At 71.2% G+C, this 57,671-nt stretch carries 49 protein-coding genes and 1 tRNA gene (2 of these 50 only partly in view); 38 read left to right on the top strand and 12 right to left on the bottom strand.

What is annotated here, in order from left to right:
* From hisG to pyk, 13 genes are all read left to right on the top strand, one after another.
* Positions 1-649 carry the 3' portion of an ATP phosphoribosyltransferase gene (hisG, locus tag ACMT9T_RS01090; protein WP_414743859.1) on the top strand. The gene continues 191 nt to the left of window position 1, outside the view, so only the last 649 of its 840 coding nucleotides appear in the window; the start codon falls outside the window, past its left edge; it ends in the stop codon at positions 647-649.
* A 2-nt stretch (positions 650-651) separates the two neighbouring features.
* Positions 652-1,443: an imidazole glycerol phosphate synthase subunit HisF gene (gene hisF / locus ACMT9T_RS01095; RefSeq protein WP_414743860.1), complete on the top strand. Its 792-nt coding sequence runs from the start codon at positions 652-654 to the stop codon at positions 1,441-1,443.
* Entirely contained in the window at positions 1,440-1,865 is a 426-nt protein-coding gene (gene hisI, locus ACMT9T_RS01100) for a phosphoribosyl-AMP cyclohydrolase (protein ID WP_414743861.1), read from the top strand. The genes hisF and hisI overlap by 4 nt, the downstream gene beginning before the upstream one ends.
* Positions 1,862-3,412, top strand: a complete 1,551-nt coding sequence (locus tag ACMT9T_RS01105) for an anthranilate synthase component I (protein WP_414743862.1) — start codon at positions 1,862-1,864, stop codon at positions 3,410-3,412. Before hisI ends, ACMT9T_RS01105 begins: the two co-directional genes overlap by 4 nt.
* Positions 3,412-4,125, top strand: coding sequence for a Trp biosynthesis-associated membrane protein (locus ACMT9T_RS01110; protein WP_414743863.1), 714 nt, complete (start codon positions 3,412-3,414; stop codon positions 4,123-4,125). Before ACMT9T_RS01105 ends, ACMT9T_RS01110 begins: the two co-directional genes overlap by 1 nt.
* A 41-nt stretch (positions 4,126-4,166) precedes the next feature.
* A complete protein-coding gene (locus tag ACMT9T_RS01115) occupies positions 4,167-4,403 on the top strand; it encodes a DUF6704 family protein (RefSeq protein ID WP_116055567.1) in 237 nt (78 codons plus the stop codon).
* Positions 4,403-5,179, top strand: coding sequence for an indole-3-glycerol phosphate synthase TrpC (gene trpC, locus ACMT9T_RS01120; RefSeq protein WP_414743864.1), 777 nt, complete (start codon positions 4,403-4,405; stop codon positions 5,177-5,179). Before ACMT9T_RS01115 ends, trpC begins: the two co-directional genes overlap by 1 nt.
* Positions 5,176-6,390 (top strand): tryptophan synthase subunit beta, encoded by a 1,215-nt coding sequence (gene trpB, locus ACMT9T_RS01125; RefSeq protein ID WP_414743865.1) that lies wholly within the window; start codon positions 5,176-5,178, stop codon positions 6,388-6,390. The genes trpC and trpB overlap by 4 nt, the downstream gene beginning before the upstream one ends.
* A complete protein-coding gene (gene trpA / locus ACMT9T_RS01130; protein ID WP_414743866.1) occupies positions 6,387-7,205 on the top strand; it encodes a tryptophan synthase subunit alpha in 819 nt (272 codons plus the stop codon). The genes trpB and trpA overlap by 4 nt, the downstream gene beginning before the upstream one ends.
* A 71-nt stretch (positions 7,206-7,276) precedes the next feature.
* Positions 7,277-8,311, top strand: a complete 1,035-nt coding sequence (gene lgt / locus ACMT9T_RS01135) for a prolipoprotein diacylglyceryl transferase (RefSeq protein WP_414743867.1) — start codon at positions 7,277-7,279, stop codon at positions 8,309-8,311.
* Positions 8,312-8,411: 100 nt separating this feature from the next.
* Positions 8,412-12,986, top strand: coding sequence for a glutamate synthase large subunit (gene gltB, locus ACMT9T_RS01140; protein ID WP_414743868.1), 4,575 nt, complete (start codon positions 8,412-8,414; stop codon positions 12,984-12,986).
* Positions 12,979-14,436, top strand: a complete 1,458-nt coding sequence (locus ACMT9T_RS01145) for a glutamate synthase subunit beta (RefSeq protein ID WP_414743869.1) — start codon at positions 12,979-12,981, stop codon at positions 14,434-14,436. Before gltB ends, ACMT9T_RS01145 begins: the two co-directional genes overlap by 8 nt.
* A gap of 86 nt (positions 14,437-14,522) precedes the next feature.
* On the top strand, positions 14,523-15,968 hold the full coding sequence (gene pyk, locus ACMT9T_RS01150; RefSeq protein ID WP_414743870.1) for a pyruvate kinase: 1,446 nt from the start codon (positions 14,523-14,525) through the stop codon (positions 15,966-15,968).
* A 93-nt stretch (positions 15,969-16,061) separates the two neighbouring features.
* On the opposite strand, the gene ACMT9T_RS01155 is transcribed toward pyk, so the two are convergent.
* A tRNA-Leu gene (locus tag ACMT9T_RS01155) sits at positions 16,062-16,144 on the bottom strand.
* Between the two features lie 85 nt (positions 16,145-16,229).
* On the opposite strand from ACMT9T_RS01155, the gene ACMT9T_RS01160 reads away from it, so the two are divergent.
* On the top strand, positions 16,230-16,835 hold the full coding sequence (locus tag ACMT9T_RS01160) for an ANTAR domain-containing response regulator (protein WP_086517571.1): 606 nt from the start codon (positions 16,230-16,232) through the stop codon (positions 16,833-16,835).
* A gap of 35 nt (positions 16,836-16,870) precedes the next feature.
* Here the strand turns inward: ACMT9T_RS01160 and ACMT9T_RS01165 are convergent, their stop codons facing one another.
* The gene (locus ACMT9T_RS01165) at positions 16,871-17,305 is read right to left on the bottom strand and encodes a PaaI family thioesterase (protein WP_414743871.1); all 435 of its coding nucleotides are present in this window, start codon (positions 17,303-17,305) and stop codon (positions 16,871-16,873) included.
* Positions 17,306-17,357: 52 nt separating this feature from the next.
* On the opposite strand from ACMT9T_RS01165, the gene polA reads away from it, so the two are divergent.
* The 16 genes from polA to ACMT9T_RS01245 all read left to right on the top strand — a co-directional run bounded on the left by polA (position 17,358) and on the right by ACMT9T_RS01245 (position 38,263).
* Positions 17,358-20,042: a DNA polymerase I gene (polA, locus tag ACMT9T_RS01170; RefSeq protein ID WP_414743872.1), complete on the top strand. Its 2,685-nt coding sequence runs from the start codon at positions 17,358-17,360 to the stop codon at positions 20,040-20,042.
* Positions 20,043-20,086: 44 nt separating this feature from the next.
* Positions 20,087-20,545: a PTS mannitol transporter subunit IIA gene (locus ACMT9T_RS01175; RefSeq protein ID WP_414743873.1), complete on the top strand. Its 459-nt coding sequence runs from the start codon at positions 20,087-20,089 to the stop codon at positions 20,543-20,545.
* Positions 20,542-22,221, top strand: a complete 1,680-nt coding sequence (locus ACMT9T_RS01180; RefSeq protein WP_414743874.1) for a DUF885 domain-containing protein — start codon at positions 20,542-20,544, stop codon at positions 22,219-22,221. Before ACMT9T_RS01175 ends, ACMT9T_RS01180 begins: the two co-directional genes overlap by 4 nt.
* A 176-nt stretch (positions 22,222-22,397) precedes the next feature.
* Positions 22,398-23,852, top strand: coding sequence for a 30S ribosomal protein S1 (gene rpsA, locus ACMT9T_RS01185; RefSeq protein ID WP_086513559.1), 1,455 nt, complete (start codon positions 22,398-22,400; stop codon positions 23,850-23,852).
* 117 nt (positions 23,853-23,969) lie between these two features.
* Positions 23,970-24,584 (top strand): dephospho-CoA kinase, encoded by a 615-nt coding sequence (gene coaE, locus ACMT9T_RS01190; RefSeq protein ID WP_414743875.1) that lies wholly within the window; start codon positions 23,970-23,972, stop codon positions 24,582-24,584.
* Between the two features lie 10 nt (positions 24,585-24,594).
* Positions 24,595-26,661, top strand: coding sequence for an excinuclease ABC subunit UvrB (gene uvrB, locus ACMT9T_RS01195; protein WP_191146755.1), 2,067 nt, complete (start codon positions 24,595-24,597; stop codon positions 26,659-26,661).
* A gap of 75 nt (positions 26,662-26,736) precedes the next feature.
* Positions 26,737-29,658 (top strand): excinuclease ABC subunit UvrA, encoded by a 2,922-nt coding sequence (gene uvrA, locus ACMT9T_RS01200; protein ID WP_414743876.1) that lies wholly within the window; start codon positions 26,737-26,739, stop codon positions 29,656-29,658.
* Positions 29,658-31,586 carry an excinuclease ABC subunit UvrC gene (uvrC, locus tag ACMT9T_RS01205; protein ID WP_414743877.1) on the top strand — a complete coding sequence of 643 codons (1,929 nt, stop codon included), beginning with the start codon at positions 29,658-29,660 and terminating at the stop codon, positions 31,584-31,586. Before uvrA ends, uvrC begins: the two co-directional genes overlap by 1 nt.
* A gap of 76 nt (positions 31,587-31,662) precedes the next feature.
* A complete protein-coding gene (gene rapZ, locus ACMT9T_RS01210; protein ID WP_043669591.1) occupies positions 31,663-32,538 on the top strand; it encodes an RNase adapter RapZ in 876 nt (291 codons plus the stop codon).
* 29 nt (positions 32,539-32,567) lie between these two features.
* Complete coding sequence (gene whiA / locus ACMT9T_RS01215) at positions 32,568-33,548, top strand: DNA-binding protein WhiA (RefSeq protein WP_053774595.1); 981 nt, start codon at positions 32,568-32,570, stop codon at positions 33,546-33,548.
* Between the two features lie 165 nt (positions 33,549-33,713).
* A complete protein-coding gene (locus ACMT9T_RS01220) occupies positions 33,714-34,340 on the top strand; it encodes a superoxide dismutase (RefSeq protein ID WP_012038433.1) in 627 nt (208 codons plus the stop codon).
* Between the two features lie 126 nt (positions 34,341-34,466).
* Complete coding sequence (gene gap / locus ACMT9T_RS01225) at positions 34,467-35,474, top strand: type I glyceraldehyde-3-phosphate dehydrogenase (protein ID WP_414743878.1); 1,008 nt, start codon at positions 34,467-34,469, stop codon at positions 35,472-35,474.
* Between the two features lie 6 nt (positions 35,475-35,480).
* Positions 35,481-36,695, top strand: coding sequence for a phosphoglycerate kinase (locus ACMT9T_RS01230; protein WP_414743879.1), 1,215 nt, complete (start codon positions 35,481-35,483; stop codon positions 36,693-36,695).
* Positions 36,686-37,489, top strand: a complete 804-nt coding sequence (tpiA, locus tag ACMT9T_RS01235) for a triose-phosphate isomerase (RefSeq protein ID WP_414743880.1) — start codon at positions 36,686-36,688, stop codon at positions 37,487-37,489. Before ACMT9T_RS01230 ends, tpiA begins: the two co-directional genes overlap by 10 nt.
* Positions 37,490-37,631: 142 nt before the next feature.
* Positions 37,632-37,883, top strand: a complete 252-nt coding sequence (gene secG, locus ACMT9T_RS01240; protein ID WP_012299313.1) for a preprotein translocase subunit SecG — start codon at positions 37,632-37,634, stop codon at positions 37,881-37,883.
* An 11-nt stretch (positions 37,884-37,894) separates the two neighbouring features.
* Complete coding sequence (locus ACMT9T_RS01245) at positions 37,895-38,263, top strand: RNA polymerase-binding protein RbpA (protein WP_053774592.1); 369 nt, start codon at positions 37,895-37,897, stop codon at positions 38,261-38,263.
* A gap of 150 nt (positions 38,264-38,413) precedes the next feature.
* Here ACMT9T_RS01245 and pgl read toward each other — a convergent pair whose 3' ends face one another.
* The 6 genes from pgl to tkt form a co-directional block, all read right to left on the bottom strand.
* Positions 38,414-39,187 (bottom strand): 6-phosphogluconolactonase, encoded by a 774-nt coding sequence (gene pgl / locus ACMT9T_RS01250; protein ID WP_414743881.1) that lies wholly within the window; start codon positions 39,185-39,187, stop codon positions 38,414-38,416.
* Positions 39,184-40,182 (bottom strand): glucose-6-phosphate dehydrogenase assembly protein OpcA, encoded by a 999-nt coding sequence (locus ACMT9T_RS01255; protein WP_414743882.1) that lies wholly within the window; start codon positions 40,180-40,182, stop codon positions 39,184-39,186. The genes pgl and ACMT9T_RS01255 overlap by 4 nt, the downstream gene beginning before the upstream one ends.
* Positions 40,179-41,720: a glucose-6-phosphate dehydrogenase gene (gene zwf / locus ACMT9T_RS01260; RefSeq protein WP_116055549.1), complete on the bottom strand. Its 1,542-nt coding sequence runs from the start codon at positions 41,718-41,720 to the stop codon at positions 40,179-40,181. The genes ACMT9T_RS01255 and zwf overlap by 4 nt, the downstream gene beginning before the upstream one ends.
* Positions 41,721-41,758: 38 nt before the next feature.
* Positions 41,759-43,354, bottom strand: a complete 1,596-nt coding sequence (locus ACMT9T_RS01265; RefSeq protein ID WP_414743883.1) for a glucose-6-phosphate isomerase — start codon at positions 43,352-43,354, stop codon at positions 41,759-41,761.
* Entirely contained in the window at positions 43,351-44,466 is a 1,116-nt protein-coding gene (gene tal / locus ACMT9T_RS01270) for a transaldolase (RefSeq protein WP_414743884.1), read from the bottom strand. The genes ACMT9T_RS01265 and tal overlap by 4 nt, the downstream gene beginning before the upstream one ends.
* Before the next feature lie 153 nt (positions 44,467-44,619).
* Positions 44,620-46,710: a transketolase gene (tkt, locus tag ACMT9T_RS01275; protein ID WP_414743885.1), complete on the bottom strand. Its 2,091-nt coding sequence runs from the start codon at positions 46,708-46,710 to the stop codon at positions 44,620-44,622.
* A gap of 175 nt (positions 46,711-46,885) precedes the next feature.
* On the opposite strand from tkt, the gene ACMT9T_RS01280 reads away from it, so the two are divergent.
* On the top strand, positions 46,886-47,806 hold the full coding sequence (locus ACMT9T_RS01280; RefSeq protein WP_414743886.1) for a heme o synthase: 921 nt from the start codon (positions 46,886-46,888) through the stop codon (positions 47,804-47,806).
* 377 nt (positions 47,807-48,183) lie between these two features.
* On the opposite strand, the gene ACMT9T_RS01285 is transcribed toward ACMT9T_RS01280, so the two are convergent.
* Positions 48,184-49,194 (bottom strand): COX15/CtaA family protein, encoded by a 1,011-nt coding sequence (locus ACMT9T_RS01285; RefSeq protein ID WP_414743887.1) that lies wholly within the window; start codon positions 49,192-49,194, stop codon positions 48,184-48,186.
* A 263-nt stretch (positions 49,195-49,457) separates the two neighbouring features.
* Here ACMT9T_RS01285 and sufB point away from each other — a divergent pair, with 263 nt between their 5' ends.
* The 6 genes from sufB (at position 49,458) to ACMT9T_RS01315 (ending at position 55,358) form a co-directional block, all read left to right on the top strand.
* Positions 49,458-50,876 carry a Fe-S cluster assembly protein SufB gene (sufB, locus tag ACMT9T_RS01290; protein ID WP_053774584.1) on the top strand — a complete coding sequence of 473 codons (1,419 nt, stop codon included), beginning with the start codon at positions 49,458-49,460 and terminating at the stop codon, positions 50,874-50,876.
* Entirely contained in the window at positions 50,877-52,103 is a 1,227-nt protein-coding gene (sufD, locus tag ACMT9T_RS01295) for a Fe-S cluster assembly protein SufD (RefSeq protein WP_414743888.1), read from the top strand. It abuts the gene before it with no gap.
* Entirely contained in the window at positions 52,100-52,420 is a 321-nt protein-coding gene (locus tag ACMT9T_RS01300) for a non-heme iron oxygenase ferredoxin subunit (protein WP_015490400.1), read from the top strand. The genes sufD and ACMT9T_RS01300 overlap by 4 nt, the downstream gene beginning before the upstream one ends.
* Positions 52,421-52,433: 13 nt before the next feature.
* Positions 52,434-53,204 carry a Fe-S cluster assembly ATPase SufC gene (gene sufC / locus ACMT9T_RS01305; protein WP_053774582.1) on the top strand — a complete coding sequence of 257 codons (771 nt, stop codon included), beginning with the start codon at positions 52,434-52,436 and terminating at the stop codon, positions 53,202-53,204.
* Positions 53,201-53,536, top strand: a complete 336-nt coding sequence (locus ACMT9T_RS01310; protein WP_072174627.1) for a metal-sulfur cluster assembly factor — start codon at positions 53,201-53,203, stop codon at positions 53,534-53,536. The genes sufC and ACMT9T_RS01310 overlap by 4 nt, the downstream gene beginning before the upstream one ends.
* 223 nt (positions 53,537-53,759) lie before the next feature.
* On the top strand, positions 53,760-55,358 hold the full coding sequence (locus tag ACMT9T_RS01315; protein WP_414743889.1) for an ABC-F family ATP-binding cassette domain-containing protein: 1,599 nt from the start codon (positions 53,760-53,762) through the stop codon (positions 55,356-55,358).
* A gap of 15 nt (positions 55,359-55,373) precedes the next feature.
* Here the strand turns inward: ACMT9T_RS01315 and ACMT9T_RS01320 are convergent, their stop codons facing one another.
* The 3 genes from ACMT9T_RS01320 to ACMT9T_RS01330 are packed head-to-tail and all read right to left on the bottom strand — an operon-like array spanning position 55,374 to position 56,928.
* The gene (locus ACMT9T_RS01320; protein ID WP_414743890.1) at positions 55,374-56,219 is read right to left on the bottom strand and encodes an SURF1 family cytochrome oxidase biogenesis protein; all 846 of its coding nucleotides are present in this window, start codon (positions 56,217-56,219) and stop codon (positions 55,374-55,376) included.
* Complete coding sequence (locus ACMT9T_RS01325; RefSeq protein WP_414743891.1) at positions 56,216-56,473, bottom strand: hypothetical protein; 258 nt, start codon at positions 56,471-56,473, stop codon at positions 56,216-56,218. Before ACMT9T_RS01325 ends, ACMT9T_RS01320 begins: the two co-directional genes overlap by 4 nt.
* Positions 56,470-56,928, bottom strand: a complete 459-nt coding sequence (locus ACMT9T_RS01330) for a DUF3099 domain-containing protein (protein ID WP_414743892.1) — start codon at positions 56,926-56,928, stop codon at positions 56,470-56,472. The genes ACMT9T_RS01325 and ACMT9T_RS01330 overlap by 4 nt, the downstream gene beginning before the upstream one ends.
* Before the next feature lie 119 nt (positions 56,929-57,047).
* Between ACMT9T_RS01330 and fabG the strand changes: the two genes are divergently transcribed.
* Positions 57,048-57,671, top strand: the 5' portion of a protein-coding gene (fabG, locus tag ACMT9T_RS01335; protein WP_414743893.1) for a 3-oxoacyl-ACP reductase FabG. Its footprint extends 87 nt past the window's final position; only the first 624 of its 711 coding nucleotides appear in the window; it begins with the start codon at positions 57,048-57,050; the stop codon falls past the right edge of the window.

Below are 57,671 nucleotides of genomic sequence, written 5' to 3' on the forward strand. Positions count from 1 at the left end.
CGGCATCACCGGCCGCGACCTCCTCATCGACTCCGCGTCCGAGGCGGCGGAGACCGCGGAGCTCGGCTTCGCGGGATCCACGTTCCGCTTCGCCGGTCCCGTCGGCCGCTTCTCGGACCTGGCCGACCTCGCCGGCGTCCGCATCGCCACGAGCTACCCCGTCCTGGTCGGCGGCTTCCTCCGCGAGCACGGCGTCGAGGCGCAGCTCATCCGCCTCGACGGCGCGGTCGAGTCCGCCATCCAGCTCGGCGTCGCCGACGCGATCGCCGACGTGGTCGAGACGGGCACCACGCTGCGGAAGGCCGGCCTCGAGATCTTCGGCCCCGTGATCCTCCGCTCCACCGCCGTCCTCATCTCCGGCGCCGAGGAGAAGGCGGGCGCCGCCACGCTGCTCCGCCGCCTCGAGGGCGTGCTCGTCGCCCGCCGCTACGTGCTCATGGACTACGACGTGCCGCTCGACCTGCTCGACGCCGCCACCGCGATCACGCCCGGCATCGAGTCGCCCACCATCTCGCCGCTGCAGGATCCCGCCTGGGTCGCCGTGCGCTCGATGGTGCCGCGCGACGACACGAACCAGATCATGGACCGCCTGCACGAGGTCGGCGCGCGCGCGATCCTCGTCAGCCCCATCCACGCCGCCCGGATCTGACCGTGGCCGCGAACGTGGTCCCCGTCCCCGCGGCGCACCTCGCCGTGCGCGTCATCCCGTGCCTCGACGTGGCCGCGGGCCGCGTCGTCAAGGGCGTCAACTTCCTCGACCTGCAGGACGCGGGCGATCCCGTCGAGCTCGCGCGCCTCTACTACGAGCAGGGCGCCGACGAGCTGACCTTCCTCGACGTCACGGCGACGGTCGAGGACCGCTCGACCATGTACGACGTCGTGAGCGCGACCGCCGAGCAGGTCTTCATCCCGCTCACCGTCGGCGGGGGAGTGCGCAGCGCCGACGACGTGGCGCGCCTGCTCGCGAGCGGCGCCGACAAGATCGGCGTCAACAGCGCGGCCATCGCGCGGCCCGACCTCGTGGGCGAGATCGCCGACCGGTTCGGCGCGCAGGTGTGCGTGCTCTCGCTCGACGTGACGCGCGGCGACACGGAGTCCGGCTTCGTCGTCACCACGCACGGCGGCCGCACGCGCACGACGATCGACGCGGTCGCCTGGGCCCGCGAGGCCGTGGAGCGCGGCGCGGGCGAGCTGCTCGTCAACTCCATCGACGCCGACGGCACGCGCGACGGCTTCGACCTCGAGCTCGTGGCCGCCATGCGCGCCGCGAGCCGCGTGCCCGTCATCGCCTCGGGCGGCGCGGGCGAGCTCGACCACTTCGCGCCCGCGATCGAGGCCGGCGCCGACGCCGTGCTCGCCGCGAGCGTCTTCCACTCCCGCCGGTTCACCATCGGCGACGTCAAGGGCGCCCTCGCGGACGCCGGTCAGGTGGTGCGGCGATGACCGACGGCTTCCCCGCGTCTCCCGAGACCTCCGAGACCACGGCGCCCGACGTCGAGGGCATCCTCGCGCGCGCGGCCTTCGCCGACGACGGCCTGCTCCCCGCCGTGATCCAGCAGCACGACACGCGCGAGGTCCTCATGCTCGGCTACATGGACCGCGAGGCCCTGCGCCGCACGCTCACCACGGGCCGCGTCACCTTCTGGTCCCGCTCCCGGAGCGAGTACTGGCGGAAGGGCGACACCTCCGGCCACGCCCAGTTCGTGCGCGACGCCGCGCTCGACTGCGACGGCGACACGGTCCTCGTCCAGGTCGACCAGGTAGGAGTGGCCTGCCACACCGGTACGCGCACGTGCTTCGACGCCGACCACCTGCACCCCGTCACGGGCGCGCGTCCCGCCGCCGACGAAGGGCCCACCCCATGACCGAGTCCCCGCGCCCCGCCGCGCCAGCCCCCGGCACGACCACGCGCGACGGCTTCCGCTCCCTCGCCGCCGACCACCGGGTGATCCCCGTCCTCCGCGAGGTCTTCGCGGACGGCGAGACGCCGGTCGGCGTGCACCGCAAGCTCACCGCGGGTCGTCCGGGCAGCTTCCTGCTCGAGTCCGCCGGCCAGGGCGGCATCTGGACCCGCTTCTCCTTCGTCGGCGTCTCGTCCTTCGGCGTGCTCACGCAGCACGGCGACGAGGCCCGCTGGCTCGACTACGGCATCGACGCGGCGCGCGCCCTCGGCGACGACGCGCCCGACGGCCCGCTCGCCGCCCTCGCCGCGCTCTACGCGCGCTGGGAGACCCCCCGGATCCCCGGCCTCCCGCCGCTCACGGGCGGCCTCGTCGGCTTCATCGGCTGGGAGGCCGTGCGCCAGATCGAGCGTCTGCCCGACCGTCCGCCGGCCGAGGTCCCCGTGCCCGGCCAGGCCCTCAGCTTCGTCTCCGAGCTCGCGGTGCTGGACCACCGGCGCGGCACGGTCACGCTCGTCGCGACCGCGCTCAACGACGGCGTCGACGACGAGGACGCCATGTGGGCCGACGCGCAGGCGCGCCTCGACCGCATGCAGGCCGACCTCGCGCGCCCCTCCGAGACCTTCCTCGCCGAGGTCGACCTGCAGGCCCAGCCGTCGCCGACGCTCCGGACCCGGCCCGCCGACTTCCACGAGGCCATCGCGCGCAGCAAGCACCACATCCACGAGGGCGACGTCTTCCAGGTGGTCGTCTCGCAGCGCTTCGACCAGCCGACGACCGCCGACCCGATCGACGTGTACCGGATCCTCCGCGTGCTCAACCCGAGCCCGTACATGTACCTGCTCACCCTCGAGGACGCGGACGGGAAGCCGTACTCGATCGTCGGATCGTCGCCCGAGGCGCTCGTCACGGTCACCGACGACCACGTCTACATGCACCCCATCGCCGGGTCCCGGCCGCGCGGCCGCACCACCGAGGAGGACCTCGCGCACGAGGAGTCGCTCCTCGCCGACCCGAAGGAGCGCGCCGAGCACCTCATGCTGGTGGACCTCGCGCGCAACGACATGCTGAAGGCGTGCGCCCCGGGATCCGTCGAGGTCACCGAGTTCATGCGGGTCGAGCGGTTCAGCCACATCATGCACCTGGTGAGCTCGGTCGAGGGCACGCTCCGGCCCGGCGTCTCGAGCATCGACGTCTTCCGCGCCACGTTCCCGGCGGGCACGCTCTCGGGCGCGCCCAAGCCGCGCGCGCTGCAGATCATCGACGAGCTCGAGCCCGCCCAGCGCGGCGTCTACGGGGGAGTGGTCGGCTACTTCGACTTCGCGGGCGACGCCGACCTGGCCATCGCGATCCGCACGGCCACCATCGTCGACGGCGTCGCCCACGTGCAGGCCGGCGGCGGCATGGTCGCCGACTCCGACCCCGACGCCGAGTACCTCGAGTCGCAGAACAAGGCGGCGGCGCCGCTGCGCGCGGTCGCGGTCGCCGAGGCCATGCGGCGCGTGCGCTGATGCGGGTCACCCGCCGCACGAAGTCCCTCGCCCTCCTGCTCGTCCTCGCCACGAGCGCGGCCACCTTCCTCGGCTGGTCGCAGGAGTGGTCCACGCTCCGGGTCGGCGGCCAGGCCCCCGCGCTCGTCCCGGTCGCCGGCGACGTCGCCGCGCCCGCGCTCAGCGCGCTCGCGCTGTCCAGCCTCGCCCTCGCCGGCGCGCTCGCCATCGCGGGCCGCGCGCTCCGCGTCGTGCTCGGGGTGCTGCAGGCGCTCATCGGCCTCACGGTCGCGCTCACGGCGCTGACCGCCGTCGTCAGCCCCGTCCAGGCGGGCGAGGGCGCGGTCACGACCGTGACGGGCGTCGCCGGATCCGCGCCCGTCGCCGACCTCGTCGTCGGCTGGACGACCACTCCCTGGGGGCCGGTCACGCTCGTCGCGGGCATCGCGTCCGCGCTCACGGGCGTGCTCGTCGCGATCACCGGCCCGCGCTGGCCCACGGGCCGCTCCCGCTACGACGCGCCGGAGGCCGCCTCCGCCGCGCGCATCGTCCCCCGCGAGGACCCGGTCGCCGCCTGGGACAGCCTCAGCGGCGGCGCGGATCCGACGCGCCGGGAGGCCGGCGACGCCGACGACGGCGGGATCGACCCCGCTCCCGCCGACGGGTCCGGGGCCCGCCCGGACGCCCCCGCCGGCCCTCCCCAAGCCGACGGCCGCCCCGACGCCGCCGGGTAGACTCGACCCATTCCCGTCCGTACGACCCACGAGGAGCACGCATGTCCACAGAGTCCGCAGAACCCGGCCACGGCAACTCGCCGGCGGCCTGGACGGCTGTCGTCATCATGCTCGTCGCGTTCGCCGTCGGCACCATCGCCTTCTGGTTCGCCATCGAGCCCGTCGTGTGGGCCTCCGCGGTCCTCGCGATCCTCGGCTGGATCACCGGCGGCGTCATGAAGAAGCTCGGCTTCGGCGTCGGCGGGCACCGCACCGCTCCCACGAAGGCGCACTCCTAGTGCTGGGCGACCTGCTCGCCGGTGCCCTCGAGGACGCGGCCGCACGCCGTGAGCTGCGTCCCCTCGCCCAGGTCGAGGCCGACGCGCTCGCGCGTCCTGCGGCCCTCGACGCCCTGAGCGCCCTCGCGCCCTCCGACCGCGTCAAGATCATCGCCGAGGTCAAGCGCTCCAGCCCCTCGCGCGGCGCGCTGGCCGAGATCCCGGATCCCGCGCTCCTCGCCTCCCGCTACGAGACCGGCGGGGCGAGCGCCATCAGCGTCCTCACCGAGGGCCGCAAGTTCCGCGGTTCGCTGCAGGACCTCGAGCAGGTCCGCGACACGGTGTCCATCCCCGTGCTCCGCAAGGACTTCATCGGCGAGCCGTACCAGGTGCTCGAGGCGCGCGCGTCCGGCGCCGACCTCGTCCTCCTCATCGTCGCGGCGCTCGACCAGAAGACCCTCGTGGAGCTGCACGCGCTCGTGGGCGAGCTCGGCATGACCGCGCTCGTGGAGACGCACTCCGCCGAGGAGGTGTCCCGCGCGCTCGACCTCGGCGCGCAGGTCGTCGGCGTCAACGCCCGCAACCTCACCACCTTCGAGCTCGACCGCGACCTCTTCGGCCGCCTGGCCGACTCCATCCCCGCGGGCGTCGTCCGCATCGCCGAGTCCGCGGTCAAGACCGCCGACGACGTGGCCCACTACCGCCGCTCCGGCGCGGACGTCGTCCTCGTGGGCGAGGCCCTCGTCACCGGCGACCCCGTCCGCACCCTGACCGAGTTCCTGGAGACACGCCCATGACCGACCTCCGCAGCGCGACCGGCCCGTACTTCGGCGACTTCGGAGGGCGCTACGTCCCCGAGTCGCTCGTCGCGGCGCTCGACGAGCTGTCGGAGGCGTGGGAGGAGCTGAAGGTCGACCCGGCCTTCATCCAGGAGCTGCAGGAGCTGCACCGCACGTACACCGGGCGGCCGTCGCTCATCACCGAGGTGCCGCGGTTCGCCGAGCACGCCGGCGGCGCGCGCATCATCCTCAAGCGCGAGGACCTCAACCACACCGGCTCGCACAAGATCAACAACGTGCTGGGTCAGGCCCTGCTCACGAAGAAGATCGGCAAGAAGCGCATCATCGCCGAGACGGGCGCGGGCCAGCACGGCGTCGCCACCGCCACGGCGGCCGCGCTCTTCGGGCTCGACTGCGTCATCTACATGGGCGAGGTCGACACCGAGCGCCAGGCCCTCAACGTCGCCCGGATGCGCCTGCTCGGCGCCGAGGTCGTCCCCGTCCGCTCGGGCTCCCGCACGCTCAAGGACGCCATCAACGACGCCATGCGCGACTGGGTCACGAACGTCGAGACCACGAACTACGTCTTCGGCACGGTGGCGGGTCCGCATCCGTTCCCGGCCATGGTCCGCGACCTGCAGAAGGTCATCGGCGAGGAGGCGCGCGAGCAGGTCCTCGCGCTCACCGGCCGGCTGCCCGACGCGGTCGCCGCGTGCGTCGGCGGCGGATCCAACGCCATCGGCATCTTCCACGCCTTCCTCGACGACGCCGACGTGGCGCTCTACGGCTTCGAGGCCGGCGGGGACGGCGCGGAGACCCCGCGCACGGCGGCCACCATCACCAAGGGCCGCCCGGGCATGCTGCACGGCGCCCGCAGCTACCTCCTCCAGGACGAGGACGGCCAGACCATCGACTCGCACTCCATCTCCGCGGGCCTCGACTACCCGGGCGTCGGCCCCGAGCACTCCTGGCTGTCGGACCTCGGCCGCGCGACGTACCGTCCGGTCACGGACGACCAGGCCATGAGCGCACTGCGCCTGCTCAGCCGCACCGAGGGCATCATCCCCGCCATCGAGTCCGCGCACGCCCTCGCGGGCGCGCTCGAGCTCGGCAAGGAGCTCGGCCCGGAGTCGATCATCCTGATCAACCTCAGCGGCCGCGGCGACAAGGACATGGAGACCGCCGGCGCCTACTTCGACCTCATCGACGCCGGGGCGGAGCAGTCGTGACCGCGGCCGCGCACGCCGCCCCGTCCGCGGGCAGCCCCGTCGAGCGCACCATCGCGCTGCGCCGCGAGCAGGGATCCGGCGCGCTCGTCGGCTACCTGCCCGTCGGCTTCCCGGACATCGCCACGAGCATCGAGGCCGCCGTCGCGCTCGTCGAGAACGGCGTCGACGTCATCGAGCTCGGCCTGCCGTACAGCGACCCCGTGATGGACGGCCCCGTCATCCAGCGCGCCACGCAGACGGCGCTCGCGCAGGGCTTCCGGCTCCGCGACGGGTTCGACGCCCTGCACGCCATCACGCAGCGCGTCGACGCCCCCGTCCTCCTCATGACCTACTGGAACCCCGTCGTGCAGTACGGCGTCGAGCGCTTCGCGGACGACATCGTCGCCGCGGGCGGCGCCGGGCTCATCACCCCCGACCTCATCCCGGACGAGGGCGCCGACTGGCTCGCCGCCTCCGAGCGCACCGGCCTCGACCGCGTGTTCCTCGCGGCGCCGTCGTCGAGCGAGGCGCGCCTGCACCAGGCCGTCGAGCGCAGCCGCGGCTTCGTGTACGCGGTCTCCACGATGGGGATCACGGGCGCGCGGCAGGACGTCGACCAGGCCGCCCGCGGCCTCGTCTCGCGCCTGCGCGACGCCGGCTCCACGAGCGCGTGCGTGGGCATCGGCATCTCCACGGGCGACCAGGTGCGCGAGGTGCTCGGCTACGCCGACGGCGCCATCGTCGGCTCCGCCCTCGTGGCCGCCCTGGCGGACGAGGGCGTGCCCGGCGTCGCCCGCGCCGCGGCCGGTCTCGCGCGGGGAACCGCGCTACAGTAGCCCCCGGCCCGCGGTCCCGCCGCGCCCGCCGATCCCCCTGCGAAAGTGAGCGCCATCCGTTGTTCGCCCCGATGAGCATCCCCAGCCCGGATCCGTCCGACACCCGGTTCGACGTCACGGCGTGGCTCCAGGGCTTCGGCATCGACCTCCCGCTCACCTTCGTCATCCACGCCTACGCGGTGTGCATCCTCATCGGCATCGTGATCGCCGCGTTCCTCACGAACCACCGGCTCACGAAGCGGGGCGCGGAGCGATGGGTGACCATCGACTTCACGCTGTGCGCGCTCGTGCTCGGCATCGTGGGCGCCCGCGCCTTCCATGTGCTCACGCACCCCGGAGACTACTTCTACGAGGGCGCCGACCTCCTGCGCGTGCTCTACGTCTGGGAGGGCGGCATCGCCATCTTCGGTGCGCTCATCGGCGGCGCCGTGGGCGTCTGGCTCGGCTCCAAGTGGACGGGCGTCCGCTTCTGGACCTTCGCCGACGCGCTCGCCCCCGGCCTCCTCCTCGCGCAGGCGGCCGGCCGCATGGGCAACTACTTCAACCAGGAGCTCTTCGGCACGCCCACCACGCTCCCGTGGGGCCTCGAGGTCGACCCGACCAACGCGGCCTTCCCGGCCGGGCTCCCGGCGGGCACGCTCTTCCACCCCACGTTCCTCTACGAGATCGTGTGGAACGTCGCCGGTGCCCTGCTCATCATCCTGCTCGGCCGCGCGGTGCGCCTGCAGTGGGGCCGCGGCCTCGCCGTGTACCTCATGTGGTACGGCCTCGGCCGCATGGTCTTCGAGTCCATCCGCATCGACCCGAGCGAGATCATCCTCGGCATCCGCACCAACGTCTGGGCCGCGTTCCTCGCGGTCGCCATCGGCCTCGTCCTCTTCATCGTCCAGACCCGCCGCCACGTGGGCAGCGAGCCCGGCCCGTACCTCCCGGGGCGCACCCCCGACGAGGTTGCGGCGCGCAGGCGGGCCGCGGGGAAGGACGGCGGCGAGCGCGGGGTAGACTCCGTCTACACGGATTCGGATTTCACCGACGGCGACGCCGATCGGGCATCCACCGGGTCGGACTCCCACGCTCTCCCCGCCACAAGCGGACGCGGCGCCTAGTCCCCAGCGCGGGCACACCCGCGGTCACCGTCCCTCCCGCGGGACGGTCCCCACCACAGGGCCAGCGACGTCCCTCCGCAGTGCATCTAGGACGGTTCCCATGGCGTTCTCCTCCACCTCCCCTCCCGGCGGCTCCTTCCCCGTGAAGCAGGGCCTCTACGACCCGGCGTTCGAGAAGGACGCGTGCGGCCTGGCCATGGTGGCCACGCTGCGCGGCACCCCGGGCCACGACATCATCGTGAACGCGCTCGACGCGCTGCGGAACCTCGAGCACCGCGGCGCCATCGGCTCCGACGCGGGCACCGGCGACGGCGCCGGCATCATGACCCAGATCCCTGACGAGTTCCTGCGCGGGGTCGTGGGCTTCGACCTGCCGCCCATGGGGGAGTACGCCGTCGGCATGGCCTTCCTGCCGACCGACGACGCCGAGCGCGAGGAGCTGCAGGCCGGCATCGAGCGCCTCGCCGGCGACGAGCGCCTGCGGGTGCTCGGCTGGCGCGAGGTCCCGGTCGACCAGACGCACCTCGGCAACCTGGCGCGCAAGGCGATGCCGGCGTTCCGCCAGCTCTTCCTCTCCTCGGACGCCCCGGAGTCCTCCGTGGAGCGACCCGCGGGCCTCGCCCTCGACCGCCTCGCGTTCCGCCTCCGCAAGCGCGCGGAGCGGGAGCTCGGCGCCTACTTCATCTCGCTGTCGTCGCGCACGCTCGTCTACAAGGGCATGGTCACCACGCTCCAGCTGGAGCCGTTCTACCCCGACCTCTCCGACGAGCGCTTCGCCTCGAAGCTCGCCATCGTGCACTCGCGGTACTCCACGAACACGTTCCCGTCCTGGCCGCTCGCGCAGCCCCTGCGGATGATGGCGCACAACGGCGAGATCAACACCGTCGCGGGCAACCGCAACTGGATGCGCGCCCGCCAGTCCCAGCTCGAGTCCGAGCTGCTCGGCGACCTCTCGCCGCTGATGCCCATCGTCACGCCCGGCGCGAGCGACTCGGCGTCCTTCGACGAGGTCCTGGAGCTCCTCAGCCTCAGCGGCCGCAGCCTGCCGCACGCCATGATGATGATGGTCCCCGAGGCGTGGGAGAAGCAGACGGACATCGACCCCGTCCGCCGCGACTTCTACGAGTACCACTCGATGGTCATGGAGCCGTGGGACGGCCCGGCCGCGCTCACCTTCACCGACGGCACGCTCGTCGGCGCCACCCTCGACCGCAACGGCCTGCGCCCCGGCCGGTACCTCGTCACGCACGACGGCCTCGTCGTGCTCGGCAGCGAGATCGGCGTGCTCGAGATCGACCCGGCTCGCATCGCGCGCAAGGGCCGCCTGCGTCCCGGCAAGATGTTCCTCGTCGACACCGAGGCGGGCCGCATCATCGAGGACGACGAGATCAAGTCCCAGCTGGCCGCGAGCGCGCCGTGGGGCGAGTGGCTCGAGAACCGGATCCACCTCGCCGACCTGCCCGAGCGCGAGCACGTCGTGCACACGCCGGCCTCCGTCGTCCGCCGCCAGCGCACCTTCGGCTACACCGAGGAGGAGGTGCGGATGCTCCTCATGCCCATGGCGAAGGTGGGCGCCGAACCCCTCGGCGCCATGGGGTCGGACACGCCCATCGCCGTCCTCTCGCAGCGCCCGCGCCTGCTGTTCGACTACTTCACGCAGCAGTTCGCGCAGGTCACGAACCCGCCGCTCGACTCCATCCGCGAGGAGGTCGTCACCAGCCTCCGCCTCGGCCTCGGGCCGCAGCGCAACCTCCTCGACGCCGGCCCGGAGCACACCAAGCAGGTCGTGCTCGACTTCCCCGTCATCGACAACGACGAGCTCGCCAAGGTCATCCACATCGACCACCGGCCGGGCAGCCGCACCACCACGATCGTCAGCGGCCTCTACCGCGTCGACGACGGGCCGCTCGCGATGCAGAGGCGCATCGACGCCATGTGCGACGAGGTCGACCGCGCCATCGAGCACGGCGCGCAGTTCATCGTGCTGTCGGACCGCGACTCCAACCGCGACCTGGCGCCGATCCCGTCGCTGCTCATGATCGCGGCCGTCCACCACCACCTCATCCGCAAGCAGACCCGCATGAAGGTCGGCATCGTGGTCGAGGCGGGCGACGTGCGCGAGGTGCACCACATCGCGCTGCTCATCGGCTACGGCGCGTCCGCGGTCAACCCGTACCTGGCCATGGAGTCGTGCGAGGAGCTGGTCCGCAGCGGGATGCTCACGGGCGTCACGGCGGAGAAGGCCACGCGGAACCTCATCAAGGGGCTCGGCAAGGGCGTGCTCAAGATCATGTCGAAGATGGGCATCTCCACCGTCTCGTCGTACGCCGGCGCGCAGTGCTTCGAGGCCGTCGGCCTCTCGCAGGCGCTCGTCGACCAGTACTTCTCGGGCACCACCACGCGCCTCGGCGGCGTCGGCATCGACGTCATCGCGACGGAGAACGCCGCCCGCCACCGCAGCGCGTACCCGACCGACGGCGCCGTGCTCTCGCACGAGCGCCTGCAGACGGGCGGCGAGTACCAGTGGCGCCGCGACGGATCCCCGCACCTGTTCAACCCGGACACGATCTTCCGCCTGCAGCACGCCACGCGCACGCGCCGGTACGACATCTTCCGCGAGTACACGTCCATGGTCGACGCGCAGTCGAAGGACCTCATGACGCTGCGCGGCATGTTCCAGCTGCGCACGGGCACGCGTCCGCCGGTGCCGCTCGACGAGGTGGAGCCCATCAGCGAGATCGTGAAGCGCTTCTCCACCGGGGCGATGAGCTACGGCTCGATCTCCGAGGAGGCGCACGAGACGCTCGCGATCGCCATGAACCGGCTCGGCGCCAAGTCGAACACGGGCGAGGGCGGCGAGAACGTGGAGCGCCTGCTCGACCCCGAGCGCCGCAGCTCCATCAAGCAGGTCGCGTCCGGGCGCTTCGGCGTCACGAGCATGTACCTCACGCACGCCGACGACATCCAGATCAAGCTCGCGCAGGGCGCCAAGCCCGGCGAGGGCGGCCAGCTGCCGCCCGGCAAGGTCTACCCGTGGGTGGCCCGCACGCGGCACGCGACCGCGGGCGTCGGCCTCATCTCCCCGCCGCCGCACCACGACATCTACTCGATCGAGGACCTCAAGCAGCTGATCTTCGACCTCAAGCGCGCGAACCCCTCCGCCCGGATCCACACGAAGCTCGTCAGCCAGTCGGGCATCGGCGCGGTCGCCGCGGGCGTCGCGAAGGCGCTGAGCGACGTGATCCTCGTCTCGGGCCACGACGGCGGCACGGGTGCGAGCCCGGTCAACTCGCTCAAGCACGCGGGCACCCCGTGGGAGCTGGGCCTGGCCGAGACGCAGCAGACCCTCCGCCTCAACGGCATGCGCGACCGCGTGGTCGTGCAGGTCGACGGGCAGATGAAGTCCGGCCGCGACGTCATCGTCGGCGCGCTGCTCGGGGCCGAGGAGTTCGGCTTCGCCACGGCGCCGCTCGTCGTCTCGGGCTGCATCATGATGCGCGTCTGCCACCTCGACACCTGCCCCGTCGGCGTCGCCACGCAGAACCCGGAGCTGCGCAAGCGCTTCCCGGGCAAGGCCGACCACGTCGTCAACTTCTTCGAGTTCATCGCGCAGGAGGTGCGCGAGCACCTGGCCGCGCTCGGCTACCGCTCGCTCGACGAGATCGTGGGTCGCAACGACCTGCTCGGCGTCGAGGACGCGGTGGACCACTGGAAGGCGTCGGGGCTCGACCTCACGCCGATCCTGGTGGGCCCGACCTTCGCCGGGGGCGAGCCCATGAAGCACGCGCGGTCGCAGGACCACGAGCTCGAGGACCACTTCGACAACCAGCTCATCCGCCTCAGCCGCGACGTGCTCGAGAACGGCGGCCGCGTGGAGATCGACCTGCCCGTGCGCAACACGGCGCGCGCGGTCGGCACGATGCTCGGCCACCTCGTCACCAAGGGGCACGGGGAGAACGGGCTGCCGACGGGATCCATCGACGTCACCCTGCGCGGCTCCGCCGGCCAGTCCTTCGGCGCCTTCATGCCGTCGGGCATCACGCTGCGCCTCATCGGCGACAGCAACGACTACCTGGGCAAGGGCCTGTCGGGCGGCGACATCGTCGTGCGCCCGGACGACCGGGCCGGCTTCCCCGCGGAGGAGAACGTCATCGCGGGCAACGTCATCGGCTACGGCGCCACGCAGGGCACCATGTTCATCCGCGGCATGGTGGGGGAGCGGTTCCTCGTCCGCAACTCGGGCGCCACCGCGGTCGTCGAGGCCGTGGGCGACCACGCGCTCGAGTACATGACGGGCGGGCTCGCGCTCGTGCTCGGCGGCACCGGCCGGAACATCGGCGCGGGCATGTCGGGCGGCACGGCGTACGTGATCGACCTCGACCACGACCGCATCAACACCGACGCGCTCGCCACGGGCGAGCTCGAGCTCCACCCGCTCGGGAGCGCCGACGTCGAGATCGTGACCGACCTCCTCCGCCGGCACCTCGCCGAGACCGGATCCACCGTGGCCGAGCGCCTGCTCGCCGAGCCGGAGACATCCATGCACCGCTTCACCAAGATCCTGCCGCGGGACTACGCGGCCGTCCTCGCCACCCGCCAGACCGCGGTGGACGAGGGCCTCGACCCCGACGGCGACGTCGCCTGGAAGCGCATCCTGGAGGTGACCGGTGGCTGACCCCAAGGGCTTCCTCAAGGTGACGGAGCGCGAGCTCCCCAAGCGCCGACCCGTCTCGGTCCGGCTCATGGACTGGAAGGAGGTGTACGAGCAGCAGGAGCGCGGCGAGCTCGTGCGCCAGGCCGGCCGGTGCATGGACTGCGGCATCCCGTTCTGCCACCAGGGCTGCCCCCTCGGCAACCTGATCCCGGAGTGGAACGACCTCACGTGGCGCGGCGAGGGCCGCCAGGCCATCGAGCGCCTGCACGCCACGAACAACTTCCCGGAGTTCACGGGCCGGCTGTGCCCCGCGCCCTGCGAGAGCTCGTGCGTGCTCGGCATCAACCAGCCGCCCGTCACGATCAAGCAGGTCGAGGTGTCGATCATCGACGACGCCTTCCAGAACGGATGGGTCGAGCCGCACCCGCCGGAGCGCCTCACGGGCAAGACCGTGGCGGTCGTCGGATCCGGCCCCGCCGGCCTCGCCGCCGCCCAGCAGCTCACGCGCGCCGGGCACACGGTCGCGGTCTTCGAGCGCGACGACCGCATCGGCGGGCTGCTGCGCTACGGGATCCCCGACTTCAAGATGGAGAAGCGCCACCTCGAGGCGCGCCTGGCGCAGATGACCGCCGAGGGCACCCGCTTCCGCGCGGGCGTCGACATCGGGAAGGACATCACCTGGTCCGACCTCCGGCTCCGCTACGACGCGGTCGTCGTGTGCACGGGCTCGCTCGTGCCCCGCGACCTCGACATCCCGGGGCGCGACGTCGACGGCATCCACTTCGCCATGGACTACCTGCGCCAGTCGAACCACGCCACGGCGGGCGACCAGGTGCCCGAGCAGATCCACGCGGAGGGCAAGCACGTCGTCGTCCTCGGCGGCGGCGACACCGGCGCGGACTGCATCGGCACCGCCCACCGCCAGAAGGCGGCCTCGGTCACGAACCTCGCGATCGGCCAGCAGCCGCCGTCGGAGCGCCGCGCCGACCAGCCCTGGCCCACGTACCCGACCCTGTTCGAGGTGTCGAGCGCGCACGAGGAGGGCGGCGAGCGCCACTACCTCGCCTCCACGGTCGAGTTCCTGAAGGACGACGACGGCCACGTGCGCGCCGTCCGCGTCGCGGAGACGGAGTTCCGCGACGGACGCCGCGTGCCCAAGTCGGGCACCGAGCGCGAGATCCCCGCCGACCTCGTGCTGCTCGCCCTCGGCTTCACGGGTCCTGAGAAGGACGCGCTCGAGTCGCAGCTGGCGGTCCCGTTCGACGACCGCGGCAACGTGGCGCGCGGCGAGGACTACCAGACCGACCAGGCCGGCGTCTTCGTCGCGGGCGACGCGGGCCGCGGGCAGTCGCTCATCGTGTGGGCCATCGCGGAGGGACGTTCAGCGGCGTCCGCCGTCGACCGGTACCTTGAGGGGGACACGGAGCTCCCGTTCCCGGTCCGTCCCACGGACCGCGCTCTCTCCATCTGACCCGGCCGTCGCGCCCCGGCGTGCGACCGCGACCACTCACCCGAACCGCGTCCGTGTGCGACGCAGAAACGCGAGACAGACAGAGCATGACCAGACGAGCGAAGATCGTCGCGACCCTCGGGCCCGCGACCAGCTCCTATGAGAGCATCCGCGCCATCATCGACGCCGGCGTGGACGTGGCCCGGATGAACCTGAGCCACGGCACCTACGACGTCCACGAGGGCATCTACTCCATCATCAGGAAGGCCGCGGACGACGCGGGCCGCGCGGTCGCGGTCCTGGTCGACCTCCAGGGCCCGAAGATCCGCCTGGGCAAGTTCTCCGACGGCCCGCACGACCTGGCCTTCGGCGACACCTTCGTCATCACCGTCGAGGACATCCTGGGCACGAAGGACATCTGCTCCACCACCTACAAGGGCCTCCCGGGCGACGTGAAGCCGGGCGACCCGCTGCTCATCGACGACGGCAAGGTCACGCTGCGCGTGGTCTCCACCGACGGCACGCGCGTCACGACCACGGTCGAGGTGGCCGGCACGGTCAGCAACAACAAGGGCATCAACCTCCCGGGCGTCGCGGTCAACGTGCCCGCCCTCTCCGAGAAGGACGAGGCGGACCTCCGCTGGGGCCTCCGCCTCGGCGCCGACCTCATCGCGCTGAGCTTCGTCCGCGACGCGTCGGACATCGTCCGCGTGCACGAGATCATGGACGAGGAGGGCCGCCGCGTCCCCGTCGTCGCCAAGGTCGAGAAGCCGCAGGCCGTCGACGCGCTCGAGGAGATCGTCGACGCGTTCGACGCGATCATGGTCGCCCGCGGCGACCTGGGCGTCGAGCTGCCGCTCGAGGCCGTGCCGATCGTGCAGAAGCGCGCGGTCGAGCTGGCCCGCCGCAAGGCGAAGCCGGTCATCGTCGCCACGCAGATGCTCGAGTCCATGATCACGAGCCCGCGTCCCACGCGCGCCGAGGCCTCCGACTGCGCCAACGCGGTGCTGGACGGCGCCGACGCGCTCATGCTGAGCGGCGAGACGAGCGTGGGCGAGTTCCCCGTCGTCACCGTGAAGACCATGGCGCGCATCATCGAGTCGACCGAGGAGCACGGGCTGGAGCGCATCCCGGAGCTCGGCACGCGCCCCTTCACGCAGGGCGGCGCCATCACGCTCGCGGCGGCCGAGGTCGCCGAGTTCGTCGAGGCGAGGTTCCTCTGCGTCTTCACCGAGTCGGGCGACTCCGTCCGGCGCATGACGCGCCTGCGCAACGGCATCCCGATCCTCGCGTTCACGCCGAACGAGGGCATCCGCCGTCGCCTCGCGCTGTCGTGGGGCGTGCAGACGTACCTCGTCGACACCGTCACGCACACCGACCAGATGTTCCACCAGGTCGACGACGTGCTCCTCGCGGAGGGCCTCGCCGAGGTCGGCCAGAAGGTCGTCGTCATCGCGGGATCCCCTCCCGGGATCGCGGGCTCGACCAACGAGCTGCGCGTCCACGTCGTCGGCGACGCCGTGAACGAGGCGGCTCCCGCGTACGAGAAGTAGCGCACGGTCCGCGGCGGCTCCCGCCCGCTGGCACGCGAGAGGGCGGGCGACCAGATGGTCGCCCGCCCTCTCCGCATCCCTCGCGGGACCCGGTGCCGGATGTGGGACTCGAACCCACACGCCCTCACGGACAGAGCATTTTGAGTGCTCCGCGTCTGCCATTCCGCCAATCCGGCGCACCCGGTCCGCACGCGGACCCCGCGGGCTGCCCGCCCATCCGCCGCGCACCGGCCAGGCTGACGATACCGTAGGCTCCTATCCGTGAGTGACCAGGAAACAGCCCCCGCAGCCCCCCGCCGTGTCGTCGTCGCCGAGGACGAGTCGCTCATCCGCCTCGACATCGTGGAGACGCTCCGCGACAACGGCTTCGAGGTCGTCGGCGAGGCCGGGGACGGCGAGACCGCCGTCGCGCTGGCCACGGAGCTGCGGCCGGACCTCGTCATCATGGACGTCAAGATGCCCCAGCTCGACGGCATCTCCGCGGCCGAGCGGCTGAACCGCAACCACATCGCGCCCGTCGTCCTCCTCACGGCGTTCAGCCAGAAGGAGCTCGTGGAGCGCGCGGGCGAGGCCGGCGCGCTGGCCTACGTCGTCAAGCCGTTCACGCCCAACGACCTGCTGCCTGCCATCGAGATCGCGCTGGCCCGCTACGCCCAGATCATCACGCTCGAGGCGGAGGTGTCCGACCTCGTCGAGCGCTTCGAGACCCGCAAGCTCGTCGACCGGGCCAAGGGCCTGCTCAACGAGAAGATGGGCCTCACCGAGCCCGAGGCGTTCCGCTGGATCCAGAAGGCGTCGATGGACCGCCGCCTCACCATGCACGACGTGGCCCAGGCCATCATCGAGCAGCTCAGCGCCAAGAAGTAGCCCGCCGCGGGGCCACCCGCAGCGCCTGACGCGCGTCAGCGCCGCGTGCGCTCGCGGATGATGTTCGTGATGCGCACGGTGGAGAGCCGCCGGCCCTCGTCGTCGGTGAGCACGATCTCGTGCGTCGTCAGCGTGCCGCCCAGGTGGATCGCCGTGCAGGTGCCGGTGACCGTGCCCGACGACGCGGAGCGCGTGTGGCTCGCGTTGAGCTCGATGCCGAACGCGACGCGGTCGGGGCCGGCGTGGACGTTGGCGGACATGGATCCGAGCGACTCCGCGAGCACGACGTACGCGCCGCCGTGGACGACGCCGTAGGGCTGCGTGTTCCCCTCGGCGGGCATGGTGGCGACCGAGCGCTCCGGGCTGAGCTCCTGGAAGACGATGCCCATCTTCTCCGCGAGCGCGCCCACGTCCTGGGGTTGGCGGAGGAGCCGCGCGGTGGCGTCGGCGTCGGGTGCGGGCTGCGTCATCGGGATCCTCCGGGCCGGGTGCGAGGTCGGGAGCCCTCTATAGGCTGGACCCGTGCCGAACACGGAAAAGCCTACCCTCCTCGTCATCGACGGCCATTCCCTGGCGTTCCGGGCCTTCTACGCCCTGCCGGCGGAGAGCTTCCAGAACCGCGAGGGGCAGCACACGAACGCCGTGCATGGCTTCATCGCGATGCTCATCAACCTCCTGCAGAAGGAGAAGCCCACGCACGTCGGCGTCGCGTTCGACATCTCGCGCTTCTCGTTCCGCACGCGCGAGTACCCGGAGTACAAGGGCACGCGCGGCGAGACGCCGGTGGAGTTCACGGGCCAGGTCCCGCTGCTCGAGCGGGCGCTGAAGACCATGAACATCCCCACCCTCACCAAGGAGGACCACGAGGCGGACGACATCCTCGCGACCCTCGCCACGCAGGGCCGCGAGCAGGGCTTCCGCGTGCTCGTCGTCTCGGGCGACCGCGACGCCATCCAGCTCGTCAACGACGACGTCACGCTGCTCTACCCGTCCACGCAGGGCGTCGCGCAGCTCACGCGCTACGACGCGGAGAAGGTGTTCGAGAAGTACGGCGTGCAGCCGGAGATGTACCCGGACATCGCGGCGCTCGTGGGCGAGACGAGCGACAACCTCATCGGCGTCGACAAGGTCGGCCCGAAGACCGCGGTGAAGTGGCTGAACCAGTACGGGTCGCTCGACGCGGTCATCGAGCACCGGGACGAGATCTCGGGCAAGGTCGGCGACAACCTCCGCGCCCAGTACGAGAACGTCATCCGCAACCGCCGCCTCAACCGGCTCCTCACCGACGTCGAGCTGCCGCTCGGCCCGGCGGACCTCGAGCGCAAGCCCATCGACGAGCCCGCGCTCCGCGAGGTCTTCGCGGTGCTGGAGTTCAAGCAGCTGCTCGAGCGCGTGCTGAAGCTCGAGGGATCCGGCGTCTCGGCGTCGAGCGAGGGCACGCCCGTCGGAGCGGTCGAGCAGGAGCCGTCCACGGCGCCGGCCGCCCCGCAGGCGCAGCAGCTGCTCGACGAGGAGCTCGCCAAGTGGATCGACCGGCAGAGCGCCGCGTCCCCGCACGGCCTCGGCCTCACAGTGGAGACGCAGGACGGGAAGCCCGTCGGCTTCGGGCTCGCGAGCGCGACCGAGACGGTCACGCTGCCCTGGCAGGAGGGCCGCGCCGACTACGCGCCCTTCGAGCGGTGGCTCGCGAGCGACGCCCCCAAGATCATGTCCGACGCCAAGGTGCAGGTGAAGGCGATGCGCCGGGCCGGCCTCGCGTTCTCGGGCCTCGCCTTCGACGTCCTCGTCGCCGGCTGGCTGCTGCGTCCCGGCTTCACCGACAAGACGCTCGCCGCGCTCGTCAGCCGGTACCTCTTGGAGGACCTGCCCGAGCCCGACGCCAACCAGCTCGTGCCCGAGACCGAGGCGCTCACGGCGCCCACCGAGGCCTGGTACACGCTCCGGGTCGAGAAGGCGCTCCGCGAGGTGCTCGACGAGCGCACCCTCGGGGTCATGGTCGACATCGAGATGCCGACTCTCCTCGTGCTCGTGGAGATGGAGCTGCGCGGCGTCGCGACCGACCGCGCCGGCCTCGCCGAGCTGTCGGCGCAGCTGCTGGAGCGCATCACGGACCTCGCGCAGCGCGCCTTCGCCGAGATCGGCAAGGAGATCAACCTCGGCTCGCCGAAGCAGCTGCAGGAGGTCCTCTTCGACCAGCTCGGCATGCCGAAGACGCGGGCCAACAAGACGGGCTTCTCCACGGACGCGGGCGCCCTCGCCGACCTGCAGGCGTCGAACCCGCACCCGTTCCTCGACCTGCTGCTCGAGCACCGCGACGCGAGCAAGCTGCGCCAGATCATCCAGACGCTGGAGCGCGGCATCGGCGACGACGAGCGGATCCACACCACCTACGTGCAGACCGGCACGACCACCGGCCGCATCTCCTCGAACGACCCGAACCTGCAGAACATCCCCGTCCGCACCGAGGAGGGCCGCCGCATCCGCAGCGCCATCCGCGTGGGCGAGGGCTACGAGACGCTGCTTACGGCCGACTACTCGCAGATCGAGATGCGGATCATGGCGCACCTCTCCGGCGACGAGGGCCTCATCGAGGCGTTCGCCGCGGGGGAGGACCTGCACCGGTTCGTGGGATCCCGCATCTTCGGCGTGGAGCCGGCGGACGTGAGCGCGGAGATGCGCACCAAGGTCAAGGCCATGAGCTACGGGTTGGCGTACGGCCTGAGCGCGTTCGGCCTGTCGAAGCAGCTGCGCATCCCGTCGTCGGAGGCGAAGCAGCTGATGACCGACTACTTCGCGCGGTTCGGCTCGGTGCGCGACTACCTCCGCCAGGTGGTGGAGGAGGCGCGCGCGGCCGGCTACACGGAGACGATCTTCGGCCGCCGCCGTCCGTTCCCCGACCTGAACAGCCCCAACCGCGTCCTCCGGGACAACGCCGAGCGGGCGGCGCTCAACGCGCCCATCCAGGGGTCGGCCGCCGACATCATGAAGATCGCGATGATCCGCATCGAGGCCGACATGCGGGAGCGCGACATGGCCTCGCGCATGCTCCTCCAGGTGCACGACGAGCTCATCCTCGAGGTCGCCGCGGGGGAGTGGGACGCGCTCGAGGCGATCGTCGCCGACCGCATGGCGCACGCCGCGGACCTCCGGGTGCCGCTCGAGGTCCAGGTCGGCCGCGGCGACTCGTGGTCCGCAGCCGCGCACTGACCGGATCCGCCCTCCCGACCACCCAGCACGAGGAGCACCAGCGCATGACGAACGCACGACTCTCGGACCTCCTCGCGGACGGATCCATCCGGCTCGACGCCCGCGCCGCCGACCGCGAGGACGCCATCCGGCAGGCGGGCGAGGCGCTCGTCGCGTCCGGCGCCGTGGAGCCCGGCTACGTGGAGGCCATGGTCGAGCGCGAGCGATCGGTGTCGACGTTCGTGGGCGAGGGCGTGGCGGTGCCGCACGGCACCCTCGCCGCCGGCCGCGACCTCGTCGAGGCGGACGCGATCAGCCTCCTCCGCCTCCCCGACGGCGTCGACTGGGACGGCCACGACGTCCGCATCGTCATCGGGATCGCGGCCACCGGGGGCGGCCACATCGCCCTGCTGTCGCGCCTCGCCGAGATCCTGCTCGACCCCGTTCGCGCCGAGCAGCTGCGCGGCGCGACCGATCCCGCGACCGTCCGGTCGCTCCTGGGAGCCGGTACGGTCGAGGGATGACGACGACGCCGAAGGCCCCCCGACCGCAGACGGAGATCGACCGCATCGCCGAGGGGTGGATCGACACGTCGCTCGACCTGCACCCCGAGGAGCGCGTCTACCTCGGCCGCCCGGGTCGCGAGGGCGAGTACGGCGACACGTCGCCCGCCGGTCACGCGGCGCACGCCGAGGCCGCGCGCGCGGTCGTCCGCCACCTGGCCGCGGCCGCGCCCGTCGACGCCGTCGACGAGGTCACCCGCATGGACCTCACCCGCGAGCTCGAGCTCGACGTCGAGATGCACGAGGCGGGCGTCCACCTCTCCGACCTGAACGTGATCGCGTCGCCCGCGCAGGGCATCCGCGAGGTCTTCGACATCTCGCCCACGGCCACCGAGGGCGACTGGGAGCACGTCGCCACGCGCCTCGGCAACGTCCCCGGCGCCGTCGACGGCTACATCGAGACGCTCCGCGAGGGCGTCCGCCGCGGCCGGACGCCGGCGAAGCGCCAGATCCGCGAGGTGCTCGGCCAGGTCGAGCGCCAGGCGGCCCCCGACGGCTTCTTCCGCTCCTTCGCCGAGGAGGCGCGTCCCGACGCCGGCGAGCTGCCCGCGTCGCTGCGCCAGGACCTCGGCGCCCGCGCCGAGGAGGCCCGCGCGGCCTACGCGCGCCTCGCGGAGTTCCTCGGCACGGAGCTCGAGCCCGCCGGCCGCGACGCCGACGCGGTCGGCCGCGAGCAGTACGCGCTCCGCTCCCGCTCGTTCCTCGGCGCCGAGGTCGACCTCGACGAGACGTACGAGTGGGGCGTCGGCGAGCTGGCGCGCATGGTGGAGGAGCAGGAGTCCATCGCCCGCGAGATCCTCCCCGGCGCGACCGTGCTCGAGGCCATCGCGCACCTCGACGGCGACGCCTCGCGCAAGCTGCACGGCACGGACGCCCTGCGCGCCTGGATGCAGGAGACGAGCGACCGCGCCGTCGAGGAGCTCGGCCGCATGCACTTCGACATCCCCGAGGAGATCCGCGCGCTCGAGTGCATGATCGCGCCGACGCAGGAGGGCGGCATCTACTACTCCGGCCCCGCGGACGACTTCAGCCGTCCGGGCCGCATGTGGTGGTCGGTGCCCGAGGGCGTCACCGAGTTCGACACCTGGCGCGAGCTGACGACGGTCTACCACGAGGGCGTCCCCGGCCACCACCTGCAGATCGCGCAGGCCACCTACAACAAGGCGGAGCTCAACACGTGGCGCCGCTTCGCCGGCACCTCCGGCCATGCGGAGGGCTGGGCCCTGTACGCCGAGCGCCTGATGCAGGAGCTCGGCTACCTCGACGACCCCGCCGACCGCCTCGGCATGCTCGACGGCCAGCGGATGCGCGCGGCCCGCGTCGTGCTCGACATCGGCGTCCACCTCGGCAAGACCCGCCCTGACGGCGAGGCGCGGTGGGACGCCGAGTACGCCTTCGACTTCATGGGCCGAAACGTGAACATGGATCCGTCGTTCGTGCGCTTCGAGGTCAACCGCTACCTCGGCTGGCCGGGGCAGGCCCCGTCGTACAAGGTGGGGCAGCGCATCTGGGAGGACCTCCGGGACGAGACGCGGCGCCTGGAGGGCGACGCGTTCGACATCCGCGAGTTCCACCGCCGGGCGCTCGACATCGGGGGAGTCGGCCTCGACACCCTCCGCGCCGCGGTCCTCCGCTGAGCACGCTCCGCGCGGGTCGGCGACCGACCCGCGCGGCGCGGTTGTCCCGCCTCCCGGGCCGGGTCTAAGATCGACTGTCGCAGTTCTGCGACGACCCATCCGTCCGCCGCTCGACCGGTACCCGCGCGGGTCCGCGCCAGCGGCCTTATTCATGCCCATCCTGGAGCACTAACTACATGACAATCGCAACGACCGACAAGGCGCCCAAGCAGGTCGCGATCAACGACATCGGATCTGCTGAGGACTTCCTCGCCGCGGTCGAGAAGACACTGAAGTTCTTCAACGACGGAGACCTCATCGAGGGCACCGTCGTGAAGATCGATCGGGACGAGGTCCTGATCGACGTCGGCTACAAGACCGAGGGCGTCATCCCCTCGCGTGAGCTGTCGATCAAGCACGACGTCGACCCCACGGAGGTCGTCAAGGTCGGCGACACCGTCGAGGCCCTCGTCCTCCAGAAGGAGGACAAGGAAGGCCGTCTGATCCTGTCCAAGAAGCGCGCGCAGTACGAGCGTGCGTGGGGCGACGTGGAGAAGATCAAGGAGTCCGACGGCGTCGTCACCGGCACCGTCATCGAGGTCGTCAAGGGCGGCCTCATCGTGGACATCGGCCTCCGCGGCTTCCTCCCGGCCTCGCTCATCGAGCTGCGCCGCGTCCGCGACCTCACGCCGTACCTCGGCCAGGAGATCGAGGCCAAGATCCTCGAGCTCGACAAGAACCGCAACAACGTGGTCCTGTCGCGCCGTGCCCTGCTCGAGCAGACGCAGTCCGAGAGCCGCAGCACGTTCCTCAACAACCTCCAGAAGGGCCAGGTCCGCAAGGGCGTGGTCTCCTCGATCGTCAACTTCGGTGCGTTCGTGGACCTGGGCGGCGTCGACGGCCTCGTGCACGTCTCCGAGCTCAGCTGGAAGCACATCGAGCACGCCAGCGAGGTCGTCGAGGTGGGCCAGGAGGTGACCGTCGAGATCCTCGAGGTCGACCTGGACCGCGAGCGCGTCTCGCTGTCGCTCAAGGCGACGCAGGAGGACCCCTGGCAGGTCTTCGCCCGCACGCACGCCATCGGCCAGGTCGCGCCCGGAAAGGTCACCAAGCTGGTGCCGTTCGGTGCGTTCGTCCGCGTGGCCGAGGGCATCGAGGGCCTCGTGCACATCTCGGAGCTCTCCGGCAAGCACGTCGAGCTCGCGGAGCAGGTCGTGTCCGTCGGCGACGAGGTGTTCGTCAAGGTCATCGACATCGACCTCGAGCGTCGTCGCATCTCGCTGAGCCTCAAGCAGGCCAACGACGGCGTCGACCCCGAGGGCACCGAGTTCGACCCCGCCCTCTACGGCATGCTCACCGAGTACGACGACCAGGGGAACTACAAGTACCCCGAGGGCTTCGACCCGGAGACCAACGAGTGGAAGGAGGGCTTCGAGGCCCAGCGCGAGACCTGGGAGCAGCAGTACGCCGCCGCTCAGGCCCGCTGGGAGGCCCACAAGAAGCAGGTCGCGGCAGCAGCCGAGGCCGAGGCGGCCGACACGGGCATCACGTCCGCCGGCCCCGGCTTCACGAGCGACTCGACGGGCGCCGGCACGCTGGCGGACGACGAGAGCCTCGCCGCCCTGCGCGAGAAGCTGTCCAGCTCGAAGTAGTCCCACCCGCACCACGACGAGGCCGCTCTCCCTTCGGGGAGGGCGGCCTCCGTCGTGCGCGGGCCGCCTCGGGCCTCCGCGTGCGGCCGCGGTGCGGCACGCGCCTAGGCTGGATCCATGCGCGTGATCGGACTGACGGGCGGCATCGCCGCGGGCAAGACGGTGGTGGCCGACCGGCTGGCGGAGCTCGGGGCGGTGCGCATCGACGCCGACCGGCTCGCCCGCGAGGTCGTGGAGCCGGGCACGCCGGCGCTGGCGGAGATCGCGCGTCGCTTCGGCCCGGGCGTGATCCAGGCCGATGGCTCCCTCGACCGCGCGGCGCTCGGCGCCGTCGTGTTCCAGGATCCGGACGCCCGCCGCGACCTGGAGGCCATCACGCACCCCGCGGTCCGCAAGCTGTCCGCCCGTCGCATGGCCGAGGCGGGGGAGGCGGATCCGGATGCGGTCGTCGTCTACGACATCCCGCTCCTGGTGGAGTCCGGCCGCGTCGACGAGTTCGACCGGATCGTGGTGGTCCACGCTCCCCGCGAGGAGCGGATCCGCCGCCTCGTCGAGCTCCGCGGCATGCCGCGCGAGGAGGCCGAGCGGCGCATCGCCTCGCAGGCGTCCGACGAGGAACGGCTGGCCGTCGCCGACGACGTCGTCGACTCGGGCGTCTCCCTGGACTCGACGCTCGCCCAGACGGATCGGCTCTGGGCGAACCTGTCCGGCGGTGTCGGAGGCCGCTCGTAGACTCGGGAGCATGCAGCCCACCCGGTCCGTGCGCCCCTTCAAGGTCGTCAGCGAGTACTCCCCGAGCGGCGACCAGCCCACGGCCATCGCCGAGCTGGCCGGCCGGGTCAACGCCGGCGAGCCCGACGTCGTCCTCCTCGGCGCCACGGGAACCGGCAAGTCGGCCACCGCGGCCTGGCTCATCGAGAAGGTCCAGCGCCCGACGCTGATCCTCGCCCACAACAAGACCCTCGCCGCGCAGCTCGCCACGGAGTTCCGCGAGCTCATGCCCGACAACGCGGTCGAGTACTTCGTCTCGTACTACGACTACTACCAGCCCGAGGCGTACGTCCCGCAGACGGACACGTTCATCGAGAAGGACTCGTCGGTCAACGCCGAGGTCGAGCGGCTCCGCCACTCCACCACCAACTCCCTGCTCAGCCGCCGCGACGTCGTCGTCGTGAGCACGGTCTCCTGCATCTACGGCCTCGGCCAGCCCGAGCAGTACATGAACGCGATGGTCGCGCTCCAGGTGGGCATGCAGATCAACCGCGACACGCTCATCCGCAAGTTCGTCTCCATGCAGTACCAGCGCAACGACGTCGACTTCTCCCGCGGCAACTTCCGCGTGCGTGGCGACACCATCGAGATCATCCCGATGTACGAGGAGCTGGCCATCCGCATCGAGATGTTCGGCGACGAGATCGAGGCGCTCTACACGCTGCACCCGCTCACGGGCGACGTGGTCCGCAAGATGGACTCGGTGTCCGTCTTCCCGGGATCGCACTACGTGGCCGAGACCGAGGTCATGCAGCGCGCCATCGGCACCATCCAGCAGGAGCTCGAGGAGCGGCTGGCCGTGCTCGAGCGCGAGGGCAAGCTGCTCGAGGCCCAGCGCCTGCGCATGCGCACCAACTTCGACATCGAGATGATGCAGCAGATCGGCTTCTGCTCCGGCATCGAGAACTACTCCCGCCACATCGACGGGCGCGACGCGGGGGAGGCCCCGCACTGCCTGCTCGACTACTTCCCGGACGACTTCCTCGTCATCATCGACGAGTCGCACGTCACCGTCCCCCAGATCGGCGCCATGTTCGAGGGCGACTCCTCGCGCAAGCGCACGCTCGTGGAGCACGGCTTCCGGCTGCCCAGCGCGCTCGACAACCGGCCGCTGAAGTGGAACGAGTTCACCGAGCGCGTCGGCCAGACCGTCTACATGTCGGCCACGCCCGGCAAGTACGAGCTCGGCATGGGCGACGGCGTGGTGGAGCAGATCATCCGCCCCACCGGCCTCATCGACCCGGCCATCGTGGTCAAGCCCACGAAGGGGCAGATCGACGACCTGCTCGAGCAGATCCGCATCCGCGTGGAGAAGGACGAGCGCATCCTCGTCACCACCCTCACGAAGAAGATGGCGGAGGAGCTCACCGACTACTTCGCGGAGGCGGGCGTGCGCGTGCGGTACCTCCACTCGGACGTCGACACCCTGCGCCGCGTGGAGCTGCTCAGCGAGCTGCGCGCGGGCATCTACGACGTGCTCGTGGGCATCAACCTGCTGCGCGAGGGCCTCGACCTGCCGGAGGTGTCGCTCGTCGCGATCCTCGACGCCGACAAGGAGGGCTTCCTCCGCTCGTCCACGTCGCTCATCCAGACCATCGGCCGCGCGGCGCGCAACGTCTCGGGCGAGGTGCACATGTACGCCGACGTCCTCACGGACAGCATGAAGCGCGCCATCGACGAGACCGACCGCCGTCGCGAGAAGCAGGTGGCCTACAACACCGAGCACGGCATCGACCCGACGCCGCTGCGCAAGCGCATCGCCGACATCACGGAGATCCTGGCGCGCGAGGGCGAGGACACGAAGAAGATGCTCGAGGGGCGCGGCGGCGGCAAGCGGTCGCCCACGCCGAACCTCCGTCGCGAGGGCAAGGCGGCCGCCGGGGCGAACGAGCTGGAGACCATCATCTCCGACCTCAACGACCAGATGCTGCAGGCCGCGGGCGAGCTCAAGTTCGAGCTGGCGGCGCGCCTCCGCGACGAGCTGGGCGACCTCAAGCGCGAGCTCCGGCAGATGGAGAAGGCCGGGCACCTGTCCTGAACGAGGGACGGGGGAGGGCCGCACGCGCGCCCCCTCCCCGTCGGCGGTGTCGGTGGCGACGCATACGATGGAAGCGTGTCCATCTCCCCCGTCGAGTCCTCCTCCCTCCTCAGCGTCCGCGGTGCCCGTGTCCACAACCTCCGTGACGTCGACCTCGACATCCCGCGCGACTCGCTGGTGGTCTTCACCGGCCTGTCCGGGTCCGGCAAGTCGTCCCTCGCGTTCGACACGATCTTCGCGGAGGGCCAGCGCCGGTACGTCGAGTCGCTGTCCGCGTACGCCCGCCAGTTCCTCGGCCAGGTCGATCGGCCCGACGTCGACTTCATCGAGGGCCTGAGCCCCGCGGTCTCCATCGACCAGAAGTCGACGAACCGCAACCCCCGGTCCACGGTCGGCACCATCACCGAGATCTTCGACTACATGCGCCTGCTCTGGGCGCGCATCGGCGTCGCCCACTGCCCCGTCTGCGGGGAGCGCATCTCGCGTCAGACGGTGCAGCAGATCGCCGACCAGCTCATGGAGCTCGAGACCGGTACGCGGTACCAGATCGTCAGCCCCATCGTGTCCCAGAAGAAGGGCGAGTTCGTCGACCTGTTCGCGGAGCTCGCGTCCGGCGGCTACTCGCGCGCCATCGTCGACGGGGAGCTCATCCAGCTCAGCTCGCCCCCCAAGCTCAAGAAGCAGTACAAGCACGACATCTCCGTGGTGGTCGACCGCCTCGTCGCGAACGACGACATCCTCGGGCGCCTCACCGACTCGCTCGAGACCGCGCTGCGCCTCACCGACGGCATCGTCATGATCGACTTCGTCGACGTCGAGGGCCCCGGCGGGCTCCAGACGTACTCGGAGAAGCTGTCGTGCCCGAACAACCACCCCATCCAGCTCACCGAGATCGAGCCGCGCACCTTCTCCTTCAACGCGCCCTTCGGCGCCTGCCCCGAGTGCTCGGGCCTCGGCACGCGCATGTCGGTCGACCAGGAGCTGCTCATCGGCGACGAGTCGCTGAGCATCGCCGACGGCGTCATCCTCCCCTGGACCACGCAGGGCAAGGGCCTCTTCCAGTACTACGAGAAGCTGCTCGCCGGCCTCGCGCGCGACCTCAAGTTCTCGCTCACCACGCCGTGGCGGAAGCTGTCGGAGGAGGTCCGCGAGGCGGTGCTCCGCGGCAACGACTTCGAGGTCCAGGTCAAGTGGAAGAACCGCTACGGCCGCGAGATGACCTACTCGTCGGGCTTCGAGGGCGTCATGCCCTACATCGAGCGCCAGTTCGCGCAGGCCGAGACCGACAACCAGCGCGCCCGCTGGGGCGAGTACCTGCGTGAGATCCCGTGCCCGGTCTGCGACGGCAAGCGGCTGAAGCCCGAGGTGCTCGCGGTCCTCGTGCACGGCGCGAACATCGCCGAGGTCGCGGAGATGAGCCTCTCGGACGCGCAGGCGTTCATGGCGCAGCTCGAGCTCACCGACCGCGAGGCGCACATCGCCGCGCAGGTCCTCCGGGAGATCCGCGTGCGGCTCGACTTCCTCATCGAGGTCGGCCTCAACTACCTCAACCTCGCACGCGCCGCGGCGTCGCTCTCCGGCGGCGAGGCGCAGCGCATCCGCCTGGCCACGCAGATCGGCTCGGGCCTCACCGGCGTGCTCTACGTGCTCGACGAGCCGAGCATCGGCCTGCACCAGCGCGACAACCGCCGCCTCATCGAGACGCTCGTGAAGCTGCGCGACCTCGGCAACACGCTCATCGTCGTCGAGCACGACGAGGACACCATCCGCACCGCCGACTGGATCGTCGACATCGGACCGGGCGCGGGCGTCAACGGCGGCAAGGTCGTGCACTCGGGCTCCTACGAGGGCCTCATCGAGAACCGCGAGTCGCTCACGGGCGACTACCTCGCCGGGCGCCGCGCCATCGCCACGCCGGCGAAGCGCCGCAAGATCGACAAGAAGCGGCAGATCCAGGTCGTGGGCGCCCGCGCCAACAACCTGCAGAACGTCACGGCGTCCTTCCCGCTCGGCACGCTCACGGCCGTCACGGGCGTCAGCGGGTCGGGCAAGTCGTCGCTCGTCAACGACATCCTCTACCGGGTGCTCGCCAACGAGCTCAACGGCGCCCGCAAGGTGCCGGGCAAGCACGCGCGCGTCACCGGCCTCGAGAACCTCGACAAGGTCGTCCACGTCGACCAGAACCCCATCGGCCGCACCCCGCGCTCGAACCCCGCCACGTACACGGGCGTCTTCGACCGGATCCGCACCCTCTTCGCCGAGACCACCGAGGCCAAGGCGCGCGGGTACCTCCCCGGCCGCTTCAGCTTCAACGTCAAGGGCGGGCGCTGCGAGGCCTGCTCGGGGGACGGCACCATCAAGATCGAGATGAACTTCCTGCCGGACGTCTACGTGGCCTGCGAGGTCTGCGGGGGAGCGCGCTACAACCGCGACACCCTCAGCGTCCACTACAAGGGCAAGAGCATCGCCGAGGTGCTCGACATGTCCATCAGCGAGGCGGCGGAGTTCTTCGAGCCCATCCAGGCCATCCACCGCTTCATGAAGACCCTGGTCGACGTGGGCCTCGGCTACGTGCGCCTCGGCCAGAGCGCCACCACGCTCTCCGGCGGCGAGGCGCAGCGCGTCAAGCTGTCCACGGAGCTGCAGCGCCGCTCGAACGGCCGCAGCATCTACGTGCTCGACGAGCCGACCACGGGCCTCCACTTCGAGGACGTGCGCAAGCTCCTCCTCGTGCTCAACGGGCTGGTCGACAAGGGCAACACGGTCATCGTCATCGAGCACAACCTCGACGTCATCAAGTCGGCCGACTGGCTCATCGACATGGGTCCCGAGGGCGGTGCGGGCGGCGGCACGGTCCTCGCCACCGGCACGCCCGAGCACCTCGCCACGGTGCCGGAGAGCTACACCGGCGGGTTCCTCCGCGAGGTGCTTGAGGCCGAGGCCGAAGGGTCGGCGGCCGGTTCCCAGCGTGCGCGCGAGGAGCGCGCGGCCGTCTGATGGCCCGCACCGACACGGTCGGCTACCGTCCGGCGGCGGGGGAGATCCCCACGTCGCCGGGCGTGTACCGCTTTCGCGACGCGGCGGGCCGCGTCCTGTACGTGGGCAAGGCGAACAACCTGCGCGCGCGCCTCGCCAACTACTTCGCGCCGCTCGCGAGCCTCCACGAGCGCACGCGCCGGATGGTGACGTCCGCGGCCGGAGTCGAATGGACCGTCGTCGGCAGCGAGTTCGAGGCCCTCCAGCTCGAGTTCACCTGGATCAAGGAGTTCGACCCGCCGTTCAACGTCAAGTTCCGGGACGACAAGTCGTACCCGTACCTGGCGGTCACGCTGGGGGAGGACTACCCGCGGGTGATGGTCACCCGCAACCGCAAGATCCGCGGCGCCAAGTACTTCGGGCCCTACACGAAGGTCTGGGCCATCCGCGAGACGGTCGACCACCTGCTAAAGGTGTTCCCCATGCGCTCGTGCTCGGAGAGCACCTTCAAGCGCGCGCGCCAGACGAACCGCCCCTGCCTCCTCGGCGACATCGGCCGTTGCGCGGCGCCGTGCGTCGGCCGGGTGTCGGAGGAGGAGCACCGCGAGATCGCCGACGACTTCGTCAGCTTCATGGCCGGCAACGACTCCAAGTACGTGGGTCAGCTCACGCAGCGGATGAAGGACGCCGCGGCGGAGATGGACTACGAGGCCGCGGCCCGGCACCGGGACGACATCGGCGCGCTCGAGGCCGCCCTCTCCAAGACCGCGGTCGTGTTCGACGACCGCGTCGACGCCGACGTCTTCGGCATCGCCGCCGACGAGCTCGCCGCTGCCGTGCAGCAGTTCATGGTCCGCGGCGGACGCATCCGCGGCACGCGCACGTGGGTCGTCGACAAGGAGCTCGACATCGGGATCGGCGAGCTCGTCGAGACCGTGCTGCACAACGCGTACGAGGACGAGGCGCATCCGCCGCGCGAGGTGCTCGTCCCCGAGCTGCCGGCCGACGCCGCCGAGCTCGAGCTGTGGCTCAGCCAGCGCCGGGCGGCGGGGGAGGACGACGGCACCGTCCGTCGCGGGCGTCCGAGCTCGTGGCAGGTCGACCTGCGCGTCGCGCAGCGCGGCGACAAGGCCGCGCTCGCCCAGACCGCGGCGACCAACGCGCAGAACGCGCTCATGCTCTACAAGACCCGGCGCAGCTCCGACTTCACGACGCGGTCGAAGGCGCTGGCCGACATCCAGGAGGCGCTCGGCATGCCCGACGCGCCCCTGCGCATGGAGTGCTACGACGTCTCGCACCTGAGCGGCACCAACATCGTCGCGTCCATGGTCGTCTTCGAGGACGGCCTGCCGCGGAAGGACCAGTACCGCCGGTTCAACATCGCCGACTCCACGGACGACACCGAGTCGATCCACCAGGTCATCACGCGCCGCCTCGCCTACCTCGGCAAGGAGGCGGAGGTGCCCGCCGACGCCGCGCCGCCGGAGCTCGGGGAGGCGCCGCCCGTCAACAAGTTCTCGTACAGTCCCAACCTGCTCATCGTCGACGGCGGGCAACCGCAGGTGGCCGCCGCCCGGCGCGCGCTCGAGGAGTCGGGCGTGACGGGGATCCAGCTGGCGGGCATCGCCAAGCGCCTCGAGGAGATCTGGCTGCCGGACTCGGATTACCCGATCATCCTGCCGCGCAACAGCGACGCCCTCTTCCTCATCCAGCGCATCCGCGACGAGGCGCACCGCTTCGCCATCACGCACCAGCGCGCGCGGAGGAAGCGCGACATCACGTCGGTGCTCAACGAGATCCCCGGGCTCGGTCCGTCGCGCGTGCAGCGGCTGCTGCAGCAGTTCGGATCGGTCGCGAAGCTCAAGCAGGCCGAGGTCGACGAGATCGCGGCCGTCCGCACCATCGGGCCGACGCTGGCCCAGGCCGTCTACGAGCGGCTCCGCTCGTGAACCCGGCCCGGACCGGTGTCGCCGGTCCCGCCTAGACTCGACCCACCGACCAGCGCGACGAGAGGTGCAGCCCCGCATGAGCGTGGAGATCCCCCAGCAGGACGTCATGATCGTGACGGGGATGTCCGGCGCGGGCCGCTCCACCGTCGGCAACGCGCTGGAGGACCTCGGCTGGTATGTCGTCGACAACCTCCCGCCGCAGATGCTCAAGCCGCTCGTCGAGCTCGCGGGCCGCGCCGGCACCTCGCTGCCGAAGATCGCCGCGGTGGTCGACGTCCGAGGGGGCGACTTCTTCTCCGAGCTGCGGGACATCCTGCAGACCTTCGGCACGGGTCCGCGCCTCCGCGTGCTCTTCCTCGAGGCGACCGACGCCGCGCTCGTCCGGCGCTTCGAGCAGGTCCGACGCCCGCACCCGCTGCAGGGGAACGGCACGTTGCTCGACGGGATCGCCGCCGAGCGCGCCCGCATGATCGAGATACGCGAGGCGAGCGACCTCGTCATCGACACGTCCGAGCTCAACATCCACCAGCTCGCCACCACGATCACCGAGCAGTTCAGCGGTGCGGACGACGCGGGTGTCCGCGTCACCGTCATGAGCTTCGGCTTCAAGTACGGCACCCCCGCCGACGCCGACATGGTCGCGGACATGCGCTTCCTGCCGAACCCCTTCTGGACCCCGGAGCTCCGCCCGCTCACGGGCCGGGACAAGGCCGTCAGCGACTACGTGCTGGGCCAGGAGGGCGCCGAGGAGTTCGTCCACGCGTACGCGCGCGCGCTCGCCCCGGTGCTCGCGGGCTATCAGCGGGAGAACAAGAGACACGCTACGATCGCTATCGGCTGTACCGGCGGCAAGCACCGCTCGGTGGCCGTCGCCGAGGAGCTCTCCAGCCTCCTCCGCGCCCTTCCCGGCGTCGCTGTCAGCACCAAGCACCGCGACCTCGGCCGGGAGTAGGGCACCCATCTCATCAAGGGAGTAAGCATTTGCCTCTGACCTCGGACGTCAAGGAAGAACTGTCACGCGTCGAGGTCAGCAAGACCACGGTGAGGGCCGCCGAGCTGGCCACCATCCTGCGCTTCTCCGGCGGGCTCCACCTCATCTCGAACCGCATCGCGGTCGAGTCCGAGCTCGACACCCCCCTCCTCGCCCGCCGCGTCCGGAAGGACCTGGCCGAGCTCTACGGCGTCCGCAGCGACATCTCCGTCATCCCGGCGTCCGGCATGCGCCGCGCCACCCACTACCTGGTGCGCGTGATGGAGGGCGGCGAGACCCTCGCCCGCCAGACCGGCCTGCTCGACGCCCGCCGCCGCCCCATCCGCGGGCTGCCCAATCGTCTCACCACGGGTTCCCGCGAGGAGATCGCCGCCGTCTGGCGCGGGGCGTTCCTGGCCGCGGGCACGCTGACCGATCCCGGTCGCTCGGCCGCGCTCGAGGTCACCTGCCCCGGCAACGAGGCCGCCATGGCCCTCGTCGGCGCCGCGGGGCGCCTCGACATCAGCGCCAAGGCGCGCGAGGTCCGCGGCGTCCACCGGGTGGTCATCCGCGACGGCGACGCCATCGGGCAGATGCTGCGGGTCATGGGAGCGCAGGGGACCGTCGTCAACTGGGAGGAGATGCGCCAGCGCCGCGAGGTCCGCGCCACCGCCAACCGCCTCGTCAACTTCGACGACGCCAACCTCCGCCGCTCGGCCCAGGCCGCGGTGGCCGCGTGCGCGCGCGTGGAGCGGGCCATGGAGATCCTCGGCCCGGACATCCCGGAGCACCTCAAGTACGCGGGCGACCTGCGGCTCCGCTTCCGCGACTCCAGCCTCGACGAGCTGGGCCACCACGCCGACCCGCCCATGACCAAGGACGCGGTCGCCGGGCGCATCCGCCGGCTCCTGGCCATGGCCGACAAGAAGGCCGTCGACGAGGGCCTGCCCGGCACCGACGCGAACCTGCCGGCCGACCTCGACGACGTCTGATCCGCGGTTCCTCCGCCCGCGGGCGCGCTCGACGACGCGGGGATCCGCTCGACGCCGGGCGTCATCCGGCCAGGTGGCGCGGAGGGCCGCCGGACTAGACTCGATCCGTCACCCACCCCCGGCCTCTGGCCGGGAGCCCCCGGGCAATGAAGAGGAGATACACCTATGGCTGACTACACTCTCGTCGACCTCCCGTACGACTACTCGGCCCTCGAGCCGAGCATCAGCGGCCGCATCATGGAGCTGCACCACGACAAGCACCACAAGACCTACGTCGACGGCGCGAACACCGCCCTCGTGAAGCTGCAGGAGGCGCGCGACGCCGGCGACCTCACGTTCGTCAACAAGCTGCAGAAGGACCTCGCGTTCAACCTCGCGGGACACGTGAACCACACCGTCTTCTGGAACAACCTCAGCCCCGACGGCGGCGACAAGCCCACCGGCGAGCTCGCCGCGGCCATCGACGAGTTCTTCGGCTCGTACGACAAGTTCCAGGCGCACTTCACCGCGTCCGCCCTCGGCATCCAGGGCTCCGGCTGGAGCATCCTCGCCTGGGACTCGCTCGGCCAGAAGCTCATCATCGAGCAGCTGTACGACCACCAGGGCAACCTCGCCGCGGCGACCGTCCCGATCCTGCTGCTCGACATGTGGGAGCACGCCTTCTACCTCGACTACGTCAACGTCAAGGCCGACTACGTCAAGGCGTTCTGGAACATCGTGAACTGGGCCGACGTGCAGGCGCGCTTCGACGCCGCGCGCACGAAGACGCAGGGCCTCTTCCTCCTCTCCTAGCCGCAGCCGCGGGCGGCCGGCGGGGAGACCCCGGCCGCCCGCGGCTCCCGCACGCCAGGACTCCCACGCACCCGAACCTCCACCACCCACCGCCGCCCCCGAGCGCGCAGAACATCAGGAGAACACGTGACCGTCAAGATCGGCATCAACGGCTTCGGCCGCATCGGCCGCAACTACTTCCGCGCAGCGCTCGCCAAGGGCAGCGACATCGAGATCGTCGCGGTGAACGACCTCACCGACAACAAGGCGCTCGCGCACCTGCTCAAGTACGACTCCATCACGGGCCGCCTCGACGCCACCGTCGAGCTGGACGGCGACAACATCGTCGTCAACGGCAAGGCCATCCGCGTCCTCGAGGAGCGCGACCCCGCGAACCTCCCCTGGGGCGAGCTCGGCGTCGAGATCGTCATCGAGTCCACGGGTCGTTTCACGAAGGCGGAGGACGCGCGCAAGCACATCACCGCCGGCGCCAAGAAGGTCCTCGTCTCCGCGCCCGCCACGGGCGACAACGTCGCGACCCTGGTCCTCGGCGTCAACGAGGGCACCTACGACCCCGCCACCCACGACGTCATCTCCAACGCGTCGTGCACCACGAACTGCCTCGCGCCCCTCGCCAAGGTCTTCCTCGACGAGTTCGGCATCGAGCGCGGCCTCATGACGACGGTCCACGCCTACACGGCCGACCAGAACCTGCAGGACGGCCCGCACAGCGACCTGCGTCGTGCCCGCGCCGCCGCCGTCAACATCATCCCCACGTCGACGGGTGCCGCGAAGGCGCTCGGCCTCGTCATCCCCGAGCTCGTCGGCAAGCTCGACGGCTACGCGCTCCGCGTCCCCGTGCCCACCGGCTCGATCACCGACCTCACCATCGAGACCTCGGCGAACGTCACGGTCGAGCAGGTCAACGCCGCGTACAAGGCCGCCGCCGAGGGCCCCCTCAAGGGCATCCTCAAGTACACCGAGGACCCGATCGTCTCGAGCGACATCGTCAACGACCCGCACTCCTCGATCTTCGACGCCGGCCTCACCAAGGTCATCGGCAACCAGGTCAAGGTCGCGTCGTGGTACGACAACGAGTGGGGCTACTCCAACCGCCTCGTCGACCTCACCGAGTACGTCGCCGATCGCCTGTAACCGACCGTGGCACTCCGCACCATCGATTCCCTGGGGGACCTCCGGGGTCGTCGCGTCATCGTGCGCTGCGACCTCAACGTCCCCCTGAAGGACGGCGTGATCGGCGACGACGGGCGCATCCTGGCCTCGCTGGGGACCCTCTCGGGTCTCCGCGAGGCCGGCGCCCGCGTCGTCGTCATCTCGCACCTCGGCCGTCCCGACGGCACGCCCGACGAGAAGTACAGCCTGCGTCCCGTGGCGACCCGTCTCGGCGAGCTGCTCGGCGCCGACGTCGCGTTCGCGGCGGACACCGTGGGCGACTCCGCCCGCGCGGCCGTCGAGGCGCTCGGCGACGGCGACGTCGTCGTGCTCGAGAACCTCCGCTTCCACGCGGAGGAGACGAGCAAGGACGAGTCCGTGCGCCGCGGCTTCGCGGAGTCGATCGCCGAGCTGGGGGACGCGTTCGTGTCCGACGGCTTCGGCGTCGTGCACCGCAAGCAGGCCAGCGTGTTCGAGCTCGCGTCCGCGCTCCCCAGCGCGGCCGGCTCGCTCATCGCGAGCGAGCTCGAGGTCCTCGACCGCCTGACGGAGAACCCGGAGCGCCCGTACACGGTCGTGCTCGGCGGATCCAAGGTGTCCGACAAGCTCGGCGTCATCGGCCACCTGCTGCCGCGCGTCGACTCGCTGCTCATCGGCGGCGGGATGCTGTTCACGTTCCTCAAGGCCCAGGGCCACGAGGTCGGCGCGAGCCTCCTCGAGGAGGACCAGGTCGAGACGGTCCGCGGTTACTTGGCCGAGGCCGAGGAGCGCGGCGTGAAGATCGTGCTCCCCACCGACGTGGTCGTCGCCGACGGGTTCTCCGCCGACGCCGCCCACGAGGTCACCCGCGCCGACGCCATCGAGGAGACGCCCGCGGGCGCGAAGGGGCTCGGACTCGACATCGGCCCCGAGACCGCCGACGCCTTCGCGACGATCATCCGAGGTTCGACCACGGTGTTCTGGAACGGCCCCATGGGCGTGTTCGAGCTGGAGCCGTTCGCGGCCGGCACGAGGACGGTCGCCGACGCGCTCACGCGCGTCGAGGGCCTGTCGGTGGTCGGGGGCGGCGACAGCGCCGCGGCCGTCCGCGCGCTCGGATTCGATGATGACCGCTTCGGTCACATCTCGACCGGAGGCGGCGCGAGCCTCGAGTTCCTCGAGGGGAAGCGCCTGCCGGGACTGGAGGTCCTCGGATGGCAGTGACCGATCGCCCGCAGGGGCGCACCCCGCTCATCGCGGGCAACTGGAAGATGAACCTGGACCACCTCCAGGCCATCGCCTTCGTGCAGAAGCTCGCGTGGAGCCTCAAGGACGCGAAGCACGACTACCAGGAGGCGGAGGTCGCGGTGTTCCCGCCGGCCACCGACATCCGCAGCGTGCAGACGCTCGTCTCGGCCGACAAGCTCGAGCTGGCGTACGGCGCCCAGGACGTGTCCGAGCACGAGTCCGGCGCGTACACGGGGGAGATCTCCGCGGCGTTCCTGGCGCAGCTCGCCTGCCGGTACGTCATCATCGGCCACTCCGAGCGGCGCACGCTGCACGGCGAGACCGACGAGCAGGTGGCTGCGAAGTCGGCGGCCGCCGTCAAGCACGGCATCGTCCCCGTGATCTGCGTGGGCGAGACCGCGGCCGATCTCGAGGAGCACGGCGCGAGCGCCGTCCCCGTGGCGCAGCTGCGGGTCGCGCTGCAGGGGCTCGCGAAGGGCGCCGACGTCGTCGTCGCCTACGAGCCCGTGTGGGCCATCGGCTCCGGCCAGGCCGCGACGCCCGAGCAGGCCCAGCAGGTCGCAGCCCCTCTGCGCGCCGTCGTCGCCGAGCTGCTCGGCGACGAGGCCGCGAAGGCCACGCGGATCCTCTACGGCGGTTCGGTCAAGTCCGGCAACATCGCGGGGTTCCTCCGCGAGCCCGACGTCGACGGCGCCCTCGTCGGCGGTGCCAGCCTCGACGTGCAGGAGTTCTCCGCCATCGCGCGGTTCCGCTCCCATGTCGGGGTCTGATCCGCCTCCCCACCTCGAGCCGCTCGCGCCCCACCGGGCGCGGGCGGCTCGCCGCATCCAGCTGCCCGCTATAATCGACAACGGCCCATCGGCCGTTCACCGGTCGTCTCGGCCACAGCACCGCGCACCCGAAAGGCCGCACGTGGAAATCCTCCAGGTAGTCCTGCAGGTGGTTCTGGGAATCACCAGCCTCCTGCTGACCATGCTCATCCTCCTGCACAAGGGGCGGGGCGGCGGTCTGTCCGACATGTTCGGGGGCGGCACGACGTCGAGCCTCGGCTCCTCGGGCGTGGCCGAGCGGAACCTGAACCGCATCACCGTCATCCTCGGCCTGATCTGGGTCACGTGCATCGTGGTCCTCGGGCTGATCACCAAGTTCGACACCGGATTGTAGGGAGCAGCCACATGGCATCAGGAGGAAGCGCCATCCGCGGTTCGCGCGTCGGCGCGGGCCCCATGGGCGAGCAGGACCGCGGCTTCCACGCGGAGCGCATCTCGATCTCGTACTGGGACGCCCTCGGCAACGAGACCGTCCGCCACTTCGCGGCGAACCTGCCCGAGGAGGAGATCCCCGAGACCATCGACTCCCCGCAGTCGGGTCTGCCGGCCGGGCGCGACAAGGCCAACCCGCCGTCGGTCGCCAAGCTCGAGCCGTACAAGACGCACCTCGCGTACGTGAAGGAGCGCCGCAGCGAGGAGGAGGCGAGCCAGCTCCTCGAGGAGGCGCTGGAGCAGCTCCGTGCCCGCCGCGGCACCGTGAAGGCCACCAAGTAGCCTCACCCCACCACGTCGAATGCCCCCGTCCCTGAGGACGGGGGCGTTCTCCGTTCCCGGCTGTCGTCGGTCGCCGGATGCACGACGACGGGCGGGCCTCCGGAGAGGACCCGCCCGTCGTCGTGCATCCGGCTCGTGCCGGCACCGTCGTCAGTACGACGACAGCCTGAGGTTCTCCGGCACGTCGGCGGCCGCCTCGCGGTCGATGAAGAAGACCGTGCGCTTGCGCCCCTTGATGCCCGCGACGGGCACCTCGGTGCGGTCCGCGCCCGCGAGGGCGAGGCCCAGCGCGAACGCCTTGTCCGGTCCGGCGAGCACCATCCAGATCCGCAGCGACGAGTTGAGCACCGGCAGCGTGAGCGAGATGCGCTCCGCCGGCGGCTTCGGGGAGTTGCGCACCGGGATCACGGCGGCGTCCATGGTGCGGATGCCGTCGCTGTCGGGGAAGAGCGACGCCACGTGGCCGTCCGGCCCCACGCCGAGGAACGTGATGTCGAAGCGGGGGAGCGAGGTGTCGCCGTTGGCGTGCGCGGCGAGCTCCGCCGTGTACGCCTCGACGGCCTCCTCGAGGCTCTGCCCCGCGTCGCTCGCGCCCATGGCGTGGATGTTCTCCGCGGGTACGTCGATGTGGTCGAGCAGCGCCTCGCGCACCGTGGTGTCGTTGCGCTCGGGGTCGCCGTGAGGCAGCCACCGCTCGTCGCCGAACCAGAAGTGCACGCGGGTCCAGTCGACGCTGTCGCGCGCCGCGGAGTCGTTCACGGCCGCGAGGATGCTCGGGCCCACCGTCCCCCCGGTGAGGACGACGTTGGCCGTCTCCTCCTCGTCCAGGATGTCGACGAGCTTCGTGAGGAAGCGCGCGGCGACGGAGCCGGTCATGGCCTTCTTGTCGGGGTGCACGAGCACCCTGCGGTCGTTCGTGGTCATCGGTCTCCCGAGTCCTTCCGTGCGGTGGTGGACGCGGTGATGTACCCGTTGCCCGCCGTCGCCTGCTCGAGTCCGTGACGGATCACGTCCCCGTACAGCGAGTCGGGGTCGAGTCGCCGCAGCTCCTCGGCCAGGCAGTCGCGGAGGCTCCGGCGCGGGAGGCTCACATCGTGCGTCGGCTGGTTCGGCTGCTTGAGCGTCGCGACGTTGGCGATCGGCCGGTCGAGGTCGATCACGCCGGAGGCGCGGTGGAGCCGCACGCCGTGGATCCCGCTCGAGCCGGTCGCCCGCGTCGTGACCTCGTGGAGCACGGGCACCTGCAGCTGCAGGCCGAGCCAGGCGGCGAGGAGCACGGTGGAGGGGGAGTCGGCGGCGCCGGACACCTCCACCTGCGTGACGGGCTCGTACGGCGGCTGGTCGAGCACCGCGGCGAGCAGCGCCCGCCACAGCGTGAGCCGCGTCCAGGCGAAGTCCGTGTCGCCGGGGGCGTACGTCTCCGCGAGATGCTGCAGGGCCATGCGCGGGTTGCTGCTCGTGGACGAGTCCGTGATGCGGCGCTGCGCGATGCGCCCGAGCGGCGACTGGCTGACGACCGCCGGGGCGTCGTGCGGCCACCAGGCGACGACGGGCGCGTCGGGGAGGAGGAGGCCCGTGACCAGGCTCTCCTCGTCCTCGGCGGCCGCGCCGTACACGCGGAGCACGACGACCTCGCTCGCGCCGGCGTCGCCGCCCACGCGGATCTCGGCGTCGACGCGGGCCGACTCGGTGGTCGCCTCCGCCGCGACGCCGCGATCGGTGGAGATGACGATGACGCGCATGGGGTGCTCACGCGACGCGTCGTTGGCGGCCTCGATGGCCTCCTCCTCGCTGCCGAGCGAGGTGGAGATCACGAGCGTCAGGACGCGGCCGAGGGCGACGGCGCCGCCCTCCTCGCGGATCTTGACGAGCGCCTTCGAGATCTTGGCGGTGGTGGTGTTCGGCAGATCGACTCTCATGGCCGCCTCCAGGTCCGTCCGTCGCGGGCGAGGAGCTCGTCGGCCGAGGCCGGCCCCCAGGTGCCCGGACGGTACTGCTCGGGCTGGCCCTGCGTGCGCCAGAATTCTTCGATGGGGTCCAGGATCTTCCAGCTCAGCTCGACCTCCTGGTGCCGGGGGAAGAGCGGCGGGTCGCCGAGGAGCACATCGAGGATGAGCCGCTCGTACGCCTCCGGGCTCGCCTCGGTGAAGGCGTGGCCGTAGCCGAAGTCCATGGTGACGTCGCGCACCTGCATCCCCGCGCCCGGCACCTTGGAGCCGAAGCGGATGGTGACGCCCTCGTCGGGCTGCACCCGGATGACCAGCGCGTTCTGGCCGAGGGCCGACGTCTGGTCCTCCGCGAACAGGTTCTGCGGGGCGCGCTTGAACACGACCGCGATCTCCGTCACGCGGCGGCCGAGGCGCTTGCCCGCCCGCAGGTAGAACGGCACGCCGGACCAGCGTCGCGTGTTGATGTCGAGCCGCATGGCCGCGTAGGTCTCGGTCAGGGACTCGGGATCCATGCCGTCCTCGTCGAGGAAGCCCACGACCTCCTCGCCGCCCTGCCAGCCGCCGGCGTACTGGCCGCGGGCCGTGGCGGTGGAGAGGTCCTTCGGCAGGCGCACCGCGGACAGCACCTTCTCCTTTTCGTCCCGGAGGCTCGACGCGTCGAACGCGACGGGCTCCTCCATGGCCGTGAGGGCGAGGAGCTGCAGGAGGTGGTTCTGAATGACGTCGCGAGCCGCGCCGATGCCGTCGTAGTAGCCGGCACGGCCGCCCACGCCGATGTCCTCGGCCATGGTGATCTGCACGTGGTCCACGTAGTTCGCGTTCCACAGGGGCTCGTAGAGCTGGTTCGCGAAGCGCAGCGCCAGGATGTTCTGGACCGTCTCCTTGCCCAGGTAGTGGTCGATGCGGAACACCGAGTCCGGCGGGAACACCGTCTCGACGACCGCGTTGAGCTCGCGTGCCGTCTTGAGGTCGCTCCCGAAGGGCTTCTCGATGACGACGCGGCGCCAGTGGCCCTCCTTCTGCTCCGCGAGTCCCGAGCGGCGGAGCTGCTCGGTGACCAGCGGGAAGGACTTCGGCGGGATCGACAGGTAGAACGCGTGGTTGCCCATCGTCCCGCGCTCGCGGTCGAGCTCCTCCGTGATGTCCTTCAGCGTCTGGAACGCCTCGTCGTCGTCGAAGGTGCCCTGCACGAAGCGGATGCCCTGCGCCAGCTGGCGCCAGACGTCCTCGTCGAACTTGGTGCGCGAGTACTGCTTGACGGCCTCGTACACGACCTGCTCGAAGTCCTGGTCCTCCCAGTCCCTCCGGGCGAAGCCGATGAGCGCGAAGCCGGGGGGCAGGAGCCCCCGGTTGGCCAGGTCGTAGACGGCCGGCATCAGCTTCTTGCGCGACAGGTCACCCGTCACGCCGAAGATGATGAGGCTGCTCGGCCCTGCGATGCGGTTCAGCCGTCGGTCTGACGGGATCCGCAGGGGATTGAATTCCGGGGTGATATCCACCGGCGACATGTAACTCCTCGATCTGCCGGACGGATCCGGCGATGCGGTCATTCGAGCGTCGAGAGCAGGGCCCGGGCGTCCGTGGTGGGGTCGGTCAGGTTCAGTCGCAGGACGGGACGGCCGTGCTCGGCGAGCACGGTGGCGTCGCCGGCGGCCTGCGCCTGGATGAGCTCGCCGAAGGTGAAGGGGCGGTCCGGGATCGCGAGGTCCTCGGCCGCGTCCGCGGTGATCTGCAGGAACACGCCGACGGGGGTGCCGCCCTTGTGGAACTGCCCCGTGGAGTGCAGGAACCGGGGGCCCCAGCCGAACGTGACCGGACGGCCGACCTTGCGGGCCACGGCGTCGCGAAGGCGCTCGAGCTCGGGGAGCGCGAGGCGGTCCACGAACGCCTGCACGGCGACGTAGCCGGTCGGGCCGACCTGCGCGAGCAGGGCGTCGATGGCGGACGACACGTCGGTCGCGCCGTCGGTGACCTCGCTCGTGCCGCGCACCTCGATGCCGTCCGTCGTGACGACGGGGGCCTCGGGCGCGGGTCGGTCGTCGAGCAGTCCGCGCGCGGCGACCTTGGCGGCCTCCACGTCGGGCTGGTCGAAGGGGTTGATCTCGAGCAGACGGCCCGCGACGGCGACGGCGTACTCCCACGTGAGGATCTGCGCGCCGAGCGTGCCGCTGATGACGATCTCGCCCTCGGCCGCGTCGTGCGCGTCCACGTCGGCGACGAGCCGCGCGACCTGCAGGTCAGCGAGGCCGAGCGAGAGCTCGGGGGCGTCGGTCGGCAGCACGACGGGCAGGAGGCCCGTGCCGAGCTTGCCGGTCGACTCCGCGATGAGCTGCTCGACCCAGTCGCCGAAGCCCACGATGTGGGTGCCGTCGGAGACGATGCCGAGCTTGTCCTTCAGCGGGGAGGTGCCGGCGATCGCGGCACCGAGCACGAGGCCCGGGTTCGACACGTCGTCGACGGCGAGCTGCGCGGACGCGGCCTCCGCCTCGTCGAGCAGGCCCGAGATGTCGGCGCCGGCGAGGCCGGACGGCACCAGGCCGAACGCGGTCAGCGCGCTGTAGCGGCCGCCCACGTCGGGGTCCGCGTTGAACACGCGGTAGCCGTCGGCGCGCGCCGACTGGTCGAGCGGGGAGCCCGGGTCGGTGACGATGACGATGCGCGCGGTCGGGTCGATGCCCGCCTCGCGGAACGACGTCTCGTAGACGCGCTTCTGGCTGTCGGTCTCGAGCGTGGAGCCGGACTTCGACGAGATGACGACGGCCGTGGTGGCGAGGCGGTCGCCGAGCGCCGCCAGCACCTGGCCGGGGTCGGTCGAGTCGAGGACCGTGAGCTCGACGCCCGCGGTGCGCGTGATGACCTCGGGCGCGAGCGAGGAGCCGCCCATGCCGCCGAGGACGATGTGGTCGACGCCCTGGCCGCGGAGCTCCTCGCGGAGCGCCTCGATCTCGGCGACGAGGGGGCGCGAGACGGAGACCGCCTGCGTCCAGCCGAGGCGCTTGGTCGCCTCGGACTCGGCGTCCGGGCCCCAGAGGGTGCCGTCGAGCCCGGTGATACCGGATGCGACGTGCGCCTCGACGAGGGCGGGGACGTGGGTCTCGACGGCGGTGGCTGCCGCTCCGCTCAGCGCGATGCGGACGCTCACTTGGCGCCGTCCAGGGCGTTCGTGACGGTCTCGATGAGCTCGCTCCACGACACCTTGAACTTCTCGACGCCCTCCTTCTCGAGGAGCTCCGTGACCTCCGTGTAGGAGATGCCGAGCGCGTCGACCCGGTTGAGGACGTCGTTCGCGGCGTCGTAGGACCCCGTGATGGTGTCCCCCTCGATGACGCCGTGGTCGAAGGTCGCGTCGAGCGTCTTCTCCGGCATCGTGTTGACGACGTCGGCGGCGACGAGCTGCGTGACGTAGAGGGTGTCGGGCAGGTCGGGGCTCTTGACGCCCGTCGAGGCCCAGAGGGGGCGCTGCTTGTTGGCGCCGGCGCCGAGGAGGCCCTGGGCCCGCTCGGAGGCGAAGGTCTGCTCGAACGCCTGGTAGGCGAGCTGCGCGTTGGCGACGCCCGCCTTGCTCTTGAGCGCGGTGGCCTCGTCGGTGCCGATCGCGTCGAGGCGCTTGTCGATCTCGGTGTCGACGCGCGACACGAAGAAGGACGCGACCGAGTGGATCGTCGACAGGTCGATGCCCGCCGCCTTGGCCTTCTCGAGGCCGGTGAGGTACGCGTTCATGACCTCGCGGTAGCGCTCGAGGCTGAAGATGAGGGTGACGTTGACGCTGATGCCGGCGCCGATGACCTCGGTGATCGCCTCGAGGCCCTCGCGGGTCGCGGGGATCTTGATCATGACGTTCGGCTCGGCGATCTTGTCCCACAGCTTGTGGGCCTCGTCGATGGTCGCCTGCGTGTCGTTGGCGAAGTCGGGGGAGACCTCGATGGAGACGCGGCCGTCGAAGCCGGCGGTGCGGTCGTAGACGGGGCGGAAGATGCGCGCGGCCTCGCCGACGTCGCGGGTGGTGATCTCGAAGACCGCGCGGTCGACGTCGGCGCCGTCGGCCGCGAGCTCGCGGACCTGGGCGTCGTACGCCTCGCCCTTGGCGAGGGCCGACGCGAAGATGGTGGGGTTCGTCGTGATGCCGACGACGTCGCGCTCGGCGATCACCTTCTCGATGCCCTTGGCATCGATGCGCTCGCGGGACAGGTCGTCGAGCCAGATGCTGACGCCCGCGGCGGAGAGCTGCGCGGTGGGGGAAGTGGTGTCGGTCATGTTGCCTTCTTCGTGCTGGTTGTGAGGATCTGGGGGAGGGGCGCGTACGCGCGCCCCTCCCGGGAACCCGATCGACGGGCCCTGTCGGGCGGGTCGGTCGGGGCGAGCCGGCGGGGAGCGGAGCAGCTCGGCCGCCCCGCTCCTCGTCAGCTGCTAGAGGGAGGCGATGGACTCCTTGGCGGCGGCCACGACGGCCTCCGTCGTGATGCCGAACTCGCGGTACAGGACCTCGTACTCGGCGCTCGCGCCGAAGTGCTCGATCGAGATGCTGCGTCCGTGGTGCCCGACGTACTGCTTCCAGGAGAGCGAGATGCCCGCCTCGACGGAGACGCGCGCGGCGACCGCCTCGGGGAGCACGTGCTCCTTGTACGCGGCGTCCTGCTCCTCGAACCACTCGAGGCTCGGGGCGCTGACGACGCGGGCCTTCACGCCCTCGGCGGCGAGGGCCTCGCGGGCCTCGACGGCGAACTGGACCTCGGAGCCCGTGGCGATGAGGATCACGTCGGGCGTGCCCTCGGTGTCGGCCAGGATGTAGGCGCCCTTGGCGACGCCGGCGGCCGAGGCGTACTCGGTCGCGGTGGCGTCACCCGCGCCGCGCTCCAGGACCGGCAGGTTCTGGCGCGAGAGCGCGAGACCCGCGGGGCCCATGCGACGCGTGAGGATCGTCTTCCACGCCTGCGCGGTCTCGTTGGCGTCCGCGGGGCGGATGACGTCGAGGCCCGGGATGGCGCGGAGGCTGGCGAGCTGCTCCACCGGCTGGTGCGTCGGCCCGTCGCCGCCGAGGGCGACCGAGTCGTGCGTCCAGACGAAGATCGACGGCGCCTTCATGAGCGCGGCGAGACGGACCGCCGGGCGCATGTAGTCGCTGAAGATGAGGAACGTGCCGCCGAAGGGGCGCGTGTTGCCGTGCAGGACGATGCCGTTGAGGATCGCGCCCATGGCGTGCTCGCGGATGCCGAAGTGGAGGACGCGGCCGTAGGGGTCGCCCTTCCACATGTCGGTGGAGCGCTCGGCGGGCACGAAGGACGGCGCCGACTCGATGGTCGTGTTGTTCGACTCGGCGAGGTCGGCGGAGCCGCCCCAGAGCTCGGGCATGACCTCGGCGATGGCGTTGATGACCTTGCCGGACGCGGCGCGCGTCGATACGTCCTTGCCCGCGGGGAACACGGGGAGCGCCTCGTCGAGGCCCTCCGGGGCGTCGCCGGCGAGGACGCGGTCGAGGAGCGTCTTGCGCTCGGGGTTGGCCTCGGCCCACGCGGCGAGCTTCTCGTCCCACTCGCGGTGCTGCTGCTGGCCGCGCTCGATGGCCTGGCGCGTGTGCTCGAGGACGCCGTCCGGCACCTCGAAGCTCTTCTCGGGGTCGAAGCCCACGATCTGCTTGACGGCCGCGAGCTCCTCGGCGCCGAGGGCGGAGCCGTGGATCTTGCCCGAGTTCTGCTTCTTCGGGGAGGGCCAGCCGATGATCGTCTTGAGGATGATCAACGACGGCTTGCGCGTCTCGGCCTTGGCGGCCTCGACGGCGTCGAACAGCTCCTGGACGTCCTCGACGTACTCGCCGGTCTTCTTCCAGTCGACGTGCTGCACGTGCCAGCCGTAGGACTCGTAGCGCGCGGCCACGTCCTCGGTGAAGGCGATGTCGGTGTCGTCCTCGATCGAGATCTGGTTGCTGTCGTAGATCGCGATGAGGTTGCCGAGCTCCTGGTGCCCCGCGAGGGAGGAGGCCTCGGAGGTGATGCCCTCCTGCATGTCGCCGTCGCCGGCGATCACGTACACGAAGTGGTCGAACGGGCTCTCGCCTGCGGGCGTCTCCGGGTCGAACAGGCCGCGCTCGTAGCGGGCGGCGTAGGCGAAGCCGACGGAGGAGGCGAGGCCCTGGCCCAGCGGGCCGGTGGTGATCTCGACGCCGTCCGTGTGGCCGTACTCCGGGTGACCCGGGGTCTTGGAGTCCCACGTGCGGAGGGCCTGGAGGTCCTCGATCTCGAGGCCGTAGCCGCCGAGGAAGAACTGCGTGTACTGCGTGAGCGAGCTGTGGCCCACCGAGAGGATGAACCGGTCGCGACCGATCCAGGTGCTGTCGGAGGGGTCGCGGCGCATGACCTTCTGGAACAGGAGGTAGGCCGCGGGGGCCAGGCTCATGGCGGTGCCGGGGTGACCGTTTCCGACCTTCTCGACCGCGTCCGCGGCGAGGATACGTGCGGTGTCGACCGCCTTGCTGTCGATGGGGTCCCATTGCAATGCTGCCACTTGGTTCTAGCCCTTCTGAAGATGGGGGGGAGGCCCAGCCGGACCGCCTATCAGTATAGGGAACACCCACCTGGCCCCAGGTGTTCCGAGCCGGTCCCGACGGGTCCCGCGCGGCTCGGCGCACAGGTGCCGTGGCCTACCATGGGGACGGAATGTCCGGCGAGTTAGAGGTGCGATGAACGTTGCGGTGCAGAGCCGGGTCGATCGGGAGACGATCGGCGTGGCGAGGAAGACCAAGGCGTACGTCGCACTGACGAAGCCGCGTGTCATCGAGCTGCTGCTCGTGACCACCGCGCCCGTCATGATCCTGGCGCAGGGCGGGTGGCCGAACCTCTGGCTCATCCTCGGCGTCCTGGTCGGCGGGGCGCTCAGCGCCGGCAGCGCCAACGCGTTCAACTGCTACATCGACCGCGACATCGACCGGGTCATGAAGCGCACGCAGCGCCGCCCGCTCGTCACGGGGGAGCTGACGGACCGCGAGGCCCTCGTCTTCGCGTGGATCATCGGCGTCGCCAGCATCGTGTGGCTGGGCGTCATCTCCAACTGGCTCGCCGCCGCGCTCTCGCTCGCCGCGATCCTCTTCTACGTCTTCGTCTACACGCTGTGGCTCAAGCGCCGCACGCCGCAGAACATCGTCTGGGGCGGGGCCGCGGGCTGCATGCCCGTGCTCATCGGCTGGGCCGCCGTCACGGGCGACATCTCGTGGGCGCCCGTCATCCTCTTCATGATCGTGTTCCTCTGGACGCCGCCGCACTACTGGCCGCTGTCGATGAAGTACCGCGACGACTACGCGTCGGTCAACGTGCCCATGCTCGCGGTCGTGCGCGGGCGCGCGGCCGTCGGCCTCCAGACCATCCTGTACGCGTGGGCGACGCTCGCCTGCTCGCTGCTGCTCATCCCGGTCGCCGGCATGGGCCTCGTCTACACGGTCGCGGCGCTCGCGGGGGGCGGCTGGTTCGTATACGAGACGCACCGCCTGTACGACCTCGCGGTGCGCCACGAGCCCATCAAGCCGATGCGCGTCTTCCACGCGTCCATCTCCTACCTGTCGCTGCTCTTCCTCGCGGTGGGCATCGACCCGCTGCTGCCCTTCTGACGCCCGGCATCGACGGCTGAGGCCTGCTCGGTGGGCCGCTCCCTCTGAGCCGGCGGGCGTCCGCGGGCTCCTCGCGCGGGCTCGACAGGTGTCACCTGAACTCCGGATCCGGGCACGTCCAGGGCGCGCACCGCGGTGCCGGCCCGGTGTCGTCGACGACCTCCCTCGAGCGGAGCGATCAGCCGGGCGCCGAGGGTGCCGGCGTCCTCGATCCGCTGGCCCCGTGCCGCCGTCTCCTCCGGCCCGCGACCGCATGCGCGGACCGGCCGTCGGCTGCCACCCGCGGTACTGCGTCCGGCCGTCCGGCGCACCGCCCGCACGCGACGACGCCCGCCGCGAGCGGTGCTCGGGCGGGCGTCGGGGAGGAGGGCGGTGGATCAGGCCACGTGGGCGGAGCGCCGGACCTCGGCGGGCGTGAGGCGCAGCGTGTCGGCGCGTCGCGTGGTGCTCAGCAGGGTCGCCGTCATCGCGGAGGCGAGCAGGCAGGCGAGCACCATGTGCAGGCCCACCAGGAACTCCGGGAGCCCGGTGCGCGCCTGGATGAGGCCCACGGCGATCTGGACCAGCTCCACCGCCAGCAGCGCCCGGGTCCAGCGCGAGACCGCGGTCCAGCGGTTCCGGGCCGCGATGGCGACGAGGACGATCGTGAGGCCGAACGTCGTGTAGGCCGGCCAGCTGTGCACGTGCTGCAGCAGCTCGGGGTCCAGGCCGTTGCGGGCCGCGCCCTGGTCGCCCGCGTGGGGGCCGGATCCGGTGACGACGATGCCGACGAGGATCGTGATGCCGACCACGACGGCGGTGATGCGGGCGAGGGTCAGGAACGACGACGGCACGGAGCGCTCCGCCTCGTCGTGCGGGTGGTAGGTGCGCCAGACCAGCACGGTCGACAGCACCACGAGCACCACCGACACGACGAAGTGCAGGCCGACGATGTACGGGTTCAGGCCCGTGAGCACCGTGATGCCGCCGATGACGCCCTGCGCGGGGATCCCGAGGCCGATCGCGAGCGCGAGCGAGAACAGGCCGCGCCCCCGTCCCCGGAGCCGGAGGACGGTGAGGAACGTCGCGATCGCGACGATCACGAGCAGGAACGTGAGCAGGCGGTTGCCGAACTCGATGATGCCGTGGACGCCCATCTCGGGCGTCGAGACGAAGGAGTCGGCCGTGCACCGCGGCCACGTGGGGCAGCCGAGGCCGGAGCCGGTGAGGCGCACCAGCCCGCCCGTGCCGACCACGAGGGTCTGCACGACGAGCGTCGTCCAGACGAGGACGCGGGTGGCCCGCGTGATCCCGTCCGGCAGGCGCTCCCGCAGCCTCCTCGCCACCATGGTGGTCTGACCTAGCACGCTCCCACTGGGAGACTGCCCCGCATCGGTGCCGTGAGTCACTGCCTGCCTTCCGCGCCCGCTGGATTGCCCGTAGAATCGGGTGGTTCATGGAACACGTCGGGGCTTGCAGCATCCGGCACGTCAGCGAGGACGGCGGGAACAAGTCCACCCGCGTTCGTGTTCATCCTAAGAGGGGTGCGAGGCGTGAAGCCGCCGCATCCCGGACACCCACAGTCTTCCTCTCGTCACCGAAGCGGCGTCGCCGTGCGGGGGAATGCCGATACGGCGCTGATACGCCCAGATCGTCAGGAAAGCAGGTAGCCATGTCAGATGTGCTCATCGACCGACCCGAGCTCGAGAGCCTGGGGCAGTACGAGTTCGGCTGGTCCGACTCCGATGTCGCCGGCGCGTCCGCCAAGCGCGGCATCTCGCCCGAGGTCGTCGCCGACATCTCGCGGCGCAAGAGCGAGCCCGAGTGGATGCTCGCCAACCGCATGAAGGGCTACGAGCTCTTCGGCCGCAAGCCCATGCCGACCTGGGGCGCCGATCTCTCCGGCATCGACTTCGACAACATCAAGTACTTCGTGCGCTCCACGGAGAAGCAGGCCCAGACGTGGGAGGACCTGCCCGACGACATCAAGAACACGTACGAGCGGCTCGGCATCCCCGAGGCGGAGCGCCAGCGCCTCGTCTCCGGCGTCGCGGCCCAGTACGAGTCCGAGGTCGTCTTCCACTCGATCCAGAAGGACCTCGAGGACCAGGGCGTCATCTTCATGGACACCGACACGGCGCTGCGCGAGCACCCGGACCTGTTCAAGGAGTACTTCGGCACCGTCATCCCGGCGGGCGACAACAAGTTCGCCGCGCTGAACACGGCCGTGTGGTCGGGCGGCTCGTTCGTGTACGTGCCCAAGGGCGTGCACGTCGAGATCCCCCTGCAGGCGTACTTCCGCATCAACACCGAGAACATGGGCCAGTTCGAGCGGACGCTGATCATCGCCGACGAGGGCAGCTACGTCCACTACATCGAGGGCTGCACCGCGCCCATCTACAAGTCCGACTCGCTGCACTCCGCGGTCGTCGAGATCATCGTGAAGAAGGACGCCCGCGTCCGCTACACGACCATCCAGAACTGGTCGAACAACGTCTACAACCTCGTCACCAAGCGCGCGACGGCGGCCGAGGGCGCGACCATGGAGTGGATCGACGGCAACATCGGGTCCAAGGTCACGATGAAGTACCCCTCCATCTACCTCATGGGCGAGCGCGCCAAGGGCGAGACCCTGTCCGTCGCCTTCGCGGGTCCCGGCCAGCACCAGGACGCCGGCGCGAAGATGGTCCACATGGCGCCGTACACGCAGTCGTCGATCGTGTCGAAGTCCATCGCCCGCGGCGGCGGTCGCGCCGGCTACCGCGGCGAGATCCGCGTGGACGCGGCGGCGCACCACTCCGCCAACACCGTCCGCTGCGACGCGCTGCTGGTCGACACCATCTCCCGCTCCGACACGTACCCCGCGATCGACATCCGCGTGGACGACGTGCAGCTCGGCCACGAGGCCACCGTCTCGCGCGTCAGCGAGGAGCAGCTGTTCTACTTGATGAGCCGGGGCATGCCCGAGGACGAGGCCATGGCCATGATCGTCCGCGGCTTCATCGAGCCCATCGCCCGAGAGCTGCCCATGGAGTACGCGCTCGAACTCAACAAGCTCATCGAGATGGGCATGGAAGGATCCGTCGGCTAGATGACGACCCCACTCGCCACCACAGAAGCCCCCGTCCCCGCCGACCAGCACGGCAGCCGGGCGCACACCGACGGGGGGTGGGGCGTCATCCCCATCCAGACCCGCTCCGAGCGCTTCACGTCCACGGACGTCGAGGCGTTCGACGCCGTCACCGGCCGCGAGGCCGTCTGGAAGCTGACGCCCGTCCGCCGGCTCGACGACCTCATCTCGGGTGAGCTCGACGGCTCGCGCTACCCGGTCACCACCTCCGAGGCCGCCGGCACGTCCGTCTCCTGGATCCCGCGCGACGACGCCCGTGTCGGCACCGCGGGAGCGCCGGAGGACCGTGCCCAGGCCAACGCCTGGTCGTCGTTCGGCGAGGCGCTCGCCGTCGAGGTCTCGGGGGAGGAGCCCGTCACCGTCACGGTCGGCCGCTCCGAGCTCGGCTCGACCCCGCGGGCGGCGCACACGGTCATCACGGCCGCGCCGTTCAGCCGCGGCGTCGTGATCCTCGACAACGCCGGATCCGCGTCCCTCGCCGAGAACGTCGAGATCGTCGTCGGCGACCAGGCCGAGCTGACGGTCGTGACCGTGCAGCAGTGGGACGACGAGGCGCGCCACCTGGCCGCGCACCAGGCCGTCGTCGGCCGGGACGCGAAGCTCAAGCACGTGGTGGTGACGCTCGGCGGATCCATCGTCCGGGTGAACCCCTCCGCGCACCTCTCCAACGAAGGCGCCGACGGCGAGCTCCTCGGCGTGTACTTCGCCGACGCCGGCCAGCACCTCGAGCAGCAGGTCTACGTCGACCACGACGCCCCGAACACCCGCAGCCGCGTCACCTACAAGGGCGCGCTGCAGGGCCAGGGCGCCCGCACCGTGTGGATCGGCGACGTCCTCATCCGCCGCTCCGCGCCGGGCACCGACAGCTACGAGCAGAACCGCAACCTCGTCCTCACGGACGGCACGCGCGCCGACTCGGTCCCGAACCTCGAGATCGAGACCGGCGACATCGCCGGCGCCGGTCACGCGAGCGCCACGGGCCGCTTCGACGACGAGCAGCTGTTCTACCTGCAGGCCCGCGGGATCACGGAGGAAGAGGCCCGCCGCCTCGTCGTCCGCGGCTTCCTCAGCGAGATCGTGCAGCAGATCGGCGTCCCCGACCTCGAGGAGCGGCTGCAGGCTGCCATCGAGGCGGAGCTCAGCGGCTCCACGGGCTCAGGCACCGCCACCGGGGCGGTCGTCCGATGACCGCCGTCCGCATCTGCGCCGTCGACGAGCTGGGCGAGAACGAGGCGCTCCGCATCGAGATCGAGGGCCTCGCCATCGCGCTCGTCAAGGACTCCTCGGGCACGGTGCACGCCATCGGCGACACCTGCACGCACGGCGACATCTCGCTGGCGGAGGGCTTCGTCGAGGGCGACACCCTGGAGTGCTGGGCCCACGGGTCCAAGTTCTCCCTCGAGACGGGCAAGCCGCGCACGCTGCCGGCCTACGAGCCCGTCCCCGTCTACCCCGTGACGATCGTGGACGGCGACATCCACATCGACACCACCCCGAAGAGCTAGAGGAACCGCACGCATGTCAACTCTCACCATCACCGACCTGCACGTCAGCGTCGACACCGAGCAGGGTCGCAAGCAGATCCTCAAGGGCGTCGACCTCACGATCAACGAGGGCGAGATCCACGCGATCATGGGCCCCAACGGCTCGGGCAAGTCCACGCTCGCGTACTCCATCGCGGGCCACCCCAAGTACCACGTCGACTCCGGCTCGGTCACGCTCGACGGCGTCGAGGTCCTCGACATGACGGTCGACGAGCGCGCCCGCGCGGGCCTGTTCCTCGCCATGCAGTACCCGGTCGAGATCCCGGGCGTCACCACGACGAACTTCCTGCGCACGGCCAAGACGGCCATCGACGGCGAGGCCCCGGCCATCCGCGGCTGGATCAAGGACGTCCGCACCTCGATGGCGGCGCTCAAGATGGACCCCGCGTTCGCCGAGCGCAACGTCAACGAGGGCTTCTCCGGCGGCGAGAAGAAGCGCAACGAGGTGCTGCAGCTCGAGCTGCTGAAGCCCAAGTTCGCGGTGCTCGACGAGACCGACTCCGGCCTCGACGTCGACGCGCTCAAGATCGTCTCCGAGGGCGTCAACCGCGCGAAGGCGAACACCGGCCTCGGGCTCCTGCTCATCACGCACTACACGCGGATCCTCCGCTACATCCAGCCCGACTTCGTGCACGTGTTCGTCGCGGGCCGCGTCGCCGAGCAGGGCGGCCGCGAGCTGGCCGACCGCCTCGAGGAGGAGGGCTACGACCGCTTCCTCACGCCCTCCACGACGGTGACCGCGTGAGCACGCAGAGCACGCTCTCCCCACAGAAGTTCGACGAGGTCGAGGAGGCGCTCAAGGACGTCATGGATCCCGAGCTCGGGATCAACGTGGTCGACCTGGGCCTCATCTACGACCTCGCGTGGGACGACGAGAACGACGCCCTCATCATCCACATGACGCTGACGTCGGCGGGCTGCCCGCTGACCGACGTGCTCGAGGAGCAGACCGCGGAGGCGCTCGACGGCGTCGTGGCCGCGTTCCGCATCAACTGGGTGTGGATGCCGCCGTGGGGTCCCGAGCGGATCACCGACGACGGCCGCGACATGATGCGGGCCCTCGGGTTCTCCATCTGACCTGCGCTCCGCGCCGTTCGACCACGACGGCCCCACCCGCTCCCGGGTGGGGCCGTCGTCGCGTCCCGGCGTCCCTCCGGAGCCCTCGGGCGCCGGCGTCTCGTACACTGGACCGGTCGGGTCCGATGGACGCCCTCGACCGACCGGGCTCGACCCCCTCTGCTGCGGGTCGCCCATCTCCCACGGACCGTGGGACATCCGCTGATCAGAAGGACCTCTCACCGTGCTCGCTGTACACGACCTGGAGCTGCGCGTCGGCGCCCGCGTCCTCATGGAGGACGTCTCGTTCCGGGTGAGCCCGGGGGACAAGATCGGCCTCGTCGGCCGCAACGGCGCCGGCAAGACGACGCTCACCAAGATCCTCGCGGGGGAGGGCCAGCCCACGGGCGGCCGCATCGACCGCTCCGGCGAGATCGGCTACCTCCCGCAGGACCCGCGCTCCGGCAACCCGGAGGACCTCGCGCGCACGCGCATCCTCGACGCCCGCGGCCTCGGCACGCTGTCGCTCGACATGCAGCGCGCGATGCTCGACATGGCGTCGACCGACGACAAGGTCTCGTCGAAGGCGATGAAGGACTACGGCCGGCTCGAGGAGCGCTTCGTCGCGCTCGGCGGGTACGCGGCCGAGGCGGAGGCCGCGTCGATCGCGAGCAACCTCAGCCTGCCCGACCGGATCCTCGACCAGCCCCTCAGCACCCTCTCCGGCGGCCAGCGCCGGCGCATCGAGCTCGCCCGCATCCTCTTCTCGGGCGCGGACACGATGCTCCTCGACGAGCCCACCAACCACCTCGACGCCGACTCCGTCACCTGGCTCCGCGAGTTCCTCAAGGGGTACCAGGGCGGCCTGATCGTGATCAGCCACGACGTGGAGCTCGTCGGCGACACCGTGAACCGCGTGTTCTACCTCGACGCGAACCGCATGGTCATCGACATCTACAACATGGGCTGGAAGCACTACCAGCGCCAGCGCGCCGCCGACGAGGAGCGCCGCAAGAAGGAGCGCGCCAACGTCGAGAAGAAGGCGGGCGTCCTCCAGCTGCAGGCCGCGAAGTTCGGCGCGAAGGCATCGAAGGCCGCCGCCGCCCACCAGATGGTGCGCCGCGCCGAGAAGATGCTCTCCGGCCTCGAGGAGGTGCGCGCCGTCGACCGCGTCGCGAAGCTGCGCTTCCCCGAGCCCGTCGCGTGCGGGCGCACGCCGCTCATGGCGAGCGACCTCAGCAAGAACTACGGCTCGCTCGAGATCTTCACCGCGGTCGACCTCGCGATCGACCGCGGGAGCAAGGTCGTCATCCTCGGCCTCAACGGCGCCGGCAAGACCACGCTGCTGCGGATCCTGGCGGGCGTCGACCAGCCCGACACCGGGAAGCTCGAGCCGGGCCACGGCCTCCGCGTGGGCTACTACGCGCAGGAGCACGAGACCATCGACGTGAAGCGCAGCGTGCTGGAGAACATGGTGTCCTCCTCGCCCGACATCTCCGAGATGGAGGCGCGACGCGTCCTCGGCTCGTTCCTGTTCACGGGCGACGACTCGGCGAAGCCCGCCGGCGTGCTGTCGGGCGGCGAGAAGACGCGCCTGGCGCTCGCGATGATCGTCGTGTCCGGCGCCAACGTGCTGCTGCTCGACGAGCCCACCAACAACCTCGACCCCGCGAGCCGCGAGGAGATCCTCGGCGCGCTCAACACGTACTCCGGCGCCGTCGTGCTCGTCAGCCACGACGCGGGCGCGGTCGAGGCGCTCAACCCGGAGCGGGTCCTCATCATGCCGGAGGGCACCGAGGACCACTGGAGCCCCGACTACATGGACCTCATCGAGCTCGCCTGACCCGCTCGGCGCGGATCAGCGCGCGTCGTCGAGGATGCGGTCCTCGACGTCGGCGTCCGAGGGCTGCTTCCGCGCACGCCTGGCCTGACGGGCCCGCTCGCGGTCCTGCTCTTCGGGGTCGTCCTGGTTGATGATGCGGTACTCGTTGCGGATCGCGACGCCGAGGCCGACGAACGCGATGATGGCGAAGACGAGCCACTGGAACGCGTAGGAGAGGTGCGGGCCCTCGTCCTCCTCGGGGCGCGGGGTCGCGAACGGGGCCGCCTCCGCGGGGGCGGGATCCTCGGAGATGAGCAGCCCGTACGCGCCGGTGAACGTCGGCGACCCGACCCGCTGGGCGATGTCGGGCAGGTTGACGGTCGCGATCTGGCCCTCGGGCGCCGAGCGACCCGGCAGCTCCGGCTCGCCCGCCTTCAGCCGCGCCGTCACCGTGACCTCGCCGGCGGGCGGCGCGGGGACGGAGTCGGGGGAGTCCTGCGAGTTGCCGATGGGCACCCATCCGCGGTCGACGACGAAGACCCGGCCGTCCTGCAGCCGGAGCGGCGTGAGGACCTCGAAGCCGGGCTGCCCGTTGAAGGGGCGGTTGCGCGCGAGCAGCTGGTCGTCGGCCAGGTAGGTGCCGGTCATCGTGACGGGGGTCCACTTCTGCGTGTCGACGTAGGACGAGGTGTCGCCGAGCACCTGGTCGACCGGCTGGGGCGCGCGGTCCCAGTTGTCCTCGACCTTGGCGATCTCGGCGAGGGCCTCGTCGCGACGCGCGAACTGCCAGTGGCTGAGGAGCACGCACGCGATGGCGAAGACCACGGCCACGAGGAGGTAGCCCGCCCACCTGCGGTTGAGCACGAAGCGCCAGCGTCTCACGCGATCGCCCCCTCGACGGGTGCGCCGACGGCGGCGACCCGCACGGGGAAGTCGCGTCCGGCCAGGAAGTCGCGCAGGAACCCCACGTGCTCGTCGCACGCGGTCCACGTCTTCACGCGGTCCGGCGTGTGGATGCGCGGGTTCCGCCACTCGACGCGCCACGCGGCGTCGACGCGGCAGCCCGCGCGCGAGCACTCGACGACGTCGGATTCCGGCCCCGCGGATCCGAGGCCCCAGGAGGCGAGCCCGCTCACGCCGCTTCCGGGGAGCCGGGGGACGGGGCGTCGCCCGCGGACGCCGGCCGGGCGGCGCCCGGGGCGCGACCCGTCTCGTACGTGGTGAACGGCTCGGGCATCGTGAACGGCTCCGACGACATGCGGGGATCGGTCGCCGGGAAGGGGTCGGCGGGCGCGTACGGCTCGGCGGGCGGCGGGAAGCCGGAGTGGCGCGCGGACACGACGACCACGCCGCCCGGTCGCTCGACCGCGGTGCCCTGGTTGCCGCCGACGTTCGCGAGGATGACGGCGAAGTACGGCAGCACGATGGCGCCCACCGCGGCGAGGGCCAGCCACCAGCCCTGGAGGAAGAGGCAGGACAGGATGCAGACCATGCGGATGGTCATGGCGATCGTGTACTTGACCATGCGGGCATGGCGGTCCTCCTGCGGGGACCGGGGGAGGCTGGTGACCGACTGCTGCGGGGCTGGCATGGGTGGATGGCGTCCTTCGAGGGCGCGTCGCGCGCCCCATCGAGACCAGGGTACGCCGCGCCACCGATAGGCTCGTCCGAGTCCGCAAGCCCCCTCCAAGCCGTAATGGAAGGTCCCCCATGAGCACCGCACGCACCGTCGTCGTCACCGGAGGCAACAGGGGGATCGGGTTCGCGATCGCCGAGGAGATGGTGCGCCGCGGTCACCGCGTCGCCGTCACCGCCCGCTCCGGCGCGGGCCCCGCGGGCAGCCTCACGGTGCGCGCCGACGTCACCGACGCCGCGTCCGTCGACGCCGCGTTCACCGAGGTCGAGGCGGCCTACGGTCCCGTCGAGGTCGTGGTCGCCAACGCGGGCATCACGCGCGACACCCTCATGATGCGGATGAGCGACGACGACTTCACCGAGGTCGTCGACACCAACCTCGGCGGCGCCTTCCGCGTCGTCAAGCGCGCGTCGAAGGGCATGCTCAAGGCGCGCTTCGGCCGCATCGTCCTCATCTCCAGCGTCGTCGGCCTCTACGGATCCGGCGGCCAGGTCAACTACGCGGCATCCAAGAGCGGCCTCGTGGGCCTCGCGCGGTCGGTCACGCGCGAGCTCGGCGGCCGCGGCATCACGGCGAACGTCGTGGCCCCCGGCTTCATCGAGACCGACATGACCGCGGAGCTCCCCGAGGCGACCGCGGCCGAGTACAGGAAGTCCATCCCGGCCGGCCGCTACGGCACCGCCGCTGAGGTCGCGGGC

The sequence above is a fragment of the Clavibacter vidaverae genome (assembly GCF_047529985.1).
In the GTDB taxonomy this organism is placed as follows: Bacteria; Actinomycetota; Actinomycetes; order Actinomycetales; family Microbacteriaceae; genus Clavibacter; species Clavibacter nebraskensis_A.

Bases quoted from the DNA above. Each gene is read 5' to 3' on its own strand.
- ACMT9T_RS01115 (WP_116055567.1), top strand. From the start codon at position 4,167: ATGTCCACAGAGTCCGCAGAACCCGGCCACGGCAACTCGCCGGCGGCC.
- rapZ (WP_043669591.1), top strand. From the start codon at position 31,663: ATGAGCGTGGAGATCCCCCAGCAGGACGTCATGATCGTGACGGGGATG.
- ACMT9T_RS01175 (WP_414743873.1), top strand. From the start codon at position 20,087: ATGACGAACGCACGACTCTCGGACCTCCTCGCGGACGGATCCATCCGG.
- ACMT9T_RS01220 (WP_012038433.1), top strand. From the start codon at position 33,714: ATGGCTGACTACACTCTCGTCGACCTCCCGTACGACTACTCGGCCCTC.
- trpB (WP_414743865.1), top strand. From the start codon at position 5,176: ATGACCGACCTCCGCAGCGCGACCGGCCCGTACTTCGGCGACTTCGGA.
- uvrB (WP_191146755.1), top strand. From the start codon at position 24,595: ATGCAGCCCACCCGGTCCGTGCGCCCCTTCAAGGTCGTCAGCGAGTAC.
- hisI (WP_414743861.1), top strand. From the start codon at position 1,440: ATGACCGACGGCTTCCCCGCGTCTCCCGAGACCTCCGAGACCACGGCG.
- ACMT9T_RS01245 (WP_053774592.1), top strand. From the start codon at position 37,895: ATGGCATCAGGAGGAAGCGCCATCCGCGGTTCGCGCGTCGGCGCGGGC.
- ACMT9T_RS01300 (WP_015490400.1), top strand. From the start codon at position 52,100: ATGACCGCCGTCCGCATCTGCGCCGTCGACGAGCTGGGCGAGAACGAG.
- lgt (WP_414743867.1), top strand. From the start codon at position 7,277: ATGAGCATCCCCAGCCCGGATCCGTCCGACACCCGGTTCGACGTCACG.
- zwf (WP_116055549.1), bottom strand. From the start codon at position 41,720: ATGTCGCCGGTGGATATCACCCCGGAATTCAATCCCCTGCGGATCCCG.
- pyk (WP_414743870.1), top strand. From the start codon at position 14,523: ATGACCAGACGAGCGAAGATCGTCGCGACCCTCGGGCCCGCGACCAGC.
- rpsA (WP_086513559.1), top strand. From the start codon at position 22,398: ATGACAATCGCAACGACCGACAAGGCGCCCAAGCAGGTCGCGATCAAC.
- ACMT9T_RS01180 (WP_414743874.1), top strand. From the start codon at position 20,542: ATGACGACGACGCCGAAGGCCCCCCGACCGCAGACGGAGATCGACCGC.
- tpiA (WP_414743880.1), top strand. From the start codon at position 36,686: ATGGCAGTGACCGATCGCCCGCAGGGGCGCACCCCGCTCATCGCGGGC.
- pgl (WP_414743881.1), bottom strand. From the start codon at position 39,187: ATGACCACGAACGACCGCAGGGTGCTCGTGCACCCCGACAAGAAGGCC.
- gltB (WP_414743868.1), top strand. From the start codon at position 8,412: ATGGCGTTCTCCTCCACCTCCCCTCCCGGCGGCTCCTTCCCCGTGAAG.
- ACMT9T_RS01330 (WP_414743892.1), bottom strand. From the start codon at position 56,928: ATGCCAGCCCCGCAGCAGTCGGTCACCAGCCTCCCCCGGTCCCCGCAG.
- uvrC (WP_414743877.1), top strand. From the start codon at position 29,658: ATGGCCCGCACCGACACGGTCGGCTACCGTCCGGCGGCGGGGGAGATC.
- sufC (WP_053774582.1), top strand. From the start codon at position 52,434: ATGTCAACTCTCACCATCACCGACCTGCACGTCAGCGTCGACACCGAG.
- tal (WP_414743884.1), bottom strand. From the start codon at position 44,466: ATGACCGACACCACTTCCCCCACCGCGCAGCTCTCCGCCGCGGGCGTC.
- ACMT9T_RS01110 (WP_414743863.1), top strand. From the start codon at position 3,412: ATGCGGGTCACCCGCCGCACGAAGTCCCTCGCCCTCCTGCTCGTCCTC.
- coaE (WP_414743875.1), top strand. From the start codon at position 23,970: ATGCGCGTGATCGGACTGACGGGCGGCATCGCCGCGGGCAAGACGGTG.
- ACMT9T_RS01105 (WP_414743862.1), top strand. From the start codon at position 1,862: ATGACCGAGTCCCCGCGCCCCGCCGCGCCAGCCCCCGGCACGACCACG.
- sufB (WP_053774584.1), top strand. From the start codon at position 49,458: ATGTCAGATGTGCTCATCGACCGACCCGAGCTCGAGAGCCTGGGGCAG.
- ACMT9T_RS01280 (WP_414743886.1), top strand. From the start codon at position 46,886: ATGAACGTTGCGGTGCAGAGCCGGGTCGATCGGGAGACGATCGGCGTG.
- sufD (WP_414743888.1), top strand. From the start codon at position 50,877: ATGACGACCCCACTCGCCACCACAGAAGCCCCCGTCCCCGCCGACCAG.
- ACMT9T_RS01255 (WP_414743882.1), bottom strand. From the start codon at position 40,182: ATGAGAGTCGATCTGCCGAACACCACCACCGCCAAGATCTCGAAGGCG.
- ACMT9T_RS01165 (WP_414743871.1), bottom strand. From the start codon at position 17,305: ATGACGCAGCCCGCACCCGACGCCGACGCCACCGCGCGGCTCCTCCGC.